At 69.7% G+C, this 56,787-nt stretch carries 54 protein-coding genes, 1 other RNA gene and 1 pseudogene (1 of these 56 only partly in view); 22 read left to right on the top strand and 34 right to left on the bottom strand.

The features are described 5' to 3' along the window. Positions 1-137, top strand: partial view of an alpha/beta hydrolase gene (locus L942_RS17005; protein ID WP_037361394.1) — the 3' end only. 916 nt of this gene lie to the left of the window's left edge; the window shows 137 of its 1,053 coding nt (coding positions 917-1,053); the start codon falls outside the window, past its left edge; it ends in the stop codon at positions 135-137. A 93-nt stretch (positions 138-230) separates the two neighbouring features. Here the strand turns inward: L942_RS17005 and L942_RS17000 are convergent, their stop codons facing one another. Next, complete coding sequence (locus tag L942_RS17000; protein ID WP_037361392.1) at positions 231-794, bottom strand: hypothetical protein; 564 nt, start codon at positions 792-794, stop codon at positions 231-233. Between the two features lie 672 nt (positions 795-1,466). Between L942_RS17000 and L942_RS16995 the strand changes: the two genes are divergently transcribed. Beyond that, positions 1,467-2,615 (top strand): MFS transporter, encoded by a 1,149-nt coding sequence (locus L942_RS16995; RefSeq protein ID WP_037361451.1) that lies wholly within the window; start codon positions 1,467-1,469, stop codon positions 2,613-2,615. 156 nt (positions 2,616-2,771) lie between these two features. On the opposite strand, the pseudogene L942_RS16990 reads toward L942_RS16995, so the two are convergent. Together L942_RS16990 and L942_RS16985 are read right to left on the bottom strand one after the other, a co-directional pair. Continuing rightward, a pseudogene (locus L942_RS16990) lies at positions 2,772-3,148 on the bottom strand (hypothetical protein). A gap of 54 nt (positions 3,149-3,202) precedes the next feature. Continuing rightward, entirely contained in the window at positions 3,203-4,393 is a 1,191-nt protein-coding gene (locus L942_RS16985; RefSeq protein ID WP_037361390.1) for an RtcB family protein, read from the bottom strand. A gap of 225 nt (positions 4,394-4,618) precedes the next feature. On the opposite strand from L942_RS16985, the gene L942_RS16980 reads away from it, so the two are divergent. Next, complete coding sequence (locus L942_RS16980; RefSeq protein ID WP_051166043.1) at positions 4,619-5,194, top strand: hypothetical protein; 576 nt, start codon at positions 4,619-4,621, stop codon at positions 5,192-5,194. A 736-nt stretch (positions 5,195-5,930) separates the two neighbouring features. Continuing rightward, entirely contained in the window at positions 5,931-6,602 is a 672-nt protein-coding gene (locus tag L942_RS16975) for a hypothetical protein (protein WP_158684480.1), read from the top strand. Positions 6,603-6,651: 49 nt separating this feature from the next. On the opposite strand, the gene L942_RS16970 is transcribed toward L942_RS16975, so the two are convergent. Continuing rightward, positions 6,652-7,692 (bottom strand): aspartate-semialdehyde dehydrogenase, encoded by a 1,041-nt coding sequence (locus L942_RS16970; RefSeq protein WP_037361385.1) that lies wholly within the window; start codon positions 7,690-7,692, stop codon positions 6,652-6,654. Further along, positions 7,692-8,957, bottom strand: a complete 1,266-nt coding sequence (locus L942_RS16965; RefSeq protein WP_037361382.1) for an aspartate kinase — start codon at positions 8,955-8,957, stop codon at positions 7,692-7,694. Before L942_RS16965 ends, L942_RS16970 begins: the two co-directional genes overlap by 1 nt. A gap of 236 nt (positions 8,958-9,193) precedes the next feature. Between L942_RS16965 and L942_RS16960 the strand changes: the two genes are divergently transcribed. The 3 genes from L942_RS16960 to L942_RS45885 all read left to right on the top strand — a co-directional run bounded on the left by L942_RS16960 (position 9,194) and on the right by L942_RS45885 (position 10,753). Further along, positions 9,194-9,784: a nitroreductase family protein gene (locus L942_RS16960; protein ID WP_037361380.1), complete on the top strand. Its 591-nt coding sequence runs from the start codon at positions 9,194-9,196 to the stop codon at positions 9,782-9,784. 107 nt (positions 9,785-9,891) lie between these two features. After that, a complete protein-coding gene (locus tag L942_RS16955) occupies positions 9,892-10,536 on the top strand; it encodes a hypothetical protein (RefSeq protein WP_037361378.1) in 645 nt (214 codons plus the stop codon). Positions 10,537-10,621: 85 nt separating this feature from the next. Then, entirely contained in the window at positions 10,622-10,753 is a 132-nt protein-coding gene (locus tag L942_RS45885; protein ID WP_268745727.1) for a hypothetical protein, read from the top strand. Positions 10,754-10,757: 4 nt separating this feature from the next. Here L942_RS45885 and L942_RS16950 read toward each other — a convergent pair whose 3' ends face one another. After that, positions 10,758-11,135, bottom strand: a complete 378-nt coding sequence (locus L942_RS16950) for a hypothetical protein (RefSeq protein ID WP_037361376.1) — start codon at positions 11,133-11,135, stop codon at positions 10,758-10,760. Between the two features lie 244 nt (positions 11,136-11,379). Here L942_RS16950 and leuA point away from each other — a divergent pair, with 244 nt between their 5' ends. Beyond that, entirely contained in the window at positions 11,380-13,164 is a 1,785-nt protein-coding gene (gene leuA, locus L942_RS16945) for a 2-isopropylmalate synthase (RefSeq protein ID WP_037361375.1), read from the top strand. Positions 13,165-13,174: 10 nt separating this feature from the next. Next, entirely contained in the window at positions 13,175-14,143 is a 969-nt protein-coding gene (locus L942_RS16940) for a helix-turn-helix transcriptional regulator (protein ID WP_037361374.1), read from the top strand. Positions 14,144-14,198: 55 nt separating this feature from the next. On the opposite strand, the gene L942_RS16935 is transcribed toward L942_RS16940, so the two are convergent. Beyond that, positions 14,199-15,116, bottom strand: coding sequence for an SDR family oxidoreductase (locus tag L942_RS16935; protein WP_037361371.1), 918 nt, complete (start codon positions 15,114-15,116; stop codon positions 14,199-14,201). A 157-nt stretch (positions 15,117-15,273) separates the two neighbouring features. Here L942_RS16935 and L942_RS16930 point away from each other — a divergent pair, with 157 nt between their 5' ends. After that, positions 15,274-15,834, top strand: coding sequence for a DedA family protein (locus tag L942_RS16930; RefSeq protein ID WP_037361365.1), 561 nt, complete (start codon positions 15,274-15,276; stop codon positions 15,832-15,834). On the opposite strand, the gene L942_RS16925 is transcribed toward L942_RS16930, so the two are convergent. Then, positions 15,788-16,900 (bottom strand): EstA family serine hydrolase, encoded by a 1,113-nt coding sequence (locus L942_RS16925; RefSeq protein ID WP_037361364.1) that lies wholly within the window; start codon positions 16,898-16,900, stop codon positions 15,788-15,790. The genes L942_RS16930 and L942_RS16925 overlap by 47 nt on opposite strands. A gap of 63 nt (positions 16,901-16,963) precedes the next feature. On the opposite strand from L942_RS16925, the gene L942_RS16920 reads away from it, so the two are divergent. Continuing rightward, entirely contained in the window at positions 16,964-17,518 is a 555-nt protein-coding gene (locus L942_RS16920) for a TetR/AcrR family transcriptional regulator (RefSeq protein WP_037361361.1), read from the top strand. Here the strand turns inward: L942_RS16920 and L942_RS16915 are convergent. Then, the gene (locus tag L942_RS16915) at positions 17,515-18,420 is read right to left on the bottom strand and encodes a LysR family transcriptional regulator (RefSeq protein WP_037361358.1); all 906 of its coding nucleotides are present in this window, start codon (positions 18,418-18,420) and stop codon (positions 17,515-17,517) included. The two genes, L942_RS16920 and L942_RS16915, sit on opposite strands and share 4 nt — an antisense overlap. Positions 18,421-18,507: 87 nt before the next feature. Here L942_RS16915 and L942_RS16910 point away from each other — a divergent pair, with 87 nt between their 5' ends. Next, complete coding sequence (locus tag L942_RS16910; protein ID WP_037361355.1) at positions 18,508-19,407, top strand: EamA family transporter; 900 nt, start codon at positions 18,508-18,510, stop codon at positions 19,405-19,407. 70 nt (positions 19,408-19,477) lie between these two features. Here the strand turns inward: L942_RS16910 and L942_RS16905 are convergent, their stop codons facing one another. The 3 genes from L942_RS16905 to L942_RS16895 all read right to left on the bottom strand — a co-directional run bounded on the left by L942_RS16905 (position 19,478) and on the right by L942_RS16895 (position 21,809). Next, a complete protein-coding gene (locus tag L942_RS16905) occupies positions 19,478-20,128 on the bottom strand; it encodes a DedA family protein (protein WP_037361353.1) in 651 nt (216 codons plus the stop codon). A gap of 107 nt (positions 20,129-20,235) precedes the next feature. Further along, positions 20,236-21,432, bottom strand: coding sequence for an RNA polymerase sigma factor (locus L942_RS16900; protein ID WP_037361351.1), 1,197 nt, complete (start codon positions 21,430-21,432; stop codon positions 20,236-20,238). Next, a complete protein-coding gene (locus L942_RS16895) occupies positions 21,429-21,809 on the bottom strand; it encodes a YciI family protein (RefSeq protein ID WP_037361349.1) in 381 nt (126 codons plus the stop codon). Before L942_RS16895 ends, L942_RS16900 begins: the two co-directional genes overlap by 4 nt. Before the next feature lie 103 nt (positions 21,810-21,912). Between L942_RS16895 and L942_RS16890 the strand changes: the two genes are divergently transcribed. After that, entirely contained in the window at positions 21,913-22,335 is a 423-nt protein-coding gene (locus tag L942_RS16890) for a YybH family protein (protein ID WP_037361348.1), read from the top strand. A gap of 54 nt (positions 22,336-22,389) precedes the next feature. Here the strand turns inward: L942_RS16890 and L942_RS16885 are convergent, their stop codons facing one another. The 11 genes from L942_RS16885 to L942_RS16835 form a co-directional block, all read right to left on the bottom strand. Further along, the gene (locus tag L942_RS16885) at positions 22,390-23,502 is read right to left on the bottom strand and encodes an ABC transporter ATP-binding protein (protein WP_037361347.1); all 1,113 of its coding nucleotides are present in this window, start codon (positions 23,500-23,502) and stop codon (positions 22,390-22,392) included. Then, a complete protein-coding gene (locus tag L942_RS16880) occupies positions 23,499-24,494 on the bottom strand; it encodes an ABC transporter ATP-binding protein (RefSeq protein ID WP_037361345.1) in 996 nt (331 codons plus the stop codon). Before L942_RS16880 ends, L942_RS16885 begins: the two co-directional genes overlap by 4 nt. A 4-nt stretch (positions 24,495-24,498) precedes the next feature. After that, complete coding sequence (locus tag L942_RS16875) at positions 24,499-25,434, bottom strand: ABC transporter permease (RefSeq protein ID WP_037361342.1); 936 nt, start codon at positions 25,432-25,434, stop codon at positions 24,499-24,501. Continuing rightward, entirely contained in the window at positions 25,431-26,432 is a 1,002-nt protein-coding gene (locus L942_RS16870; RefSeq protein WP_037361339.1) for an ABC transporter permease, read from the bottom strand. Before L942_RS16870 ends, L942_RS16875 begins: the two co-directional genes overlap by 4 nt. A gap of 87 nt (positions 26,433-26,519) precedes the next feature. After that, the gene (locus L942_RS16865; RefSeq protein ID WP_051166042.1) at positions 26,520-28,196 is read right to left on the bottom strand and encodes an ABC transporter substrate-binding protein; all 1,677 of its coding nucleotides are present in this window, start codon (positions 28,194-28,196) and stop codon (positions 26,520-26,522) included. A gap of 430 nt (positions 28,197-28,626) precedes the next feature. Further along, complete coding sequence (locus L942_RS16860; protein WP_037361337.1) at positions 28,627-29,103, bottom strand: uridine kinase family protein; 477 nt, start codon at positions 29,101-29,103, stop codon at positions 28,627-28,629. A gap of 44 nt (positions 29,104-29,147) precedes the next feature. Beyond that, positions 29,148-29,585 carry a DUF2304 domain-containing protein gene (locus L942_RS16855; RefSeq protein WP_037361336.1) on the bottom strand — a complete coding sequence of 146 codons (438 nt, stop codon included), beginning with the start codon at positions 29,583-29,585 and terminating at the stop codon, positions 29,148-29,150. Between the two features lie 9 nt (positions 29,586-29,594). Continuing rightward, the gene (locus L942_RS16850) at positions 29,595-30,353 is read right to left on the bottom strand and encodes a glycosyltransferase family 2 protein (protein WP_051166041.1); all 759 of its coding nucleotides are present in this window, start codon (positions 30,351-30,353) and stop codon (positions 29,595-29,597) included. A 6-nt stretch (positions 30,354-30,359) separates the two neighbouring features. Continuing rightward, positions 30,360-32,306, bottom strand: a complete 1,947-nt coding sequence (locus L942_RS16845; RefSeq protein WP_037361445.1) for a DUF6541 family protein — start codon at positions 32,304-32,306, stop codon at positions 30,360-30,362. Positions 32,307-32,389: 83 nt separating this feature from the next. Continuing rightward, positions 32,390-33,694 carry a hypothetical protein gene (locus L942_RS16840; protein WP_051166040.1) on the bottom strand — a complete coding sequence of 435 codons (1,305 nt, stop codon included), beginning with the start codon at positions 33,692-33,694 and terminating at the stop codon, positions 32,390-32,392. After that, positions 33,691-34,710 (bottom strand): glycosyltransferase family 2 protein, encoded by a 1,020-nt coding sequence (locus L942_RS16835; protein WP_037361330.1) that lies wholly within the window; start codon positions 34,708-34,710, stop codon positions 33,691-33,693. The genes L942_RS16840 and L942_RS16835 overlap by 4 nt, the downstream gene beginning before the upstream one ends. A 111-nt stretch (positions 34,711-34,821) precedes the next feature. On the opposite strand from L942_RS16835, the gene L942_RS16830 reads away from it, so the two are divergent. Continuing rightward, positions 34,822-35,919 (top strand): UDP-N-acetylglucosamine 2-epimerase, encoded by a 1,098-nt coding sequence (locus tag L942_RS16830; protein WP_037361327.1) that lies wholly within the window; start codon positions 34,822-34,824, stop codon positions 35,917-35,919. Positions 35,920-36,084: 165 nt separating this feature from the next. Here the strand turns inward: L942_RS16830 and recR are convergent, their stop codons facing one another. Both recR and L942_RS16820 read right to left on the bottom strand, forming a co-directional pair. Next, a complete protein-coding gene (gene recR / locus L942_RS16825) occupies positions 36,085-36,681 on the bottom strand; it encodes a recombination mediator RecR (RefSeq protein WP_009084581.1) in 597 nt (198 codons plus the stop codon). A 3-nt stretch (positions 36,682-36,684) separates the two neighbouring features. Then, positions 36,685-37,041, bottom strand: coding sequence for a YbaB/EbfC family nucleoid-associated protein (locus L942_RS16820; RefSeq protein ID WP_037361325.1), 357 nt, complete (start codon positions 37,039-37,041; stop codon positions 36,685-36,687). Between the two features lie 103 nt (positions 37,042-37,144). On the opposite strand from L942_RS16820, the gene L942_RS16815 reads away from it, so the two are divergent. Together L942_RS16815 and L942_RS16810 are read left to right on the top strand one after the other, a co-directional pair. Beyond that, entirely contained in the window at positions 37,145-37,996 is an 852-nt protein-coding gene (locus tag L942_RS16815; RefSeq protein ID WP_440201322.1) for an N-acetylmuramoyl-L-alanine amidase, read from the top strand. A gap of 105 nt (positions 37,997-38,101) precedes the next feature. Next, a complete protein-coding gene (locus L942_RS16810) occupies positions 38,102-41,209 on the top strand; it encodes a TIM-barrel domain-containing protein (protein WP_037361321.1) in 3,108 nt (1,035 codons plus the stop codon). Between the two features lie 43 nt (positions 41,210-41,252). Here L942_RS16810 and L942_RS16805 read toward each other — a convergent pair whose 3' ends face one another. Further along, complete coding sequence (locus L942_RS16805; RefSeq protein ID WP_037361319.1) at positions 41,253-43,256, bottom strand: DNA polymerase III subunit gamma and tau; 2,004 nt, start codon at positions 43,254-43,256, stop codon at positions 41,253-41,255. A gap of 87 nt (positions 43,257-43,343) precedes the next feature. Between L942_RS16805 and L942_RS16800 the strand changes: the two genes are divergently transcribed. Beyond that, positions 43,344-44,153, top strand: coding sequence for a spermidine synthase (locus L942_RS16800; protein ID WP_037361317.1), 810 nt, complete (start codon positions 43,344-43,346; stop codon positions 44,151-44,153). A gap of 7 nt (positions 44,154-44,160) precedes the next feature. On the opposite strand, the gene ffs is transcribed toward L942_RS16800, so the two are convergent. The 4 genes from ffs to L942_RS16785 all read right to left on the bottom strand — a co-directional run bounded on the left by ffs (position 44,161) and on the right by L942_RS16785 (position 47,498). Next, an RNA gene (gene ffs / locus L942_RS42510) (signal recognition particle sRNA small type) lies at positions 44,161-44,260 on the bottom strand. Positions 44,261-44,265: 5 nt separating this feature from the next. Beyond that, positions 44,266-44,760, bottom strand: coding sequence for a GTP-binding protein (locus L942_RS16795; protein ID WP_037361315.1), 495 nt, complete (start codon positions 44,758-44,760; stop codon positions 44,266-44,268). 3 nt (positions 44,761-44,763) lie between these two features. Next, on the bottom strand, positions 44,764-45,183 hold the full coding sequence (locus L942_RS16790; RefSeq protein WP_009084595.1) for a roadblock/LC7 domain-containing protein: 420 nt from the start codon (positions 45,181-45,183) through the stop codon (positions 44,764-44,766). Next, a complete protein-coding gene (locus L942_RS16785) occupies positions 45,180-47,498 on the bottom strand; it encodes a sensor histidine kinase (RefSeq protein WP_037361313.1) in 2,319 nt (772 codons plus the stop codon). The genes L942_RS16790 and L942_RS16785 overlap by 4 nt, the downstream gene beginning before the upstream one ends. Positions 47,499-47,758: 260 nt before the next feature. Here L942_RS16785 and L942_RS16780 point away from each other — a divergent pair, with 260 nt between their 5' ends. Continuing rightward, the gene (locus tag L942_RS16780; protein ID WP_106964920.1) at positions 47,759-48,664 is read left to right on the top strand and encodes a serine/threonine dehydratase; all 906 of its coding nucleotides are present in this window, start codon (positions 47,759-47,761) and stop codon (positions 48,662-48,664) included. On the opposite strand, the gene L942_RS16775 is transcribed toward L942_RS16780, so the two are convergent. From L942_RS16775 to L942_RS16765, 3 genes are read right to left on the bottom strand one after another with little or no spacing between them, the layout of a single operon-like run. Further along, on the bottom strand, positions 48,651-50,486 hold the full coding sequence (locus L942_RS16775; RefSeq protein ID WP_051166047.1) for a glycosyltransferase family 39 protein: 1,836 nt from the start codon (positions 50,484-50,486) through the stop codon (positions 48,651-48,653). The genes L942_RS16780 and L942_RS16775 overlap by 14 nt on opposite strands. Before the next feature lie 45 nt (positions 50,487-50,531). Continuing rightward, a complete protein-coding gene (locus L942_RS16770; protein ID WP_037361308.1) occupies positions 50,532-52,019 on the bottom strand; it encodes a sensor histidine kinase in 1,488 nt (495 codons plus the stop codon). Next, the gene (locus L942_RS16765) at positions 51,994-52,746 is read right to left on the bottom strand and encodes a response regulator transcription factor (RefSeq protein WP_009084604.1); all 753 of its coding nucleotides are present in this window, start codon (positions 52,744-52,746) and stop codon (positions 51,994-51,996) included. Before L942_RS16765 ends, L942_RS16770 begins: the two co-directional genes overlap by 26 nt. 170 nt (positions 52,747-52,916) lie before the next feature. Between L942_RS16765 and L942_RS16760 the strand changes: the two genes are divergently transcribed. Together L942_RS16760 and L942_RS16755 are read left to right on the top strand one after the other, a co-directional pair. Then, entirely contained in the window at positions 52,917-53,486 is a 570-nt protein-coding gene (locus tag L942_RS16760; RefSeq protein ID WP_037361306.1) for a hypothetical protein, read from the top strand. A gap of 63 nt (positions 53,487-53,549) precedes the next feature. Beyond that, positions 53,550-53,744, top strand: coding sequence for a hypothetical protein (locus L942_RS16755; protein ID WP_037361438.1), 195 nt, complete (start codon positions 53,550-53,552; stop codon positions 53,742-53,744). Between the two features lies 1 nt (position 53,745). Here the strand turns inward: L942_RS16755 and L942_RS16750 are convergent, their stop codons facing one another. Next, positions 53,746-54,192: a nitroreductase family deazaflavin-dependent oxidoreductase gene (locus tag L942_RS16750; protein ID WP_037361303.1), complete on the bottom strand. Its 447-nt coding sequence runs from the start codon at positions 54,190-54,192 to the stop codon at positions 53,746-53,748. Between the two features lie 125 nt (positions 54,193-54,317). Here L942_RS16750 and L942_RS16745 point away from each other — a divergent pair, with 125 nt between their 5' ends. Together L942_RS16745 and L942_RS16740 are read left to right on the top strand one after the other, a co-directional pair. Beyond that, positions 54,318-54,998 (top strand): TetR/AcrR family transcriptional regulator, encoded by a 681-nt coding sequence (locus tag L942_RS16745; RefSeq protein ID WP_037361301.1) that lies wholly within the window; start codon positions 54,318-54,320, stop codon positions 54,996-54,998. Positions 54,999-55,044: 46 nt separating this feature from the next. Beyond that, a complete protein-coding gene (locus tag L942_RS16740; RefSeq protein WP_037361298.1) occupies positions 55,045-56,562 on the top strand; it encodes a 3-hydroxyacyl-CoA dehydrogenase in 1,518 nt (505 codons plus the stop codon). Positions 56,563-56,787: the final 225 nt, after the last annotated feature.

Below are 56,787 nucleotides of genomic sequence, written 5' to 3'. Positions count from 1 at the left end.
GGGTGCCGGTGGCGCTCAGCCGACAGGCTGACCTGATCCACGGATTCCTCAACTTCGCCGGGGTCGGCACGCGGTTCCGGGAAGCGATCGCGGAGATGGCTGGCGCGTTGCGGGTGGGGCTGGCCAACCGCTCGTAAGCAGCTCACCGGCGTACGAGCCCGGACATGGAACGGAGCCTGGCGCGGCGAACCGCACCAGGCTCCGAGCCTTCCCCCTCCGGTTCAGCCCGTTCAGGTCCCGGGCACTGGCGCCGGCGCGGGCACCGGCGGGGCCGGAAGCGGCGGCGTCGGCACCGGAAGCGGCGGCACCGGTACGCCGCCGAGCAGGCCGCCCAGGATGCCGGTCACCGCGGCGAGCAGGGCCTTGACCAGGTCGCTCACGATCTTGAGCGGTCCGGGCAGGTCCGGCAGGTCCGGAACCGGCACCGGAAGCGGCGGCAGTTGCCGCGGTGTCGCCTTCGGGTTGCTGACGAGCCGGCTGGATTCGTCCGCGCGCATCTTCGCCGCCGACGAGAGCTGCTGGGTTTCGGATTGGACTTGGTAGCGCTTGCCTGCCGCGATGTCCGCGAGCACCGGGCTGAGCCGGTCAAGGTCCGCCCTCGTCTTCGCGACATCGCCCGCGTACGCGACCTTGGTCAGGTCGTCCCGCATCTGCAGCACCTGCGCGGCGACGGCTTGAGTGGCCGAGGAGCCCTTGCCGCCCGCCGGGCTCGCGGCGGCCATCCCCGAAGTGCCGACGGCCAGCAGACTGCCGGCGGCGACCACAGCGATGATCCGCCCGATCTTGCCTTTCATTCTTTACCTCCCTGGCCTCTGGGACCTGCCGGGTAAATCGATACCCGCCGTGTCGGCCCAACACCAGCCGATCACCGGATAGGGAGTTTTTCTAACCCTTACGTGCCGAATCCAAGAATCGGGAACCGTCCCGCAATTGATTAACGTGGACGGCTTGCGCGTCCCCCGACGATCACGGACCGCGGACCTGAATCTGACTCATAGTAGCCGGATTGCCCGAATGGCGGCATCGCTCACTCACACAGGCGTAGTTCGTGATCGATTACCTTCATCACCCCGTCGGGACGCGCGGTCTCGCTCGTCCGACCGTGGTGGGTCCCCCACGCACGCCTCGCCGCCCGCATTCGGGCCGGTTCCCCTTTTTCCTGGGGATCGCCGCCCCTTCGACCGGAGAACTCCAAGGTCGGCGCGGAAAGATGAAAAATTGTTCGCGAATAGGCGGCGAGAATGCTTTTTCGCGTTGCCGATGAAGTTATCACCCTGGTCGCGCTCGCCTTTTCCGGGGCGGGCGAACGTCTGCGCGACACCCGACCGGGTGGCGGGTGCCGGTCAGCGGGTGTGACGAAAAGAAGTTGCACGCTCGTACCAACCGTTGCTCTCATGGGGTACGTGCCTTTTCAGCCTTATCGCCGCGTCCTGAGCGTCCCCGGGGTCCGCCCGTCGATGGCGCTGATGTTCTTCGCACGCTTGCCCATGACGATGACCGGCGTGACGCTGACGCTGTACGTCGTCAGCGGACTCGGCCGGGGTTACGGCGCGGCGGGGGTCGTCGGCGCCGCCGTCACGCTGGGCATGGCGCTCGGCGCGCCGATGATCGGGCGCACCATCGACCGATACGGCCTGCGCCCGGTGGTCGCGGTGTGCGGCTTGGCATCCACCGCGTTCTGGTTCGCGGCCCCGCATCTTTCCTACGAGACGCTGGTGGTGTGCGCGCTGCCGGCCGGCGTGCTGTCGGTGCCCGCGGGTTCGCTGGCGCGGCAGATCCTGGCCGCGCTCGTGCCCGCCGAGCAGAGACGCGCGGCGTACTCGCTGGACACGATCCTGGTCGAAGCGTCGTTCATGATCGGCCCGGCGGCCGGGATCGCGGCGATCTCGTCGCTGTCGGCGACCGTGACGCTCAGCGGCATCGGCGGCATTTTCGGCGTCACCGCGCTGCTGATCTTCCTGCTCAACCCGCCGATCCGGAACGAGGACGAACTGGCCCCGGCGGGCACCGCGCGGCCGCCGCTGCGGTCGTGGCTGACCGGACGGCTGCTGGCGACCCTGCTGATCGCCGCCGGAACACTGTTCTGCCTGGTCGGCACGGAGGTCGCGACGCTGGCCGCGCTGCGCTCGCACGGCGACGTCGGCTGGACCGGCCTGGTCATCGCGGTGATGTGCGCGGCGTCGATGCTCGGCGGCATCGTGCACGGCGCGGTGCGGAACTCGCTGCCGCAGGGTCTGCTGATGCTGCTGCTGGCGCTGCTGGTGATCCCGGTCGGGCTGGTGACCCAGCCGTGGTGGCTGCTGATGCTCGTGCTGATCCCGACGAACCTGCTCTGCGCCCCGACGCTCGCCGCCACCACGGAATCGGTCAGCGAACTCGCGCCGCCCGCCGTGCGCGGCGAGGCGATGGGCCTGCAGGACGCCTCGACGCGGCTCGGACTGGCCGCGGGGAGCCCGGTGGTCGGCTTCGCGATCGACCATTCGAGCCCGGCATGGGGTTTCGCGGCGGCCGGGTTCGGCGGGCTGGCACTGGCGGCGCTGGGACTGGTGTGGTCGCTGCGCCGGAGTTCGGTACGGACGCCTTCGCTGGCGGCCGCGGTTCGGGCTCGCCGCTGAGCTGCTCCGGATGCCGCGTCGGTTGCGTCCAGCGCACCCGAGGCGGCGTTCGGACGGAAGCGCGGGTTTTTCCTGCCGACCGCCGCGGCCGGTGATCTGGATGTCCGGGAGGAAGGCGGCGGCAAGTTCGGCCGGGGCGAGCCGGGTGAGTGACGGTCAGGCGCAGGCTTTGCGCAGCAAGTCCAGCTTCTCCAGGTTCCGCTTGGTCCACCGGGCGATCACCCCGGCGTCCTCGAGGTGTTCCTTCTGCACCTGGACATACGAGTCGGCCATGCCCAGCAGGGCGTTCTTGACGTCCTGCTCCTGGACGTTGGCCGCCAGCTCGCGCAGCCGCCGCTCCTTGTCCTGGCGCGGGCTTTGAGCTTGTCGCCGTCCACCAACGGGTTCAGGTCCGCCAGCCCGAGCGCTTCGGTGCACGTGGAGACCTTGTCCACTGCGGAATTCGTCTGGTTGACCGCCGAATCGACCTGGTCGCATCCGGCCAGCACCGTCACGGCCGCCACCAAGGCGACCGCAACCCCCCTGTTTTTCATGACCTCAGGGTAGCGGCCCCGCGGGCGCATCAGCGCGATTCGCCCGCGGGGCCTTCATCCCTTCACGCACACGACCTGCTTGAGGTGGGCGACCACCTCGACCAGGTCGGTCTGTGCCTGGATCACCGTCTCGATGTCCTTGTACGCGGCCGGGATCTCGTCGACGACCCCGGTGTCCTTCCGGCATTCCACGCCCGCGGTCTGCGCGGCGAGGTCGGAGGCGGTGAAGGTCTTGCGGGCCTTCGTCCGCGACATCCGCCGTCCGGCGCCGTGGGACGCGGATTCGAACGACGCGGTGTTGCCCAGTCCGCGCACGATGTACGAACCCGTGCCCATGCTGCCCGGGATGATCCCGAGGTCGCCGGAGCCGGCCCGGATCGCGCCCTTGCGGGTGACGAGCAGGTCGACGCCGTCGTAGGTTTCCTCGGCGACGTAGTTGTGGTGGCACGAAACCGCGTCGTCGAAGGTCGTCCCGGGGACCACCTCCGCGACCGCGAGCTTCACCAGCGCGATCATCGTCGCCCGGTTGCGCGCCGCGTAGTCCTGCGCCCAGAAGAGGTCGCGCCGGTACGCCTGCATTTCCGGCGTGTTCGCGACGAACACCGACAGGTCAGGGTCCGGCAAGTCCCGGTTGTGCGGCAGTTTCCGCGCGATCGCCATGTGCCGCTCAGCGAGTTCCTTGCCGATGTTGCGCGAACCCGAATGCAGCATCAGCCACACGCGGCCCTCGTCGGCGCCGCCCTGTTCGAGGCAGACCTCGATGAAGTGGTTACCGCCGCCGAGGCTGCCGATCTGCCGGGCCGCGCGGTCGTGCAGGTCCTGGACCCCTTCGTGCAGGTCGCCGAACGCCTTCCAGAACGCGTCCCAGCCCCCGGCGCCGTGCACCTTCGCCGGGTTGACCGGCGTCTTGTGCAGGCCGAACCCGACCGGCACCGCCGATTCGATCCGCTTGCGCAGCTTGCCGAGGTCGTCCGGGAGGTCGCTCGCGGTGAGCGAGGTCCGCACCGCGCTCATCCCGCAGCCGATGTCGACGCCGACCGCGGCCGGGGAGACCGCGTCGCGCATCGCGATGACGCTGCCCACCGTGGCGCCCTTGCCGTAGTGGACGTCCGGCATCACCGCGACGCCGTGCACCCAAGGCAGGTTGGCGACGTTGCGCAGCTGGCGCATCGCTTGGTCTTCGACCGACGCGGGGTCTGCCCACATCCGGATCGGAACCCGCTCGCCGTCCACCGCCGTGTACATGACTTTCCTTTCCCGGAACGAAGTTTGCCCGCTCAGCATCCGCCATCGGGGCGATCGCGACAACGGGTTTTCGGACACCGGGGCATCGGTGAAACGAAATCGGCGCCTCCGTCGATAACGGGCTCGAACGACGGGTTCGCCCAGGGTGCCGGTCTGGGGGAGGATTCCGTTTCTCGATGACGAACTCGTCGCGGGCGTTGCTCGCTGTCTTCTTGCTGGCCGGTTTTGATTCCCCAGGCCAACGCGGCGGCGTACGAGGAGACGCACTGCGCGACGATCGGCTGGGCCGCGGGCTATCTGCCGCAGCGGATGACTGAGGGCTACCAGTCGCTGCTCGCCAAACGTGCGGAGGAGTTCGCTTCCCTGCGGGAAAATCCTTCCTCAGAGCCGGGATCGAAGTACGACAGCCACCCGCCGACCGCCGAACGGATCGCGCTGCTGGAAGCCGCTCCGGCTGTCCCCGTGCCACCCGGCGACGAGCGACCGGCGACGGATCTCCTCCGCGACGCGACGGCGCTGCTCGACGCGGTGCTGGCGACCGGTTTCACCGCCGAAGCGTCTTCGAAGAAGAACCTCGACTGGGCCAGCCTGGTCGACGTCGGGGTACGCGACTCGAATCAGGCCGAGGCGCTGCGGATTCTCCGCAGCCGCAGCCTCGAAAACCTGCTGGACTTGCTCGACGCCGGATGCCTTGAGGACATCGCCGATCCCACCGCACCGCCGGAGGCGCAGGGGCGGGCGAAGCGCGAGCTTTACCGTCCGCAAGTCCACAGTCGACTGTCCATTGTGCTGCACGCGTAGCTGGCCAAAGCCGGTGCGGCGCACTGGGAACTGTCCTGATCTGGACCAGCGAAACTGGTGCTGACCGAACCGTATGCCACCGAACTGGATCCCGCCGTCGGCGCGGCGATCGACGGGGACACCGCCGCGCTCCGTGCGTCGCGGCCGACGACGACACCGCGTTGAAGGCTTGGCGGACGGCCCGTCCAGACGATGCGGACGCCGCCGCGGTGCACGCCGACGCGCTCACGAATGTGGCCTGGCAAATCCGCAGCGCGCGACGGGCGAAGTACGTCAGAGCGGAGCATTTCGCGGGCTTCCAGCGCGTCCTTGGCAAGGCTGACGAAGCGAGCCAGACCGCCGCTGGCCTCGCCCCGGAAGACCCGACGCCGTGGGCGACGCGGTGTGTGATCGCGAAGAATTCCGCGCGATGTGGGACGGTGCGATGGCCCGCGATCCATTGCACGCGCATGCCCACGCGCTCTGCAGTACTGGTGCGGCAAGTGGTTCGGCAGCGACGATCTGATGTGGACATTCGCCGAGGAAGGCGCGGCGAAGCATCCGAAACTGGCGTCTCTGCCGCTTGCCGCGGCGTTCGAAGCGTCTTTCGCCGGGGTCAAGGACGCTTGGCGGGACAAGCGCGTCGAAGCCGCGCTCGACCGGCTGCTGCCGTGGCTCGACAGCGAGGGCTGGGACGCCCCGGACACGCTGAACAGCGGCCCGCGCGCTCGTCGAACTCCGGCGCGGTTCCGAGGCGGTGGAGCAGTTCCGTCACCTCGGCCGGAGCGCGTCCGGACGAGTGCGGTCCTACAGCGGCTACGGAGCCATTCACGAATTCCGGACGCACCGCAACCAGGCCTGCCGGCTCGCCAAGCAGCGGGGACCGGTCCCGGACGACCAGTGGTCTTCTGGCCCGGTTCCCGAGCCAGAGGTGGTGTGCGAGGTGTTTCCGTCCAGCCCTGACCAGCCGATGCCCGCGTCCGGCGCGCACGCGGAGGAGGAGGTGCGGCGAGGAATCCGGTCGATGCGCTGGGCGATCGGCGGCCAGGCCGTGCTCTACCTCGCTCTCGCGGCGTTCGTCGGGTTCCTGCTCAGCCTCGGCGGCACGACGAGCGCCGCGGCGTTGCCGGTGACGATCGTGGCGATCAACTCGGCGCTGACCATCGCGCTCGTGGGGTGCGCCGTTCTGCTGAGCAAGCGGCAGCGCACGGTCGTGCTCGCGGTCGTCTGGCTGGAATGCGGGTTCATGGCGATGCTGCTGCTTGGCCTGATTCTGTCGCTGACCACGAATTCTGGGTCCGGGGGCGCACCGATCGGGCTGATCCTGTGGGGGTTGCTGATGCAGGCCGTGCTGAGGCCGCTGCAGAAGCCGGAGTTCCGGGCCGCGTTCGGGCTGAAACCGATGAGGCCGCGGCAGAAGAAGAAATGAAAACTGCCCGGCCCCTCCGACGAGGGACCGGGCAGTTTCCCAGCGAAACTCAGCGGTTCTGCGCCACCAGCTCGGCGATCTGCACCGTGTTCAGCGCCGCCCCCTTGCGGAGGTTGTCCGCGGAGACGAACAGCGCGAGGCCGCGGCCGTCCGGCACGCCCGGGTCGGTGCGGATGCGCCCGACCAGGCTCGGGTCGATGCCCGCGGCCTGCAGCGGGGTCGGCACGTCCGCCAGCTGCACGCCCGGCGCGTTCGACAGCAGTTCCGTCGCCCGCTCGACCGACAGCGGCCGCTCGAATTCGACGTTCACCGACAGCGAGTGCCCGGTGAACACCGGGACCCGGACGCAGGTGCCGGACACCAGCAGGTCCGGGATGCCCAGAATCTTCCTGCTTTCGTTGCGCAGCTTCTGTTCCTCGTCCGTCTCGAACGTACCGTCGTCCACAATGGACCCGGCCATCGGCAGGACGTTGAACGCGATCGGCGCGACGTACTTGGCCGGGGCCGGGAATTCGACCGCCGAACCGTCGTGGGTGAGCGAGGCCGCGCGCGACGCGACCGCGTTCACCTGCGCGGCCAGCTCGTCGACGCCGGCCAGACCGCTGCCGGACACCGCCTGGTAGGTGCTCGCGACGATCCGCACCAGCCCGGCTTCGTCGTGCAGCGGCTTGAGCACCGGCATCGCGGCCATAGTGGTGCAGTTGGGGTTCGCGATGATCCCCTTGCGCACCTCCTTGATCGCCTCCGGGTTGACCTCGCTGACGATCAGCGGCACGTCCGGGTCGCGCCGGAACGCCGACGAGTTGTCGACCACGATCGCGCCCGCCTCGGCGAACCGCGGCGCGTGCTCGCGCGAGGTCGCGCCGCCCGCGGAGAACAGCGCGATGTCCAATCCGGACAGATCGGCGGTCGCGGTGTCCTCGACGGTGATTTCCTCGCCGCGCCACGGCAACGTGCGACCCGCCGAGCGGGCCGAGGCGAAATACCGGATCTGCTCGACCGGGAAGTCCCGCTCGTCCAGCAGCTTGCGCATCACGGCGCCGACCTGGCCGGTCGCCCCGACCACGCCGACGCGAAGACCCCGCGCCATCAGCGACCACTCCCCGCGTAGACGACGGCTTCCTCGTCGCCGCCGAGTTCGAACGCCTCGTGGATCGCGCGCACGGCCTCGTCCAGCTGCGCGTCGCGGATCAGCACCGAAATGCGGATCTCCGAGGTGTTGATGATTTCGATGTTCACGCCCGCGTTGGCCAGCGCCTCGCAGAACGTCGCGGTGACGCCCGGGTGCGAACGCATCCCGGCGCCGACGAGCGAGACCTTGCCGACGTGGTCGTCGTACAGCACGGACTCGAAGCCGATCTCCGCCTTGATCTTCTCGAGTTCCTTGACCGCCTTGGCCCCGTTGGCCTTCGACAGCGTGAAAGTGATGTCGGTGCGGCCCGAGGACGTGCTGGACACGTTCTGCAGCACCATGTCGATGTCGATCTCGGCGTCGGCGACGACCCGGAAGATCCGGCCCGCGGCTCCGGCGTGGTCCGGCACGCCGGTCACGGTGATCTTCGCTTCCGAGCGGTCGTGTGCCACACCGGTGATCAGCGCTTGTTCCACGGGGATCTCCTCGATCGATCCGGCCACCGTGGTGCCCGGCTTGTCGCTGTAGGAAGAACGGACTCGGATCGGCACGCCGTAGCGGCGCGCGTACTCGACCGAACGCAGATGCAGGATCTTGGACCCACTCGCCGCGAGCTCCAGCATCTCCTCGTACGGGATGGTGTCGAGCTTCCTGGCGTCCGGCACGATCCGCGGGTCGGCCGAATACACACCGTCCACATCGGAATAGATCTCGCAGACGTCCGCGTTCAGCGCGGCGGCGAGCGCCACCGCGGTGGTGTCGGAACCGCCGCGGCCGAGCGTCGTGATGTCCTTGGTGTCCTGTGCCACGCCTTGGAAACCGGCCACCAGCGCGACGTAACCCTGCTCCAGCGCCTCGGTGACGCGGCTCGGAGTGACGTCGATGATGCGCGCGTTGCCGTGCACCGACGTGGTGACCACGCCGGCTTGGGAACCAGTGAACGACCAGGCTTGCGCGCCTTGCGCGGAAATGGCCATCGCGACCAGCGAATTCGAGATGCGCTCACCGGCGGTGAGCAGCATGTCCATTTCCCGCTCCGGCGGAGCCGGGTTCACCTGCTGCGCCAGATCGAGCAGCTCATCAGTGGTGTCGCCCATCGCCGAGCACACGACGACCACGTCGTTGCCCGCCTTCTTGGTCGCGACGATCCGTTCAGCCACGCGCTTGATCCGGTCGGCACTTTCCAGCGACGATCCGCCGTACTTCTGGACCACGAGGGCCACGCCCGAACCTCCTTGACGGGCCGGGGCGTACTCCTTGGAGGGCACCGAGGAGCGCCCACGGCCCTTCATTTGGGGAAGAGCCTACCGGCGCGAACGGCGCTCGCCACCCCATCGAGTGGTCCGCCACCGCCCGTCCGGAGCGATCGGAAGTAAATTTTCCTTAACGCCAGGGGAAAGCTCGAAGCCCTTCCTCCGGAGTGACGGAGAGCACTCCCCGGCCGTACTACGTTCGCCGCATGCGCAAACCAGCCGAGACGAGTGTCCCCGTCGCGCCGGCCATCGCCGAGCGCTGGAGCCCGCGAGCCTTCGACGAGACCGCCGAGATCACCGCCGCCCAGCTGACCGCGTTGCTCGAAGCCGCCAGGTGGGCGCCGTCTTTCGGCAACACCCAGCCGGCGCGCTACCTCGTCGGCCGCCGGGGCGGTCCGGTGTTCCCGCGCATCCTCGCGACGCTGAACTCGGGGAACCAGGCGTGGGCGTTCCGAGCGAGCGCACTGCTGATCGGCGTGATGGTCACCACGAACGAGAAGGGCGAGGTGCCCTACGCCGACTACGGGCTCGGGCTGGCGACCGAGAACCTCGTCCTGCAAGCGGTCGAACTCGGCCTGATCGCGCACCAGATGGCGGGCTTCTCGCCGGAGCGGGTGCACGAGGAATTCGGCCTGCCCGCCGACGCGGTGGCCCGGGTGGCGATCGCCGTCGGCTCGCCCGCCGACCCGTCCGTGCTGGACGACCCGCGCCGGATCGAACGCGAACTGGGCCCTCGGCGCCGGCTTCCGCTCGCGGAGTTCGCCTTCGGGGAGAAGTGGGGCTCTCCGGCGCTGTGACCGTTTCGTGAGCATTCGAGGGAACCGGAGTCCCGCCGAAGAGGTCAGATGGGCACTAACCCGGTCAGATCGCTGAATCGGTGGGAAAGTTCTCAAGGAGTGACGAAATGCGTACTTCGATGCCGGTCGCGCTGACGATTTCCGCGACGGCGATGGCGTTCGCGCTGTCCGGGTGTTCCAGCTCTTCCGAGGGGACCACGCCGCCGATCGCCGCCCCGTCCTCGGCCGCCCCGTCTTCCTCGGCCGCCGCTGAATCGCCCGCCTCCGCGGACTACACGAAGCAGGGCACGAAGCTGAAGCTCGGCGAGAAGGCCGTGGTGCCGTTCAGGGCGCAGAAGAACACCGGCGCGATCGGCGTGACAGTGACCCGCATCGACAAGGGCGCCGAGGCCGACCTGGCCCCGCTGAAGCTCGGCGACCGAGCCAAGGGCATGACGCCGTACTACCTCCAGGTCAAGGTGACGAACGAGACCGGCACGGACTTCTCGTACAGCTCGCTGGGCCTGATGAACGGCCTGCTCGCGGACGGCACCAGCGGCCCGCACGTGACGGTGATCGGCAAGTTCGAGAAGTGCGACAGCGGCAACGCGGGCAAGACGTTCACCACAACGGGGGCCTCGTACGACAGCTGCGTGCTGGCCCTGGCTCCGGCGGGCGCGGAGGTCAAGGGGGCGAGCTACAGCGCCAGCACTTACCGCGACCTGGCTCCGGAAACCGACTACGGCAAGGACGCGGTGACCTGGCAGTCCTGACCCAGCGTCGGGCGTTGGTCAGGCACCAGCGCCCGACGCGGTGAATTCAAGGCTTCGGGCGGTTCCTTGCATTCTGGACCTCGGCGTGTCGTACCCGACCGCGAGCAACGCGATCAAAAGGCTCGAGGAGGCTGGCTTCCTCCGCGAGATCACCGGCGGGAACTACGGGTGCCAGTACGTCTGCGACCGAGTGTCCGACGAACTGGCCGAAAACTGACCAGTCAGGCGCCGGCGCCCCCGACGCGGCGGATGATCTTCGCCAGGATCCCGGACACGATCAGCCAGAACACCGCCGCGATGCCGTAGTTCACCAGCACCCGCAGCTTCGCGTCGCTCGGCGTGAAAAGGTCCTTGAAGCCGAGCGACAGGCCGTCGGCCCAGTTGCGGACGAACGAGACGATGCCGTTGCCCTGGTTGGCCTCGCCGATGACGAAAATCACGTGCAGGACCAAGACCGCGGCGAACAGCAGCCCCGCCCATCGCACGAGGGACGCGAGGAAGGACACCGCGCGTTCCCGGGTGCGCCCCCAGTCCACCGGGGTGCGCTGGGGTCGCGCCTTCGCCTCGGTTTCCTGTGCCTGTTCCGCGTGCTCGCCCATGCCGGGCAGTCTGACACGTCGTTTCGCGGGCCGCTACCCGCTAGTAACAGGTATCAGCCACCCGACGTAACAGTTCGATCGCGACGGGCGGCTTTCCTTTCCGCGCGTCGGGTGGTTACAGTGACCCCGTGGCGCGTGAACTCCTGCTTCGCTGCCGCGACGGGGCCTGATCTGACCGGCTCCTCGTCGCGGGGCTTTGTGGTGCCGGTCGTCCGCACCGATCCCTTCAGGAGAATTTCCCGCGATGAGGACCGACCCCCGTACCACTAACTCCCGTCTGCGCACGCCCTCTCGTCCCGCGCCCGCCGGACAGCCCTCGTGGAACCCGCAGCGCGGCACGTCCATGCCGGTCCACCGCTACCGCCCCTGGTACGACGTAGTCGAGAACATCGAGCTGCCCGACCGCACCTGGCCGGACAAGCGCATCGAGCGCGCGCCGCTGTGGTGTGCGGTCGACCTGCGCGACGGCAACCAGGCGCTGATCGACCCGATGTCGCCCGCGCGCAAGCGCAAGTTCTTCGACCTGCTGGTCCGCATGGGCTACAAGGAGATCGAGGTCGGCTTCCCGGCCGCGTCGCAGACCGACTTCGACTTCGTGCGCGAGATCATCGAAGAAGGCGCGATCCCCGACGACGTGCACATCCAGGTGCTGACCCAGTGCCGTCCCGAGCTGATCGAGCGCACCTTCCAGGCGCTCGAGGGCGCGCCGCGGGCGATCGTGCACATCTACAACTCGACCTCGATCCTGCAGCGCCGCGTGGTGTTCCGCGAGGAGCGCGAAGGCATCAAGAAGATCGCCACGTCGGCGGCGGAAATGGTCGTCGAGCTGGCGGCGAAGCAGCCGGACACCGACTTCCGCTTCCAGTACTCGCCCGAGTCCTACACCGGCACCGAGCTGTCCTACGCGCTCGAGGTGTGCAACGCGGTCACCGAGATCTGGCAGCCGACGCCGGAGAAGCCGGTGATCCTGAACCTGCCGGCGACCGTCGAGATGGCGACGCCGAACGTGTACGCCGACTCGATCGAGTGGATGAGCCGCAACCTGGAGCGCCGCGATTCGGTGATCCTGTCGCTGCACCCGCACAACGACCGCGGCACCGGCATCGCCGCCGCGGAGCTGGGCTACCAGGCCGGTGCGGACCGGATCGAGGGCTGCCTGTTCGGCAACGGCGAGCGCACCGGCAACGTCGACCTGGTCGCGCTGGGCATGAATCTCTACAGCCAGGGCATCGACCCGCAGATCGACTTCTCCGACATGGACGAGATCAAGCGGACCGTCGAATACTGCAACCAGCTGCCCGTCCCGGAACGCTCCCCGTGGGGCGGCGACCTGGTGTTCACCGCCTTCTCCGGCAGCCACCAGGACGCGATCAACAAGGGCCTGGACGCGATGAAGGACGCCGCGGACAAGAAGGGCGTCCCGGTCGACGAGCACCCGTGGGAGGTGCCGTACCTGCCGATCGACCCGAAGGACGTCGGCCGCACCTACGAGGCCGTGATCCGGGTGAACTCGCAGTCCGGCAAGGGCGGCGTCGCCTACATCATGAAGGCCGAGCACCAGCTCGACCTGCCGCGGCGGCTGCAGATCGAGTTCTCGAAGGTCATCCAGGCCTACACCGACAGCGAGGGCGGCGAGGTCGACCCGGCCACCATGTGGCGCGCGTTCTCGGCCGAGTACCTGGAGTCGAAGACCCCGCTGGAGCTGATCAAGCAGCGGGTCACCGACAACGGCGGCGGCGAGTACGACCTCGAGGCCACGGTGAAGGTCGAGGGCGACGAGCACGAGATCACCGGCTGCGGCAACGGGCCGATCGCCGCGTTCTTCGACGCGCTGTCGACCGTGGGCTACGACCTGCGGCTCCTGGACTACAGCGAGCACACCCTGAGCCCGGGCGACGACTCGCGCGCCGCGTCCTACATCGAATGCGCGATCTCCGACCGCGTGTTCTGGGGCATCGGCGTCGACCCGTCGATCGTCACCGCCTCGCTGCGTGCCGTGGTCAGCGCGGTCAACCGGGCCAACCGCTGACCCGAGCCTGATGCGAGCCGAGCGCCTGGTCGCGCTTCTCTTCACGCTGCACCGCAAACGCGCGGGCACGGTCGGGGAACTGGCCGGCGAATTGGGCGTGACCGAGCGGACGCTGCGGCGGGATCTGGCCGCGTTGCGCGAAGCCGGCGTGCCGCTCTGGAGCGAACCAGGGCGGCACGGCGGCGTCCGGCTCGTGGACGGCTGGCGTTCGCGGCTCGACGGCCTCACCTCGCGGGAGGCCGTCGCGCTGCTGGCCCTCGACGTGCCGGACGCGCTGGCCGGGCTCGGCCTCGGCACCGCGGTGGCCGCGGCTCACGCGAAGGTGTCCGCGAGCCTGCCGGCTCAGCTGCAGGAACAGGCCCGGACGGTCGCCGGGCGGTTTCATCTCGACGCCTCGGCCTGGTTCAGTTCGCCGGACGACGCGGCCGCGCTGCCCGCGGTCGCGAAGGCGGTGTGGACGCAGCAACGGCTCGATGTGCGTTATCGGCGCCGCGACAAGGTCACTAGGCGGACGCTCGATCCGCTGGGGCTCGTGTTGAAAGCCGGGGTGTGGTACCTGGTGGCGCGGGTCGACGCCGATCTTCGGACGTATCGGGTCTCTCGACTGGACGGGGTCGCCGAAACCGGCGAAACCTTTGCGCGGCCGGAGGAATTCTCGCTCGCCGATTGGTGGCGGGCGTCGTCGGCGCAGTTCGAGAAGATGCCGTTGCCGTTGAAGGTGACGGCCCGGCTCGACCGGTCCGCGGCGGGTGCGTTGCGCCGGGTTTTCGGACCGGAGCACGTGCACGAGGTGCTGGTGTCGCTCGGCCCGGCCGGCGACGACGGGTGGGCCGAGGCAGAGTTCGCCATGGAAGGCAAGGAAGTCGCCGTCGTGCAGCTGGTTTCCCTCGGCCCCGGCGTCGAGGTGCTCACCCCGCCGGAGATCCGCGCCGCGGTCGCGGACTTCGGCCGAGCCCTCGCCGACCGCAACCGTCCGTGAAGGGCTCCTTGAGGGAATCAGATTCCCTCAAGGAGCCCTTCACGGAACGTCGGCCTCAGCGGTAACCGCTGGCGTCGGCGGGCTTTCCGGAGTCCTGGACCTCCTCGACGTACCGCCACGCGTCCGGGCGGCTTCCGTCCACGTCGTCGATCTCGTAGATCTTCGCCAGCTGGCCGCTGGAGACGGTCTGGCCGGCCCAGCGATGCCGCTCCGGGTCGGCGGCGAGCGCGACGACCGTGCGGCCGGAGAACGTCGGCGACTCCGAGATCACGAAGTGCGGCTCGCGCACGGTCGCGTCCCGCCAGTTTTCCTCGGTGACCTCGAAGAGGTCCAGCATCGCTTCCGAACGCAGCCAGCCCGGCGTGAACGCGATCGCGGTGCACTCGTGCGCCTTCAGCTCGGCCGCTTCGCCGACGGCCAGGACGTTGATCGCCGCCTTGGACAGGTAGTACGGCAGCGACGTGCCCTCGCGGTATTTCCGGTTGTACTCGGCGGTGCCGTCGGTCAGCTCGATCACCAGCCCGCCCGGACGGTGGATCACCAGCGGAAACAGGTGGTGGCTGGTGATCAGGTGGGCGTCGAGGGACAGCCGCATCATCCGCAGGCTGGCGTCCAGCGAATGCTCCCAGATCGGTTTGCCCCACTCCAGGTAGCGGTCGCCGCCCCAGATGCCGTCGACGAGGATGTCGAGGCCGCCGTGCTCGGCGTCGATCCGCTTGGCGAGCGCGGCGACCTCGTCGCTCACCAGGTGATCGACCCGCAGCGCGCATCCCTTGCCGCCCGCGGCTTCGATGAGCTCCAGAGTGTCCTCGATGGTTTCCGGACGGTCCACTTCGGACCGCCCGGCCCGCGTCGTGCGACCGGTGACGTACACGTACGCTCCGGCCCGGCCCAGCTCGACCGCGATCGCCCGGCTCGCCCCGCGCGTGCCGCCCGCCACGAGCGCGACCTTGCCGGCCAGTTCCCCGCTCATTCCGTTCGTCCCCTTTTCTCTCGGTGGACCACCAGCGTGCGGGTGAACCCTGACATCCTCCGTCCGGGTTCCGCGGAAATCTGTGCCCCGGCTGTGCCTTGCTGTGAAGTGCCGGTGATTGGGACTCGTCGGGGCCCGCAGGACGGTTAATAGAGACATGAACGCTACGACGGCTGGACTGGTGGTGCTGTTCGTCGTCTCGCTGGTGCCGCTGTTGCCCACCGAGGTGACGCTGCTGGGCATGGGCGTGGCTGCCGCGCAACACGGGACCTCGCTGGCCGTCGTGATCGCGATCGCCAGCCTCGGCTGCCTGCTGTCCGACCAGGTGTTGTACGCGCTCGGCCGGTTCGGCGGGGCTCGCGTGCTGGCCCGGCTGGGCCGGCGACGCAAGCTGGCCGCCGGGCTGAACTGGCTCGACGGACGTCTGCAGCGGCATCCGCGACCGATCCTGGTGGTCGCGCGATGGCTCCCGTCCGGCGGGACGGTCGGCGCGCTGCTGGCCGGCTCATTGCGGTGGCGGTTCGCCGAGTTCCTGACCGCGTCCGCGGTCGGCGTGCTGCTGTGGACGTCGTACGTCGCGTTCCTCGGCTACGCCGGCGGGCAGCTGGTTGCCGAGCCGGGACTGAGCCTCGCGTTGTCGCTGACCGTCGCGGTGCTACTGGGGACGGCGATCACGGTCGGGATTCGACGGCACGCAGCGCCGAGTACAGCGCCTTGATCAGCGGTTCGTTCTCCGGAGCGGCCGCGGCGGGGAACGGGACGCGGCGGCGGGTGTAGCCATAGGCGATGCCGTTGCGCGGGTCGGCGAACGCCTGCTGGCCGCCCGCGCCGCTGTGTCCGAAGCTGCCCTGGCCCAGCTCCGGGTAGCGCTCGCTCATGGCGTGGAAGCCGACGCCGAACGCTTTGTGCTCGCCCAGCACCACGTCGTGCCCGATGGACTGGATCTGCGCGAACTCGGCGGCGATTTCCGGCTTCAGCAACGGCGGTTCCCCGTCCAGTGAGCTGATCGCGGCCGCGTACATCCGGGCCAGCCCGCGGGCGGAAGCCACGCCGCCGAACGACGCCGAACCGAGCCGCCGGATCTCCGGGAAGTTCGGCAGTTCCCACACTTCCGGGCCGTCCGGGTGGTGCCGGTTGAACGCGATCCCGGACAGGCTGTTCGCGGCGGGCAGCGGAATCCGCCGCTCGGGAGCCTGGAGCATCGGCTGTGCGCTGACGAACCGCGGCTCCAGTTCGGCGGGGAGCCCGAGGTGAAAGTCCACTGTGTACGGATCGCGGACCCGGCAGGCGAAGTGTTCCTGAATGGTGCGGCCGGTTGCCCGCCGCACGACCTCGCCGCTGAGCGCGCCGACGACCAGCGCGTGGTAGCCGAACGCACTGCCGGGTCGCCAGAACGGGCGCTGGCGGGCCAGTCGTTCGGCGACGATCCGGTCGTCGGCGAGGTCCGCGCGCGGGAAGCCTTCGTCGGAGCCGACCAGCCCGGCCCGATGGGCCAGGAGTTCCCGCAGGGTGACGTCGGCGGCGAACTCCGGCCAGTAGTGCCGCACCCGCTGGTCCAGGTCCAGCACTCCGTCCTGGACCAGCAGCGCGACCACGAGGTGCGCCGCGCCCTTCGTCGCGGAATAAGCTCCGAGCAGGGCATCCCCGTCGAGGTCGGTCCGCACATCGACCACTCGCTCGCCGCGGTGGTACACCACCAGCTGAGCGGCTCCGTCCGCGACTGCCGCGAACGTCTCCCGCACCGGTTCGAAACCGGGCCGCACCGTGCCTTCGATCTCTGCCATGCCACGACTGTACGCCTATTAGTAACCATTGGTCACTAACCTCGTCTCGTAGAGTCCGGAACCATGACCCGACCGCGGCCCGGCCGCCCCGCCCAGCTCGACCGCGAGCGAATCGTCGACGCGGCGCTCTCCGCTGGGAACCTGGACGCGTTGACCATGCGCGAACTGGCGGCACGGCTGGGCGTCACGCACGGCGCGCTCTACCGCTGGGTCGCCAATCGGGACGCGCTGTTCGATCTCATCAGCGAGGTAGTGCTGGAGCGGGTGCTTCCGGAGGAGGGCCCGCCGCGCCGGGCTTGGCGTCCATGGCTCGCGAAGGTCGCGTGGGCGATGCACGACCAGTTCCTCGCCGTACCCGGCTACGCGACTCGGCTGTCCCGGCCGCACCGCCACAACGCGGCTTCCTTCGGCCGCCTGCGCACTCAGGTGGTCACGGCGTTCACCAATGCCGGGGTGCCGCCGGAACTGGCCGAGCAAAGCTGGTACATCTTCATCACGTGCACGGTGAGCTGGCTCGCGGTGCGGGAAAATCCCCTCGATCTCGGCCCTGCCGCACCGCGGTTCGAGCTGTTTCTCGACACGCTGCTGCGGGGTCTGCCCGCCCGGGAACCCGGCTAGGTCGTGAGGGCGGCGACCTCGGCGCGCATCTCGTCGATCACGGTCGCGACAGCCGGGCGGTTCGCGGCACCGGTGCGGCACACGACTTCCACCAGCCTTGCCGCGCGGATTCCGGCCAGCGGGCGGCCGACCAGGCCGCTGCCCCGCCGAGTGTCCATTGTGTACCGCGGCATCAGGGCGATGCCGTGCCCGGCCGCGACGAGCCGTTCGGTGATCCGGAAATCGTTGATGCGCTGGACGATCTGCGGCCGCACGCCGGTGCGCACGGTCAGCGAGCGCAGGACGTCGTCCACCGGGAAGCCGTGGTCTACCGAGATCCAGCGTTCGTCCGCGAGGTCGGCCAAGCCGACACGGCGGTTGCGGGCGAGCCGGTGGCCGACGGGGAGGGCGACGTCGAGCGGTTCGCGCAGCAGCGGGAAGACGTCGAGGCGTTCGGGGTCGAATTCGGGCGCGTGCTCGTCGCGGTGGGCGACGACGACGTCGTAGTCGGCCACCAGGCCGGGCACCTGCGGCGGCACCATGTCGACGTCGCGGACGTCGACCTCGAGGTTTTCGTGCTGGTCGATGCGGCGGAGCAGGCCGGGCAGGAGCATCAGGCCGGCGGACTGGAAGATCGCGATCCGCACGCGTCCGCGCGGGGCGCTGCGATACGTGTCCAGTTCGGCTTCGGCGCGGTCCAGCGCGGCCAGGACGTCGTCGGCGCGGGCGACCAGCGCGCGGCCCGCGTCGGTGAGCCGCAGGCCGCGGCCGGCCGGTTCGGTGAGCGCGATGCTGACCTCCGCCTGCAACGCGCGCAACTGCTGCGAAATCGCCGACGGCGTGCAGTGCAACGCCCGAGCGGCGGCGGTGACGCTGCCCCGATCGGCGAATTCGCGCAGCGTGCGGAGCCTGCCCAAGTCCATCCGCGCAGTCTATGTGAAGCACCGCTACACAGTCAGTGCAGATTTTCTCGCTGGTGCTTCAAGGTTCGCCTGGGCAAGGTTGAGGGCATGGCCATCCGGGACCGTTTGCTCGCTGTGTTCGTCGCCGTCTTGTGGGGTCTGAATTTCATCGCGATCCACGCCACGCTCGGCCAGTTCCCGCCGATGTTCGCGGGCGCGCTGCGGTTTCTGCTGATCGCGATTCCGACGGTGTTCCTCGTGCCGCGGCCGCGGGTGAAGCTGCGTTACCTGCTGGGTTACGGGCTCGGGTTCGGCACCGGGCAGTTCGCGTTCCTGTTCGTCGCGATGCACCTGGGCATGCCGACCGGGCTGGCGTCGCTGGTGCTCCAGGCTTCCGCGCCGTTCACCGTGCTGCTGGGCGCGGTGCTGCTGCGGGAACGCGTCTCCGGACGGCAGCTGGCCGGGATCCTGCTCGCGGTGGCGGGCATGACGGCGATCGCCTGGCAGCAGTCCGCCCACGCCGCGCTGGTGCCGGTGCTGCTGACCTTGCTGGCCGCGCTGAGCTGGGCGGTCGGCAACCTGAGCATGCGCCGCGCGGAGCCGGACAACCCGCTGCACCTGACGCTGTGGATGTCGGTGGTCCCGCCACTGCCGATGCTGGCGCTGTCGAGCATCTTCGAGGGTCCCGGCGCGGCTTGGCACTCGCTGACGACGCTCGGCACGAAAACCGGCCTGATCGGGATCGCGGGGCTGACCTACGTGGTCGTCTTCGGGACGGTCGTGGGCTCCGGCATCTGGACCACGCTGATGCGCCGCAACCCGGCGGGGGTGGTCGCGCCGTTCTCGCTGCTGGTGCCGGTGGTGGGGCTGACCGCGTCGTTCTTCCTCCTCGGCGAGGTGCCGACGGTGCTCACCCTGGTCGCCGCGGCGGTGGTGATCGGCGGGGTACTGCTGGGCTCGCTGCGGCGGAAGCCCGCGGTCACGCCGGAGGAGCTGCTCCCGGTGTGAGCGGTGCCGGCCCGGAACAGAAACCCCCGGCGAGTCCGAAGACCCGCCGGGGGAATTCAGTCCGCTGAACTCAGGCGACCGCGTCGTTCTTCTCTTCCTCCGCCGAGGACGACGACGTCGCGTTGCGGGCCATGCGCTTCTTCAACACCAGCGTCACCACCACGCCGATCACCAGCGCCGCGCCGAGGCCGGCCCACTGGAAGCCCTTCAGCCACTTGTCGGCGACCACGCCCAGGTAGTAGATGAGCGCCGTCGTCCCGCCCGCCCAGATGATGCCGCCGAGGGCGTTCGCGAGCAGGAAGCGCGGGTAGTGCATGTTCAGCGATCCGGCGAGCGGGCCGGCCAGGATGCGCAGCACCGCGACGAACCGGCCGAAGAACACGGCCCACATGCCGCGTTTGTGGAACATCCGTTCGGCACTCGCGACGTGGTCCGGGCCGAAATGCTTGGGGAACTTCCGGCCCGCCCAGGCGAACAGCCGTTTGCCGCCCTTCTTGCCGATCAGGTACCCGATGCTGTCGCCGATGATCGCGCCCGCCGAGGCCAGCACGCCGATCCACAGCGGATTCAGCCCGCTGTGCGACGACGCCAGCAGCGCCGCGCTCACCAGCACGATCTCCCCCGGCAACGGAATGCCCAGGCTCTCGACCATCACCACCAAGCCCACCAACAGGTAGACCGACAGCGGAGGGATCGCCTCCAGCACGTGGTCGATGTTCACTGCCAACCCCCTTGCGATTCATGCCTGGTCTCCGCAGGGTACCCAGCTGACGACGACTCTCGCGTCCACCTGGAGTCGGGGGTGGGGTCCGTCTTCCGGCCGGGTTTTCAGGGTTTTTCCGACATAACTCGCAAAGCGCGCGTTTCGAAGTGCTCCCGTTCCGGAAGGCTCAAGGTGCGCTGGGCGGCCCGGAGGTAGCAGTCGCGCGCGCCTTCGGGATCGCCGGACAGTTCCAGCAGATGCGCGCGGACCACATCGGCCCGGTAGTGGTCCAGGTGCTCGCTCGCGTCCAGCTCGGCCAGCGCGGCCTCCGGGCCTTCGACGCGGGCGAGCGCGACCAGCCGGTTGAGGGCGACCATCGGGCCGGGCGCGACCTGCCGCAGGAGGTCGTACAGCAGCAGGATCTGCCGCCAGTCGGTGGCGTCGGCGGTCGCGGCCTCGTCGTGCACGGCGGCGATCGCGGCCTGCAGCTGATACGGGCCGACCGGGGTGGTCGCCAGCGCGTGTTCGACGAGTGCGCTGCCTTCGGCGATCGCGGACGCGTCCCAGAGCGAGCGGTCCTGCTCGGCCAGCGGCACCGGGATGCCGTCGCGCCCGGTGCGGGCCGGGCGGCGGGCGTCGGTGAGCAGCATGAGGGCGAGCAGTCCGGCGACCTCGCCGTCGGCGGGCAGGAGGGCGTGCAGCTGCCGGGCGAGCCGGATGGCCTCGGCGGTCAGTTCGACGCGGTTCACCTCGGCGCCGGAGCTGGCGGTGTGGCCTTCGGTGAACACCAGATACAGCACCTGCAACACCGCGGCGACGCGTTCCGGCAGCTCTTCCCTCGGCGGAAGAGCGAACTCCGCACCGCGCAGTTTCTGCTTCGCGCGGCTGATCCGCTGGCCGATCGTCGGCTCCGGCACCAGGTACGCCCGCGCGATCTCGGCGGTGGTCAGGCCGCCGACCGCGCGCAAGGTGAGAGCCACTTGCGACGGCCGGGTCAGCGCGGGATGGCAGCAGAGCAGCAGCAGCGTGAGGGTGTCGTCTTGCTGCGGAACGAGTTCGAAGGACGGCGGCTCCAGCGCGGCCACCGTCTCCTCCCGGCGGATCCGCGCCGCTTCGCTGCGCCACATCTCGATCCGCCGCCGGGAAGCGGTCGTGATGAGCCAGGCCTTCGGGTTGTCCGGGACCCCGTCCTTCGGCCACTGCACGGCGGCGGCGAGCAGGGCCTCCTGCACGGCGTCCTCGCATTTGCCGAAGTCGCCGTAGCGGCGGACGAGCGCGGTCAGCACCTGCGGGATGAGCTCGCGCAGGAGGCGGTCGATCACAGCTCGAAGTCCACGTCGCCGGTCAAGCCCATCACCGGCCGCACCTCGATCGTCGCGAACGGGGCCTCCGGGATCCGCGCGGCGATCTCCAGCGCGCGGGCCTCCGAAGCGCATTCCAGCAGGTAGAAGCCGGCAAGCTGCTCTTTGATCTCGGCGAACGGGCCGTCGGTGGTGCTCACCCCGTCGGCGGTCACGCGCACCTGCTTCGTCAGTTCCGGCGCGGCCAGCCGCTCGGACACGATCCGCTCGCCGGTGCCCTCCAGCTCCTCGTGGAACCGCTGGTAGGCCCGAAGGCCCTCGGCCTTCTGCTCGTCGGTCATCCCCGCCCAGGCCGCGCGCGACGCCGGGTTGCCGTAGATCAGGACCAGATACTTCATCGGGAGCCTCCTCGAAAAGTTCTTCCACTCCTGATGTCGAAGCCGGGCGGACGGCTTCGACGTCCCGGACGCAACCCCGCTTCCGGGAAAAGGAGACCACAGAATGTCCGAGAACGAGATCCGCGACCTGCTGGCCGAGCGCACCGCCGCGATGCACGCGAAGGACCCGCAGCGGGTCGTCGCGAGCTACACCGAGAAGGCGGTCAAGTTCGATCTCGCGCCGCCGCTGCGCACCACCGGCGCTTCCGCGGAGTACGTCGCGCAGTGGCTCAGCACCTTCGACGGGCCGATTTCCTACACGTACCACGACGAGGAGATCACCGTGTCCGGCGACCTCGCGGTGGTGGCCGCGCTCGCGAAGCTGACCGCGACGCCGCGAGGCGAAACCGAATCGTTCACGCTCTGGTTCCGCACCACGTTCGCCTTGCGGCGCACGGAAAACGGCTGGCGGATCACGCACGAGCACAACTCGACGCCGTTCCACATGGACGGTTCGTTCCGCGCCGCCGTCGACCTCCAGCCCTGAAAAGCGCGAAGGGCTCCTTGCGGGATTCCCGCAAGGAGCCCTTCCCGGACTTGCTCAGAGGATCTCGGCGGCCGAACCGACGTCCGGCGGACCGAGGTCCGGGTTCAGCGCCCCGGCGTCGACCAGTTCCACCTCGACCCGGTGCGGCTGGATCCGCCCGTCGCGGATGTCCTCCGCGTAGTGGCAGGCCACCCGATGCCCGTCGCCGATCTCGCGCAGCTGCGGGCGATCGGTGGTGCACCGGCTTTCCTGCTTCCACGGGCACCGCGTGTGGAACCGGCAGCCCGAGGGCGGATTGGCCGGCGACGGAAGGTCGCCGGCGAGCAGGATCTGCTCGCGGCTGTCCTCCACCACCGGGTCCGGCACGGGGATCGCCGACAGCAGCGCCTTCGTGTACGGGTGCAGCGGATTCTGGTACAGCTCCTCCGACGTCGTCTCCTCGACCAGCGCGCCGAGGTACATCACGCCGATCCGGTCGGAGATGTGCCGGACCACCGCGAGGTCGTGCGCGATCACCACGTAGGTGAGACCGAGCTCGTCCTGCAGATCCTCCAGCAGGTTCACCACCTGTGCCTGCACCGAAACGTCCAGCGCGGACACCGGTTCGTCGGCGACGATCAGGTCCGGTTCCACCGACAGCGCCCGCGCGATGCCGATGCGCTGCCGCTGGCCGCCGGAGAACTCGTGCGGGTACTTCCGCAGCGACGTCTCCGGAAGGCCGACCGCGTTCAGCAGCTCGCGCAGCCGTTTCGCGGTGGCTTCCTTGTCCTTGTCGAGCCCGTGCGCGCGCATGCCCTCGACGAGGATCGACTCGACCGACTGGCGCGGGTCCAGGCTCGACATCGGGTCCTGGAACACCATCTGCATCCGCCGCCGCGCCTTGCGCAGCTGCTCGCCCTTGAGCTGGGCGACGTCGGTTCCGTCGAACACGACCTTGCCGCCGGTCGGTTCGTTGAGCCGCAGGATCGCACGGCCCAGCGTCGACTTGCCGCAGCCGGATTCGCCGACCAGGCCGTAGGTTTCGCCGCGGCGGATCGACAGGTCGACCCCGTCCACCGCGAACACGTGGCCCACCGTGCGGTCCACGACGATGCCGCGCTTGATCGGGAAGTGCACCTTGAGGTCGGTGACCTCGAGCAGTACCTCGTCGGTGTTCGCCACCGTCATCGGGTTCCTCCTCCTGCCGCCACGGCGGGTCGCACCGGGTTGTGGCAGCGCAGCAAGCCGTTCCCCTCGGGAACGAGCTCCGGCGAACGCTCCAGGCAGGTCTGGAGCGCGTTCGGGCAGCGCGGCGCGAACGCGCAGCCGCCGTCCCACGGGATGTTGTCGGCCACCGAACCGCGGATCGGCACCAGCTTCTCGCCGCGGCCCTCGTCGAGCCGCGGGATCGAGGACAGCAGGCCGTGCGTGTACGGATGCCGCGGGCTGGCGAACAGCGAATGCCGCTCCTGGCGCTCCACGATCCGGCCGCCGTACAGCACATTGACCTCGTCGCAGAGCCCGGCGACCACGCCGAGGTCGTGCGTGATCATCACCAGCGCGGTTCCGGTGTCCTGCACCAGTTCCCGCAGCAGGGCGAGGATCTGCGCCTGGATCGTCACGTCGAGCGCGGTGGTCGGCTCGTCCGCGATGAGCAGCCGCGGACGGCAGGCCAGCGCGATCGCGATCAGCGCGCGCTGGCGCATCCCGCCGGAAAGCTGGTGCGGGTACTCCGAAAGCCGCCGCGTCGGGTCGGGAATGCCGACCTTGTCGAGCAGTTCCGCCGCTTCGACCCGCGCCTTCTTGCGCGGCATGTCCCGGTGGCGCTCCAGCACCTCGGTGATCTGCAGCCCGATCGGGATGACCGGGTTGAGCGAGGACAGCGGGTCCTGGAACACCATGCCGAGATCGCGGCCGCGCCGGTCGCGCATTTCGCGGTCGGACAGCGTCAGCAGGTCGGTGCCCTCGAAGCGCACCGAACCGGTGACGGTGTTGCCACGCTTGGCGAGCAGCCGCATGATCGCGAGCGAGGTCACCGACTTGCCGCAGCCGGACTCGCCGACCAGCCCGACCGTCTGGCCGGGTTCGACGTCGAAACTCACGCCGTCGACCGCGGTGAACGGACGTTCCCCGCGGCGCTGGAACACGACCTTCAGGTCGCGGACTTCGAGAAGTGCCACGGGGTCACCGCCGGTTCTTCGGGTCGAGGGCTTCGCGGAGGGACTCGCCGAGCAGGGTGAACCCGAGCGCCACGATGATGATCGCGATCGCCGGGTAGTAGGCCAGCTCGGGCCGGATGTCGAGGAAGTGCTGGGAAGCGTTGCCCAGCATCAATCCCCACTCCGCGCGGGTCGGGTCCGGGTCGCCGAGACCGAGGAACGACAGCGCCGCGGCCTCCAGGATCGCGGTCGCCAGCGTCAGCGTCGCCTGCACGATCACCGGGCCGAGCGAGTTCGGCAGCATGTGCCGGAACACGATTGTCGTCCGCTTCACGCCGAGCGACGTCGCCGCCAGCACGTGGTCCGCCTCGCGCTGGGCGAGCATCGAACCCCGCAGCAGACGGGCGAAAATCGGCACGCCGATGATCGACACCGCGATGATCACCGTCCACTGGCTCGGCTTCGCGAACAGCGCCGCGATCGAAATCGCCAGCAGCAGCGAGGGAAACGCCAGCAGCACGTCGACCACCCGCATGAGGACGGTGTCGACCCAGCCGCCGAACGCACCCGCGAGCCCGCCGATGAGCGCGCCGAGCAGCACGCCGATCACCGTGGCGAGCACGCCGACCAGCAGCGTCTGCTGCGCGCCGATCAGCAGCCGGGACAGGAAGTCGCGGCCGAAGTCGTCGACGCCGAGCGGGAAACCGGGCTGGGCGCCCGGGATGATGCCCCGGCCGAGCACGACCTTGTCCTGCAGGTACCGGACCTGCGGGTCCTTCGGTGCGAGCAGCGGCGCGAAAATCGCCAGCAGCAGGAACAGCAGGGTGATCACGCCGCCGACGATCGCCACCGGGCTGCGCAGCATCCGGCGCAGCGCCTCGGCGCCGAGGCTCCGCCCGCCCGCCGAAGCCGCGGCGAGCTTGTCGATCGGTTCTTTCTTCTTGTTCAGCAGAGTGTTCACCGCACACGCACCCTCGGGTCGATGAGCCCGTAGGAAATGTCCACGAGCATGTTCACGAGCACGTAGACCAGTGCCCCGAGAAGCAGCAGCGCCTGCAGCCGCGGGTAGTCCCGCTTGTCGATCCCTTCGGCGAGAAGGAATCCGAGGCCGCGGAAGTTGAACACTCGCTCGGTCAGCACGGCGCCGCCGAGCAGCGCGCCGGTCTGCAGGCCGATCGTGGTGATCACCGGCAGCAGGGCGTTGCGCAGCACGTGCCGCTGGCGGACCACGGGCTGGGTAAGGCCCTTCGAGTTCGCGGTGCGGATGAAGTCCTCGTTGAACACGTCGAGCACCGACGCGCGGGTGATCCGGGTGATCACCGCGAGCGGAATGGTGGCGAGCGCGAGCGCGGGAAGAATGAGGTGCTTGATCGCGTCCCACACCGCGTCCCATTCGCCGGTCATCATTCCGTCGAGAATGGCGAAATGCGTCACGACGGTGGCGTTGATGCCGGGAGCCTGCCTGCCTTGGGACGGCAGGCCGAACGGCGAGGCGAGCAGGTCCTGCATCATGTAGCCGAGGAAGAAGATCGGCACCGCGACGCCGACCAGCGTCAGCACGATGATGACGTTGTCGACGAGCTGCCCGCGGAACCGGGCGGCGAGGTAGCCGAACGAAATGCCGAACACCACCGCGATGATCATCGCCGTGATGCCCAGTTCGATGGTGGCCGGAAGGAACGTGCCGATCTCCGACATCACCGGACGGGACGACACGAGCGAATAGCCGAAATCGCCGGTGACCGCGCGGCCGAGGAATTTGAAGTACTGCACGAAAATCGGCTGGTCAAGGCCGAGCACGTGGTTCAGGTTCGCCAGTTTTTCCGGGGTCGCCTTGTCCCCGAGCAGCGCGGACGCGGGCCCGCCGGGGAGGGAACGCAACCAGGCGAACACCAGAATGGACAGGATGAGCAGCGTCGGGATCGCTTGTAGCAGCCGACGCACGAGGAAACGGAGCACGAGTAGTCCTTTGTGTACAGCCCGGGAACGAGGCCAAGGGCAGGCGCGGTAGCACCTGCCCTTGGCCTGGCTGCTCAGTGGAGCACGTCAGCCGATCGTGACGTTGTCGAAGCGTTCGTCGGTGAGCGGGCTGGCCACCACGCCCTTGATCTTCGGGCCGACCACGATCGCCGGCGTCGGGTAGGCGATCGGGATGGCGGGCAGGTAGTCCATGATCTTCTTGTTGGCTTCCTGGTACGCCTTGGTGTGCGCGTCGCCGGCCGGCGCGGCGTCGGCGTCTTCGAGCGCCTTGAACAGATCCGGGTTGTCGAAGCCGAATTCCGGCTTCGGGCGGCCGAAGAAGGTGCCGACGAAGTTGCCCGCGTCGTTGTAGTCACCGGTCCAGCCGAGCAGGTGGATGTCCTGCTTGCCGTTCTGCTGCACGTCGTCCTTGTACCCGCCGTTCCACGACTCGGCGACCGGCTGCACGTTGATGCCGATGGCCTTCAGGTCCTCGGAAATCGCGGTGTAGGTGTCGGCCGGGTTCGGCATGTAGGGCCGAGTGACCTCGGTCGGGTAGTAGAACTTCAGCGTCATGCCCTCGGCACCGGCGTCCTTCAGCAGCTGCTTGGCCTTGGCCGGGTCGTACGGGTACTTGGCGACGTCGTCGGTGTAGCCGTTGATCGCCTTCGGCACGAACTCGGTCGCGACCTCGGAACCCTCGGCCAGCTTCGAGCGGACGAACTGCTCCCGGTTGATGCCGTACGCCAGCGCCTTGCGGACGTTGTCGTTCTTGAGCAGCGGGTTGCCCTTCTGGTTGATGCCCAGGTAGAGCACGTTGAACGACGGGCGGATGAGCACCTGCTCGCCGTCGTTGCGCAGCAGCCCGTAGTCCGCGGGGGCCGGGAAGTCGTAGCCGTTGATGTCGCCGGCCTTGAGCGCCTGCTTGCGGGCGTTCTCGTCCGGGATCACCTTGAACACGAGCTTGTCCAGCTTCGCCGGCTGCGGCATCGTGCTGGTCTCGTTGCGCACCAAGGTGATCTGGCCGTTGCCCTGGTCCCAGCTGTCGAACTTGAACGGGCCGGTGCCGGTCGGGTGCTTGTAGCCGTACTCCGGATACGTGATCGACGTGCCGGAGCCGGTGATCTTGTCCGCGTTGTACTTCTGCAGCGCGGTCGGGCTCTGGATGGCGAACGACGGCAGCGTGAACGCGGCCGGGAAGGCGCCCTTCGCGCGGGTCAGGTTCAGAACCGCGGTGTGGTCGTCCTTCGCCTCGCAGCTCTTGTAGACGGGCTGGCCCTTGGTGGTGCCCTCGTTGTGCGCGAAGCCCTCGAAGACGTCGCCGTAGTAGATCATCTGGCTCTGGGCGGTGGCGCCCTTCATGTTGTACCAGCGATCGAAGTTGAAGCAGACGGCCTTGGCGTCGAACGGGGTGCCGTCGCTGAACTTCACGCCCTGCTTGAGGTCGAAGGTCCAGGTCTTGCCGTCGTTGCTCGGCGTCCACTTCGTGGCGAGCGACGGGGCCAGCTCCGCGGTGCCCGGCTTGTTCTGGATCAGCGTGTCCAGCATCTGCCGGGTGATCCGGAACGTCTCGCCCTCGTCGTTGAAGATCGGGTCGAACATCTTCGGGTTGCCGGTGTTGCCGAAGACCATGGTGCCTCCGGACCCACCGCCTCCGGCCTCGTCGCGCTTCGATTCCGCACACGCGGACAGCGAGACCGCGAGCGCGCCCGCGAGCCCGATCAGAGCTGCCCGGCGTGTTCGGGTCAGCCGCAATTGCTGCATCTGGCACCCCTTGGGAATGTTCGGTGTCTCGAAATGCACCGTCGTCGGCGGTCAGTTCGGGAAGACCAGTGCGATCGGTGTGTTCGGTGACACTAGCGGGAACTCGGCCTCCGCTTAAGCACGTGAGGTTACGATCGCGCTACGTAAACCCCAAATTGACCGCAACGTGTCGGCAAATGTGCGCGCTGCGTAGCGAAATGCGCCGGTTTAGTACGTTGAGTGGTGGTTTGCTCACCCGATTGGCGTAACCGGCCGGGTTGTCCGTTCCGGGTGCCGTGGATGTTCCGGAACCCCTCCGGCCGGACGCTCGAAGGTGCCCGCGAAGGACACTTAAAGCGCCCGAATGTACTCGAGTTTCCGGCGCTCGCGCATTCGCGCAATAGCGGCTTTCGGCCGCGCGAACCGAAGGTCGAGCGGGGATTCCGGTTGTTCAGACCAGCTGGTCCGCGGCCTGGCGCGTGCCGTCCACCGCGAACCAGCCGCGTTCGAACAACTGCCACCGGCGCAGTTCGGCGCGCGCTGCCTCGCCGTCTCGGGCGACCGCGCGGGACAACCGCTCGTCTTCGGTGCCGCCCTCGATCCAGCACAGCCACGACAGCCGGGACCGCAACGCGCGGCGGCCGCTCGACACGCCTTCCAGCACCAGCACCTCGGGAACCTCGACGCGCACCAGCTCGCCGGGACGCGGAGTTCCGGAGGTCCAGTCCATCCGCCGATACTCTCCGGGCCGGCCCTGTGCCAGCGGCGTCAGCACGCCGTCCTCCAGTCGCGGCCACCACGCGACGGGATCGTCCCAGGTGGCGAAGGCGTCCGTGCTGACCAGCGCGGCGCGCGCACCGAGAGCTTCGACCGTCTCGGCGGCGAGAGTGGACTTGCCAGCCCCGGACGGACCGTCGATGGCGAGCACCCGGACGCCGCCGAGCCGGGGCGGAGCGGCGAGGAGCGCGGAGATCAGCGAGAGCGTGCCGGGCTCGCTTCGGGCAGGCCGTCCACGTTGTCCGGCGCGGACGTGCGCTTCTCCAGTTCGGCGATGCGCGCTTCGAGGGCGCGCTGGGTGTCTTCGAGTTCGCAGCGCAGCAACGCGGTTTCCTCGACCGCGGTCCGCACCTCTTCCTCCAGGTGCCCGACCTCGCTCGAAAGCTGCAGCGCCACCAGCGCGAGGACCACTCCGGCCAGGAAGAAGACGAAGTTCGACGGGGTGGCGACCCCGGTCAGATGCGCGAGGAACTCCGCGACCGGCGGGACCACCGCGAGCACCACCACGCCGATGGCCACCACGAGCCAGATGCCGGCGTACTTCTCGCGCAGCTTCCGCCGCCGCATCATCTCGATGACGACGAGCAGCACCAGAGCCGCGATGACGATGCTCAGTACCTGCCAGCCTGCCATGCAGCCTCCCTACGCCGCGTCGGACGAGTCAACGGACGGACGACGGCGCACCAGCGCGAGCAGCAGGGCCAGCCCCGCCCGGCCCAGGTACACCGCGGACTTGACCGGCGAATGGCTCGGCCTGCCGCCCGCCCGTTCGCGCATGACCACCGGGGTCTCGCGAATGGACAGCTTCGCCCGGATCGCCATCACCAGCGCCTCGATCGTGTCGCCGAGGTACTCGGCCGGGTAGTAGCCGGCGAACAGCCGGATCGCGCGCGGGCCCATCGCCTTGAACCCGGAGGTGACGTCGGTGAGCTTGCTGCCCGACAGCCGGCTGAACACCAGCGACAGCACGACCATCGCGTACTTGCGCGGCCCGACCGCGCGGTAGTCGCCCTTGCCGGCGAACCGGGAGCCGATCGCGATGTCAGCGCCCTCGTCGAGCAGCTGCAGCAAGGCGCCGACCTCTTCCGGGTCGTGCTGGCCGTCGGCGTCGACCTGGACGACGGCGTCGTAGCCGCGCGCGGCGGCGTAGCGGAAACCGGTGCGCATCGCGCCGCCCACGCCCAGGTTCACCGACAGCCGGGCCACCCGGACCCCGCGGCCGCGGGCGAGTTCGGCGGTGCGGTCGGTCGAACCGTCGTCGACCACGAGCACGTCCGCGGTCGGCAGGGACTGCTTGACCTGGTCGAGCACCGCGGAAATGCTGTCTTGCTCATTGAGCGCAGGCATCACGATGAGCACACGTCGAGTGCTCACGGATGTGCTGGACACGGCAGCCACCATAACCGCTCACTGACCGTTCGCGGTGGTAGGGCCGGTCACGCCGGACTGTCCGGTGATTTCGTAAATCGTCGCGTCCTCGTTGTGGAATACCACGCGGAATTCCGGGCCGGGCCGGACTCGCGTCACGCCGACGGAATCGATCGCGTTTTCCGCGGCCTTCCCCTTGCCCTGGATGAGATAGCGCACCCGCAGATCGGTGAGGTCCGCCCGGACCCGCGGGTACTTGTCGATGTCGTTGACCCACGCGCTCAGGTAGGCGGCCTTGGTGTTCGCCTCGGCCCCGTAGAAGGTCCACTCGACCGGCTGGACCCCGGCCAGCGCGTACATCCACGCCGAACCGTCGGCGCGGTCGTTCATCACCCGCTCGCCCGGCACGGTGTGCTGGCCGAGCCAGGCATAGGCGGCTTCCTCGCCTTTCGACACGGTCGGCCCGTCCTGGTAGGTGGCGGCCAGCCGGGACGCGTTGCGGCCGACGTAGCCGCCCTTGCTCAAGCCGCCGCACACCAGTCCGAGCAGGACGAGGCCGACCAATCCGAGGGCGGCCGGGGCGAGCTTGACCCGCGGCTGCGCCTTCCGCGCGAACCAGGCGGCCGCGGTGTGCGCGAATTCTCCGAACGCGACCGCGCCCGCCAGCGGCACCAGCGCGGCGATCCGCCAGTGGTCGTTGTAGAAGATGCTGGTCAGCGTCTGCATGATCGGCGAGTTGATGGACACCGTCAGCATGAACAGGCCGCCGAACACGACGTACGCGCCGACCAGCCACAGCATCCGCCGGTGCCGCACCAGCAGGACGAGCCCGGCGAACGCAGGCACGCCGATCCACCACTGCGGGAAGTCCGACATCGGAGAAAACGTGATCGTCTGGCCAAAGCCGCCGGCGAGCGTGGTCTCCGGCGCCCAGTACGCGCTCGTCACCCCGCCGGCGTTGTACAGCGAGGGCAGCACCAGCGGCACGCCGAGCGCGACCGCCAGCACGCCGGTCGCGATCAGCGAGGACAGGCTGCGCCGCCATTCGATCTTCTCGAAACGGCACAGCACGGCGACGAGAATGAGCAGGAAATAAACAACGACCACGAACACGACGCTGGTGTGCAGACCGCACAACCCGGCCACCCCGACCCCGATCGCGACCGGGCCGGCGATGCCGTTCGGCTTCAGCAGGCAACGGCCGAGCGCCAGCATCGCCGGAATCAACGCGACGCCGGCGACATAGGGCCACAGCGGGCCGCGCCACAGCGAGTCGTACGGGAAAGCGCTGAACCACGTGCTGACCGCGGCGGCCGCGGCGGCGCCGAGCGCGGGCATGCCCCAGACCCGGCACAGCGCGGCGACCCCGAACGGCACGGTGAAGATCACCGCGAGCGCGGCCAGGTTCAGCGTGGGCATCATGGTCAGCCCGCCCTTGCCGAAAACCAGCGCGAGCAAGGCGTGATACGTGTCCGGGTAGAAGTAGTTGGCCTGGTTCGGCAGGTTGGCGATGGTGCCCACAGTGGACGGCCGGGCGTCGCCGTGTTCGGCGATCCAGCGGACCAGGTTGCCGTGAAAAGGCGCGTCCCAGCCCTGCTGGACGGTGTTGATTCCGTTGGTGCCGCGCAAGAAAGTGACGGTGCCCACGCCCAGCGCGACGAGCACGCCCGCCGCCATCACGAGGTGGTCGCGCAGCGGCAGCTTCTCCAGGTCCTCGCCCGTCCAGTCCGGGTGCCGGCGAACCCGCAGCCGCCGCACCGCGAACGCCAGCCCGAAGCCGACGACGGCGAGCACCAGCGTCCACCCCACGACGTTGAGCAGCGACCAGCGGATGCCGAGGCCGCCCAGCACCGGGACGCCGAGCGCGATGACGCCGAACGTCAGCAGCGGGGCCGCCGCGGCGAGCGTCCACCCGCGCAACTGGATGGCCGCTCCGAAAACGAGCCCAGGCACCCAGAATGCAAGCAGCACCAAAACAACGTTCATCGAATTCGAATCCAAACCTGACCGGCTTTCGCCATCCGAGGCGCACCGGGAACCGGCGGCTCGGAACTCACACTACTGCGCCGCTAAGAACACGCTTCATCCGTGTCGGAGGTTGCCTTCGCGGGCGAATTGGCGAGTACGAACACCAGTACGACGGCGAGCCCGGCCATCGGCGCGACGGCGAGCGAAACGACGGCGCGCAGCACGGTGTCGCCCGGAATGGCGAGCAGCAACGCCGAAGCCGTGACCGCGACCACTGCCCAGGTGACCAGCACTCGGTTCGCCTGGGCGCGCGCCACCAGCACGGCGGTGAGCAACTGCATCGGGACCAGCAGCACCGAGGACCACACGAGCCCGGCGACCGCCCAGCCGTCGACCTGGTAGTCGGCGCCGTAGACGAGTTCCACCGCCCACGGGCCGACCAGCATGCCGACCAGCGCGCCGAGCGCGGCCAGCGCGAGCGCGGCGAAGGTGCCCAGCAGCAGCACCCGGCGCAACCGGTGCCTGCCGTCTGCGGTGGCGGAGAGCCGCACCACGAACGGCACGGCGAGCGATTGCACCGGCGCGACCAGCGTCAGCGGCAGCCGGGCGATGACCAGCGCGGCGAACACCGCGCCGAGCTTGTCCCGGTCGCCGCCGGGGGCGAGCAGGCCGACCAGCGCGGGATACCCGGTGATGACCGTCGCGGTGAGCGCCGCTCCGAGCAGCAGCATGAGCATCCGGCGGCTGGTCACCGCCCAGCCGTCGCCGTCGGCGCGGACGTCCAGCAGCCGCCACGCCTGCCGGGTGAACAGCAGCCAGGCGAACGATCCGGCCGCGACCGCCAGCGCCAGCGGCACCAGCCGGTAGGCGGTGGCGAGCACCAGCAGGCCCAGCACCAGCGCGCGGACCGCGGGTTCGGCGACGATCAGCCAGGCGAAGTGCTTGACCTGGTGCTGGCCGATCAGCAGGCCGCGGACGCCGAACTGGCAGGCGAACGCGATCCCGCCGGCCACCACCACCAGCGCGAGTTCCCAGCTGCCGTGGAACAGCCGGTCGTTGATCGGAGGGATGAGCAGCGCCAGCCCGAACGCCGCCGCGGCCGTCGCCGAGACGGCCACCGCGCGCAGTGCCCCGCGACCGGCCACGCCGCCGGTCAGCGCGGCCGTCGCGGATTGCCGGGAGAGCTCCTGCTCCAGCGGGGACAACGCGCTGCCGAGGCCCATCAGCAGGCCCCAGAACGTGAGGAAAGTGGCGTACTGGTCCGGGGGCAGCAGCCGCGCGCAGGCGACGGTGAGGACGTAGCCGAGGAGGATCGCCGCGACCAGCGAGCCGCCGAGCTTGCCCGCGGTGCGATGGGTGTCCCGGACGACCCCGTTGGCCGCCTCGCCGGTGTCCGCCACGCTCATCGGCGCCGCAGCCGGGCGCGCAGGGCGAGGGACAGACCGCGGAGCACGCCCGAGCCGAATCCGACCGCGAACACCGGCAGCAAGGTGCCGACCGCACGCGCCTCGGCGGTGCTCGCCCCGCACTTCTTGACCGCCGCGGCGGCCGCCGCCGACCCGGCGATCCCGAGCGCGGCGGTCGTTTTCGGCTTCTTCACGGCCAGCCCGGCACCGACCGCGCCGACCGCGAGCGCGCCGAACAGCGCGGTGCGCGCCGGCCCCGGCGAACCGAGGTAGGAATCCACGTACGTGGTGCCGCGGAAGAACGATTGCGCCCAGAACTTCTTGAGCGAATCGCGGCCGTGGTAAGTCCCGGCGAACTGCGGGGACAGGTGAATGCGCGCGCGTTCGGCGATCCAGCGCAGCATGCGGGTGTCGTCACTGGCCAGCCGGACGTCGTCGTACAGCGATTCGAAAGCGGCGGCCGAGCCCTCGAGCAGATCGCGGCGGGCGCAGAAAAAACCGGTGCCCTTCGGGTAGAGGTCGAATTCCTCGATGCCGAATGACGTGAGCTTCGGATCCGCGAAGTACTTGCGCCACGAAAACGCGACCAGACCGGCCATGAAACCGGCGTAAGGATTGTGCTCGGAAGCGACGTTGATGTGGCCGTTCCAGGCCGTGCGTTCGGGGTGTTCGGTCAGCTGGTCCCGCAGGAAAACGAGACTGCCGGCGTCCACGATGACCCGGCTGTCCAGCAGCAGCAGCCATTCGCCGGACGCCTTCGCCATCCCGGCCCGGCGGGCCTCGAACCGGCCGCTGTTGGCCTGGCTCAGCACGGTGATGCCGTGCCGGTCGCGCAGCCGAGCGAGCCGGGAGGGGGTGTCGTCGGTGCTCCCGTCGTCCACGACGAGGATTTCCACCGGCCACCGCGCCGCCTCGGCCGAGGCGATCAGCGCGCCGACGCTGCGGTCGATCCAGTCTTGCTCGTTGTAGACCGGAATCACGACGCTGAGCGACGGGAGGGGCGGATTCGCACTCACGCCGGCGAGGCTACCCTGTACCGGCCGGGACAGAGTGCGCAGCATCCTGACCCGCGGCGTTGACCTGCTGTTTACCCGGCTGCGGCCGGTCCGGAGATTGGGTAATCCACGGTGATTTCGTTCGTTGTCGGCACCACCGCGGAACTGATCAAAATCGCGCCGGTGTTCCACCGCGTCGCCGAGCGCGGAGCGAAACCGGAGATCTGGTTCACCGCACAGCACGTGGACGAGGTCGCGGACGTGCTCTCGGATCTGAAGCTGCCGGACCCCGCGCTGTGGTTCGTGCCACGGGAACGGGCGCACAACCTCGAATCCCCCGCGCAGGTCCCCGGCTGGGCCGCGCAGGTCCTGCGCACCGCGTGGAGCCGCCGCGCCGAACTCCGCGCCCGGCTGGCCTCGGACGGCCGTCCGCCGCTGGTGCTGGTGCACGGCGACACGTTCACCACGCCGTACGGGGCGTTGCTCGGGAAGAAGATCCTGAAGGCACGCGTCGGGCACATCGAGGCGGGCACGCGGTCGGGCAGCATTCTCTCGCCGCTGCCGGAGGAACTGAACCGCAAAATCGCCGGAAAGCTCGTGGACATCCACTTCTCGCCGAGCGAGCGCGAGGTGCACAACCTGCGGGGCGCCCGCGGCGTCGTGGTCAACACCGAGGCGAACACGGCGATCGACTCGATGCGCCAGGTCATCGATCAGCCGCTGGACGTGCCGGGCCTGCCGGAGAAGTTCGGCCTGGCGACGCTGCACCGGTTCGAACTGGTGTCGCGGGCGGACAAATACCGCGAGGTGCTGGAAATCCTGCGCGCGCAGAGCCGCACGATGCCGATCCTGTACCTGGCCGGTGCGCCGGAGCGGGAGAAGATCCGGTCGCTGGGCTTGGACGATCTCTTCGACGACAAGTTCATCGCGCAGCCGAAGATGCGGTACCTGAAGTTCCTGCCGCTCGTCGCGCGCGCCGAGTACGTGGTCACCGACTCCGGCGGCCTGCAGGAAGAATGCGGCTACCTGGGCCTCCCGTGCGCGGTCCACCGAGCCCGCACGGAACGGCACGTGGGCATCGGCGAGAACGTCGTCCTGACCGAAATGCGCGCGGACCGGCTGCAGGAATTCCTCGACACGTACCAGAACCGGCGCGGAGAGTCCTGGATGGACAAGTACCACCCGTCGGACATCGTGGTGAACTCGTTGGCACAGCTCGGTTACTGCTGAGTCTTCGGCGCCGACTTCGTCGGCGCGGGCGGGATCGCCTTCAAGTCGGCGTCTGACGGAGCTGCGCACCCGGCCCGGGGGGCCGTGCACGCAGCTCCGTCAGACGCCGACGCGATCCCGCGTTTGGGGTGCGTTGGCAAGATAGGGGCGACGGGGGGCGAGGGTTTACAAAGCTCGTCGGCCGGATAGGGCGCGGCCTAGGGTCAGCTCGTCCGCGAACTCCAGGTCTCCGCCCATCGGCAGCCCAGACGCCAGTCGCGTCACCGAAAGCCCGGGGAAGTCGCGCAGCATTCGCACCAGGTAGGTCGCCGTCGCCTCGCCCTCGGTGTTCGGGTCCGTCGCGATGATGATCTCCTTGACGTCCGCCTCGCCGATGCGCTGCAGCAGCTGCCGCATCCGCAGCTGTTCCGGGCCGATGCCCGACAGCGGGTCCAGCGCGCCGCCCAGTACGTGGTAGCGGCCCTTGAACTCGCGGGTCCGCTCGACCGCCAGCACGTCCTTCGGCTCCTCGACCACGCAGATGACCGTGAGGTCGCGGCGCTCGTCGCGGCAGATCCGGCACGTTTCCTGTTCCGAGACGTTGCCGCAGATCTCGCAGAACTGCACGCCTTCCTTGACCTTGCCCAGCACGTCCTGCAGCCGCGCGATGTCCGCCGGGTCGGCGGCCAGCAGGTGGAACGCGATGCGCTGGGCACTCTTCGGACCGACGCCGGGCAACCGGCCCAGTTCGTCGATCAGGTCCTGGACGACACCCTCGTACAAGTGTCAGCCGCCGAAGCCGAGGCTGCCGAGGTCCGGCATGCCGCCGCCGAGGCCGCCCGCCAGCGGGCCCAGCTTCTGTTCGGTGAGCTTCTGCGCGCTCGCCGACGCGTCGCGCACCGCGGCGACCACCAGGTCGGCCAGGGTTTCGACGTCGTCCGGGTCGACCACCTTCGGGTCGATGGCGAGGCTCTTCAGCTGGCTGTCGCCGGACACCGTCGCGGTGACCAGTCCGCCGCCCGCGGTGCCGGTGACCTCGGTGTTGGCGAGTTCCTCCTGGGCTTCCACCAGCTTCTGCTGCATCTGCTGGGCCTGCTGCATGATCTGCGACAGGTCGAAGCCGCCGCCGCCGGGTTGCACCATGATCGCACTCGGTCCTTCCGCGTTTGGGTGTTCCTCCCCAGCCTAGCCGCGCGCCCGGCGCGTCCGCCCTGGCGGCACGCGGATGCTGTGGCACCGTGGTCGCGTGCGTGCGAAGACCCTCCCGCTGCTGACCGGCCTGCTGCTGCTCACAGCGTGTTCCGGCGGCGGCGGGACGCCTCCCTCCCCGGCCGCCGCGCCGACGTCGGCGACCCCGCCGCCCAGCTCGGCGTCGTCCAGCCCGCCACCGGCGCCGTCCTCGTCCTCGAGTCCGCCTTCGACGTCCGCGGCGCCGCCGGTCGGCTCGGGCAAGGTCGTGGTCCTCGATCCCGGCCACAACGGCGGCAACGCGTCGCACCCTGGCGAGATCAACCGGCAGGTGCCCGCCGGGCGCGGGCAGACGAAGCCGTGCAACACCACCGGCACGTCGACCAACGCCGGGTATCCGGAGCACGCCTTCACCTTCGCCGTCGCGCAGGAGGTCGGGAACGCGTTGGCGGCCAAGGGAATCAAGGTCGTCTACACCCGGCAGAACGACTCCGGCGTCGGCCCGTGCGTCGACGAGCGCGCGAAGATCGGCAACGACGCGAACGCCGACGCCGTGGTGTCGATCCACGCCGACGGCGCCACTTCGCCGACCGCGCACGGCTTCCATGTCGCGTACTCGGCCCCGCCGTTGAACGCCGCGCAGGGCGAACCGTCGCTGAAGCTGGCCCGCATCATGCGCGACGGAATCCGCGACGACGGCTTCGCCACCTCCACGTACATCGGTTCGGCGGGCCTTTCGCCGCGAAGCGACCTGGCCGGGCTCAACCTGTCGACGCGGCCGGCCGTGCTCGTCGAATGCGGCAACATGCGCAACGCCGACGAGGCCAGCCAGATGTCGTCCGCGGCGGGCCGGGCGCACTACGCGCAGGCCATCGCTAAGGCCATCGAGGCGTACCTGGCCGGTTCCTGACGCAGGGAGCCGAAAGGGCTACTGAGCGGACAGAACACCGGACACCGCCTTCTCTCTTGATCGGTCCCGACTTACCGTCGCTGGGGACCTGTCGAGGAGGCGCCGGTGGCCACATCACTCCGAGGACGACTGGTACGGCTGCTCGCCGTCACCGCCATGGCGGGCACTCTCGTGTCGACGGGAGTCGCCGAGGCCGATCCGCAGGCGGTGACTGCCGGGCAAGCACGGTTCGAGGTCCTGTCGCCGACGCTCATCCGCACCGAATACGCGGGCGACGCCAAGTTCGTCGACGCCGGCACGTTCAACGCGGTCGGCCGCGACAGCTTCCCCAAAACTCCGTACACCGCAACGAAACGCGACGGCTGGCTGACCATTCGGACCAGCGCCGTCCAGCTGCGCTACAAGCTCGACTCGGGCGCGTTTTCCGACGACAACCTCACCGTTCAGCTGCGCACCGGCGCCCAGGACGTCACCGCGCGGCCGTGGGCGGGCAAGCTGACGCCGAGCTGCGCTTTCGGCACCCTCTGCGAAGCCGAACAACTGCAGCTCAACGGGCCCGGCACGGCCAGCGACCACCGCGGTTACACCGGCGACGGGTTCGCGGCGGGCTTCATCAACGCTGGCGACAGTCTGTCCTTCCGCGTCACCGCGCCGGGTGATCGCCAGCTGGATCTCCGCTATGCCAACGGAACCGGCGGCGACAGACAGCACACCACCCGCACGCTCACCGTCCTCGTCGACGGAACGAACGCGCACATCGTCACCCTTCCAGCCACCGCGGACTGGGACACCTGGGCCCTCGCGACCGTGCCGCTCACTCTGCCCGCGGGGCAGCACCAGGTGACCGTGAAGCGTGATACCGCCGATTCGGGCAACGTCAACATCGACAGTCTCGCCGTGGTCAACCCCGGTGCCCAATACCCGTCCCCGGTGCCACCCGCGCCGACCCCGTGCGCGTTCGGCGTCCTCTGCGAGGCCGAGCAAGGCGCGCTGTCCGGCGGCGCGCACCCGGCCAGCGACCACGACGGCCACTCCGGCAAGGCCTTCCTCGCCGGCATGGAGCGACCCGGCGCGTCGGACGCGCTGACCATCACCGGGGTCCCCGCCGACGGCGCCTACGATCTGCAGCTGCGCTACGCGGACGCGACCGCCGTTTCCGGCCAAACCCAGCCGACCTCGCTGACGCTCCAAGCCGGAGACACCTCGACCAATCTGACGCTGCCACCGACCAGCAGCTGGAATTCGTGGCGTACCAACGCGATCCCGGTGAAGCTCAAGGCTGGCGCCAACACCGTCACGCTGTCCTGCCCGGACGCGAACTGCCACGTCAACCTCGACACCGTCGCCGTCACCGCCGCGCATTCGGCATTGCTCGCCCCGCACGCGCCGCTCGGCGGTTACCGACGAGGTCTCGACGGGGTCGACGGAAGTGCGGTCTCCGCGCCCGGAATCCTTTACCAGGACGGCTGGTCGCTCCTCGACGACACCGCATCCGCGCTGTACGACCCGCGCACCAAAGTCGTCACCCAACGGCCCAGCAGCCAGACCTACCAGGACGGCTACGTCTTCGCCTACGGCCAGGACTACGGCCGCGCGCTGCGGGAACTCGCGCAGCTGACCGGGCCGTCGCTGCTGCTGCCCCGCTGGGCCTACGGCGTCTGGTACTCCGAGTATTACGACCGCACGGCCGCCGACTTCCAGCAGACGATCGTGCCGAAATTCCGCGAACAGCACGTGCCGCTCGACCTGCTCGTCGTCGACACCGACTTCAAATCGCCGGACCGGTGGAACGGCTGGGAAATCGACCCGACCCGCTTCCCCGATCCGAAGGCGTTCTTCCAGTGGGCGCACGACCAGGGCCTGCACACGTCGCTGAACATCCACCCGAGCATCCGCGCCGACGACCCGCAGTTCCCGGCCGCGCAGGCGACCGCGAAGGGCAAACTGCAGCCCGGTTGCGGGAAAGACTGCTACGTCTTCGATTTCGGCGACCCCGACCAGCTGCGCGCCTACTTCGACCTGCACCGGCCGATCGAACAGCAGGGCAACGACGTCTGGTGGCTCGATTGGTGTTGTGACAGCTCGAAATCCAGCCTCGCCGGCGTCACTCCGGACGCGTGGATCAACCAGCAGTACGCACAGCGCGGCAGCTTCGCGTTCTCCCGTGCCTACGGCTCGCTGCAAGCCGGTGGATACAGCTCGCCGACCGCGGTGCCGACCGGGCCGTGGGCGGACAAGCGCACCACACTGCACTTCACCGGGGACACCATTTCCGACTGGGCCACGCTGGCCTTCGAGGTCGGCTACACGCCCGGCGAATCCGCCGCGACCGGCCTGGCTTCGATCAGCCACGACATCGGCGGCCACACCGGCGGGCTGCAGCAGCCGGGCACGGAACCGGGCAGCACGAAGCTGCCGGACGATCTGTACGCGCGGTGGGTGCAGCTCGGCACGTTCCAGCCGATCGACCGGCTGCACTCCAACCACAGCGACCGGCTGCCCTGGCAATACGGAGCCGAGGCGGACGCGTCCGCGACGAAATTCCTCAACCTGCGCGAGAATCTCGTGCCCTACACGTACACGCTCGCGCAGCAGGCCACCGCGACGGGAATGCCCATCGTGCGCCCGCTGTACCTGCGATATCCGGATCAGCAGGAGGCATACGCCCAGGCTGGCGGGGAGTACCTGTACGGCCCGGACGTCCTCGTGGCTCCGGCGACCAGCCCGGGCGCCACCGCGACCACCAGCGTCTGGTTCCCGCCGGGCAGCGACTGGACGGACTACTTCACCGGCAAGACCTACCGCGGCGGCAGCACCGCGCAGATCACCACGGGCTGGGACACGATGCCGGTGTTCGTGCGCTCGGGCGGAATCCTGGTCACCCGCAGCGGAAACGTGGCCGGGGACGCGCAGGATCCCCACACCGGAGCGACGGCCACGGTGGCTGGCGGCCACGATGGCACCTTCACGCTCAACGACGGGTCCGCCCCAACTGCCTTGCGGTACACCGAAAATGCCCACTCGGCGACGCTCGCGATCGGTGCCTCGCAGCGCGCTTGGACGGTCCGGTTCACGAATGCCAGCGCGCCCGCCGCGGTGTACGTGGACGGGCGGCGCAGCGGAAGCTGGAGCTGGGACGCGGCGACCCGGACCGTGACCGTGCAGACGACACCGACGCAGCACCCGCAGAAGGTGCGGCTCGCGTGGTCGTGAGTGGCGGTGCCGGTTCTAACCGGCCACGCCGCTCACGACGCGGTCAGTCCAGCGGACGTGCGCCGAGGTGGTCCGAGAGCAGTTTGCGGGCGATCTGCTCCGGGTCCTCCTCCGCGGGCGGCGGCGGAGGCGGTGGGACCGGGCTGGAGTCCTCGGAGTAGATGTCGTCGTCCTCGTCCGCGGGCTCGGGCGGGAGCGGGATGTCCGGTTCGCTCGTGGTGACCCGCGGACGGCTCGGGGCTTCCGGCGCGGGCTTTGGCGCGGGCGGGGCCTGGGCGGCCGCGGACGGGCGCGTGAACGACCGTTCCGGAGCCGGGGCGGCCGGTTGCTGCCGGGGAGCCTGCCGTGCCGGAGCGGCGGCCGGGGCCGCGCCGTGCACGCAGCGGACCTGCCATTCGCCGCCGAGCACCTCGCTCAGCCCAGCCGCGATCTTGCTCGCGTTGCCCTGGTCGCTCAGCCGTCGGGCGAGCGGTTCGGACTTGTGCGTCAGCGTGACGGCCGAACCGTCGACTTCGGCGACCGTCGCCTGCGTGAGCATGGCTTCGAGCGCGCGACCGCCGGTGAACTTCCGGAGCGACGCCAGCAGTTGCGGCCACTTCTCGCGCACCTTGGCCGCGTCGATCCCGCCCGCCGCCGGCGCTTCCTCCACGGCCGGAGCAGGGGCCGCGGCAGGCTGGTCCACCGGAGCCGGGGCGGGAGCCGGAGCTGGACGGCTGACCTCCGGCCGAGCCGGACGCGCCGGTTCCTCCGCCGCACGGGCCGGTGCCGCGGGAGCTTCCTGAGCCGGACGCTGCGAAGGCCGTTGGAACGACCGCGCCGGAGCCTCCGCCGGTGCAGCGGAAGCAGCAGGAGCGGCGGAAGCAGCGGGTCCAGCCGCCGCGGGCGCACCCGCCGGACGCCGCTCGAGCTTCTCGATCCGCGCCAGCAAGGCCTTCTCCGCCTCGGTGACCGACGGCAACAGCATGCGCGCGCAGAGCAGTTCGAGCACGAGCCGCGGCGACGTCGCGCCGCGCATCTCGAGAAGTCCATTGTGGACGATGTCGGCGTAGCGGGACAGCGTGGCCGGGCCGAGCTTCTCGGCCTGCTCGGTCATCCGCTTCAGTTCGTCGTCCGGCGCGGACACCAGACCCCGTTCGCCCGCTTCCGGGACCGCGCGCATCAGCAGCAGGTCGCGCAGCCGGTCGAGCAGGTCGGTGGCGAAGCGGCGCGGGTCGTGTCCGCCTTCGGCGAGTTTCTCGACGGTGCCGAACACCTCGGCCGGGTTGTCGTTCGCGAGCCCGTCGATCACCGCGTCGATCAGCGCGGTGTCCGTGACGCCCAGCAGCGCCACCGCCCGCGGGTAGGTGACGCCTTCCGGACCGGCTCCGGCGAGCAACTGGTCCAGCACCGACTGGGTATCGCGGGCCGAACCGCCGCCGGCCCGGATCACCAGCGGATACACCGCCGGTTCGACCGTCGCGCCCTCGGCGGCGACATTGCGTTCCAGCAGCTCCCGCATCGAACTCGGCGGGATCAGCCGGAACGGGTAGTGGTGCGTGCGCGAGCGGATGGTGGTGAGCACCTTGTCCGGCTCGGTGGTGGCGAAGATGAAGATCAGGTGCTCTGGCGGTTCTTCGACGATCTTCAGCAGCGCGTTGAAGCCCTGCGTGGTGACCATGTGCGCCTCGTCGATGATGAACACGCGATAGCGCGATTCGGCGGGCGCGTAGAACGCCTTGTCCCGCAGTTCGCGGGCGTCGTCCACGCCGCCGTGGCTGGCCGCGTCGAGTTCGGTGACGTCGACGCTGCCGGGGCCTTCCGGCGCGAGCGCACGGCACGAGTTGCACTCGCCGCACGGATCCGGGGTCGGGCCCTTGGCGCAGTTGAGCGAGCGCGCCATGATCCGCGCGCTCGACGTCTTGCCGCACCCGCGCGGCCCGGAGAACAGGTACGCGTGGTTGATGCGCCCGGCGGCCAGCGCCGTGCGCAGCGGTTCGGTCACATGCTCCTGGCCGACGACCTCGGCGAAGGTCGCCGGACGGTACTTCCGGTACAGCGCGAGAGCCACGGACCCGAGACTACAGTGAGCACGGTGAGCCCCTCCCGTTCCGGTCGCGGCCGTGCGCCTAGCGGCCCGCGACCGGGCACGTATCCGGTGCGGTTCGGGACCGCCGAGCTGCTGCGCGACGCCGACCGGCCGAACGCGTGGATGCTTTCGGTCGACGGGGTGGCGCAGTCCTACGTCGACCTGGACGACCCGACCAACCTGGAGTTCGACTACGTGCGCCGGCTCGGCGACCTGGTCGACTTCCTGCCGCCCGGCCCGCTCGACGCGCTGCACGTCGGCGGCGCGGGCTGTTCCCTGCCGCGCTACGTCGCCGCGACGCGGCCGGGTTCGCGGCAGCTGGTGTTCGACGCCGACGAGCCGCTGATCGACCTGGTCCGCGAGCAGCTCGACCTGCGCAGCGTCCCGAAACTGCGGGTACGGATCGAGGACGGCCGCGCGGGCGTGCGCAGCCGGCACGACGCGACGGCGGATGTGATCGTGCTCGACGCCTTCGAGCGCGCGACGCTGGCCAGCGGCTTGGCGACGGTCGAGTTCGTGACCGACGCGGCCCGCGTGCTGCGGCCGGGCGCGACGATGCTGGCGAACATCTCCGACGGCCCTGGCCTGCCGTTCGCGCGCCGGTTCCTCGCGACGCTGGCGGAGGTGTTTTCGCACGTCGTGTTGCTGGCCGAGCCGAGCGTGCTGCGCGGCCGCCGGTTCGGCAATCTCGTGCTGGCCGCTTCCCGGCTCGAACTGCCGACGGCGGAGCTCGCCCGGCGCGCCGCGTCCTCGCCGTATCCGGCGCGGGTGGTGCACGGCGCTGAGCTACGGCAGCTTCGGGGGAAGGCCGCTCCGGTCTTCGACGGGGAAGCGCTGCCCTCGCCGACGCCGCCGGACGACGTCCTCGGACTCTTCTAGCGCATAAAAAAAGCGGGTTCCCCCCGTACCCGCCAGAGCCCGCTTATCCTTGCTGCCTTCCGGCCCTGGGGAAGTTCACAGGGTGGACGCCACGGGGGGTCCCCGCAGACGACTATAGCGGACTCGGTTGCCGCGCCCGCGCCCCCTCGGGCACCCCCGCCGCGACCAGGTCGAGCACCTCGCGCACGGACGCCGGGTCGCGGGCGTCGAACGGGTGCACCGGGACGCCGTCGCGCACGGTCAACGCCCAGCGCACGTCGGGCAGCGGCCGGGTGAGCAGGCCGTCGAAACAGTTCACCCCGACCACGAACGGCAGCCGCGTCCCCTCGACCGCGTCGAGCACCGGGTAGGCGTCCGCGATCCGCCGCGGGTCGACCACCACGAGCGCGGCGTCCGCGCCCCGCACGAGGTCCGGCCAGCGGAACCAGAACCGGGCCTGTCCCGGCGCGCCGAACAGGTAGCGGCGCCGCTCGCCCTCGCCGAGCCTGCCGAAGTCGAGCGCCGCGGTGGTGTCGCCGGCGTCGGTGCGCACCGGCGCGATCTCCGAAACGGCCTGCACCGCCGTCGTTTTCCCGGCTCCGGCCGGGCCAAGCACGAGAATCTTCACGGGTCAGGCGAACGCGGTGTTCTTCAACTCCTCGACCAGCGCGGGGGTGAGGACTTCGGACGCGCGGTTGGCGAACATCGCCATCTCGTAGGCGATCGTGCCGAGGCTGGCCTGCTTGTTGGCCAGTACGCCGAGCGAGCAGCCGATGCTGATGGTGCAGACCACCAGGTAGCCGCGTTCCAGTTCGACCACGACCTTGTCCGGATCGCCGAGCGGATGGCTTTCGGACACGCTCTGGGCCAGCGCGAGCATCGCCGAGCAGGTCGCCGCGAGCCGGTCGGCGTCCGCGCGGTCGAGATCCTGCGACGCGGCGATCAACAGCCCGTCCGCGGAGACCGCGAGCGCGGCGATCGCCCCCGCGGTGTGCAGCGCGAAGCGGTTGACCAGCCAGTTGAAGTTCTGCGCGGCGGCGGGAACGGTCATGATCCTCCTTGATCGGCCTGGCGAGCGGTGACTTGCTGTGCTTTCGCGACCCCGTCGGAAAACGAGTCGAAGGTGGCCCGCTCGGCGGCCGGATCGCGCAGTTCGCGGCGCGGCAACGGGGTGCGGACGAGCTGCGGCAGTTTGAGCCCGGGAGCCAGCTGGGCGCCGGGGACTCGGCGGAAGACACCGTCCCGGGATTCCGGGGGCACCACGGTGAACTGGTGCGTCGGCGACGGGTCCGCGACGTCCGGGGTGTTCTCAGTGGACTCTTCGGGTGCGTCGGGGAGTTCCAGAGTTCCGGTCAGGGAGGCGAATTCCGGCTCCGCCTCCGGCCATTCCGGAGCCTCTTCCGGCTTCGCTTCGCCGGCTTCGGGCTCCGGCGGATCGGCGAACCACCGGAACCCGGGCGGAGCCGGCGTGGACAGCGCGGCGATCGCGGGCGCGGGCAGCAGCACCGGCCGCGGGTCGGGCACCTGACCTGGCTCGAAAAGCCCCGGCCCGCGCCGGAAATCGACGTCGCGGGTGAACAACGCCTGCGGCACCGAAACCTTCGCCGTCACCCCACCGTCCGGAGTGGACTCCAGTTCGACGCGCAGCGAATGCCGCCGCGCGAGCCGCCCGACGACAGCCAGGCCGAGCTGCTGCCCCGACGCCGCCTCGACCGGTTCGGCGAGCCGGTGGTTCTCCTGCGCCAGCCGCTCCACGGAAAGCCCGACGCCGTGATCGGCGATGCGCACGAGCAGGTCGCCGGAGGCCTCGAACTCCGTCGAAATCTCCACCAGCGACTCCGGCGGCGAGAACGCGGCGGCGTTTTCCAGCAGTTCGGCGAACAACAGCACCAGGTCGATGCCTAGCGACGGCGCGAGCAGCGCCTCGGCCGGCTCGCCCATCCGGATGCGGGATTCGTCGTCGATCTCCGCGGCGGCCGACCGCAGCGCGGTGGCCAGTTCGATCGGGCCGCCGACCCGCGATTCGTCCCGATTTCCGGTCACCACAAGCAGATTGTCGGCGGTGCGGCGCAGCCGGAGGGCGGCGTGCCCCACTCGATGCAGCCCGGCGAGCACCACCGGATCGTCGGCGCCGCGCGTCAGCTCCTCCACCGCGGTGCGCTGACCGGCGACCAGGTTCTGCGTCCGCTTGGCCGCCCCGACCAGCAACTGAACTCCCGCGCGGCGCGCGTTCGCCTGCTCGGTCACCGCTTCCACCGCCGTGGTGCGGAGCCGGTTGAACGCATCGGCCAGCTCAGCCAGTTCGCCGCCGGTGCCCGCTTCGAGAGCGGGCAGCACCGGTTGCGGCGAATCCGTTCCCGGCTCCGCGGCCTGAACCAATTCAGCCGCGGCCAGGTCGGCGGTCGAGCGGGCTTGGCTGCCCAGCCGGCGCAGCGGCCGGGCAATGGATCGCGCGGCCAGCACGGACAACGCGGCAACCAGTCCGAAAAGGACAATCGCGGCACCGCCGACGAGGAACGCCGTCCGGGTCGCGCTGGACGCTTTCGCGGAAGCAGCATCGGCGAGCGCGCCGGTGAGCCGGGTTTCCATCGCATCGCGCTGATCCGCGAGCTGGGTACCGGCAGTGACCACATCGGACACAAACTGCCGGTCTTGCCGGGGTGCCGCGGCCAGCCGGTCGAGCTGCTGGGCCGTCGCCCCGGCCTCGACCGCGGCGACCTGTGCCGCGTCCGCGTTCCCGGCCAGCCGGGCGAACTGTTCTCCGTAGACCGCAGCACGCTGACCCGCGCGGTCGGCTCCGGTGGACGCGAGCAAGGCGGTCGTGCGGGCCGCCCGCTGCTCGTCCGCGCGCAGCAACGCGTCGAGCGCCCGGGCATCAGCACTGTCCGAAGTGGCCAATCCCAGCGCGTCGATCACGCCGACGGACGTGGAATCGTAGCCAGTGGACACATCAGCTACGGAAATCTGACGATTGAGCGCGTTCTGCCGCAGTTTCGACAGTGCGCCACCCGGACTGGCCAGGCTGTCCACGACCCCGTGCGCGGCGCGGTCCACCGCCTCCTGCTGCCGGACGAGCGCCGAATTCGTGGCCGACGGATCCGCGACGAACGCGGCCGTGAGCAGGCTTTCCCGCTGCAACTGCCCGACCAGGCCGCCCACCCGCTGCGCCCGGGCCGCGACGTCCGAAGCGGTCGCCGCGCTCGAAGCAGCGGTGACCTGGGAAAACACCAGTGGAATCGCCGCCGCGGCGGCCAGCGCCAGCGGAGCCACGACCAGCACGGTCGCTCGCGCCCGCACAGTGCGGATCCCGAGGCGGTCGAGCAGCCGCGCAGCGGATTCCGGCGACCGGGCCGAGCCGTCGCGCATCCACGTCACCTTCCGTTCCCGAGGAGTCCCGACGAGACCGAGGCGTGAAGTGCACCGAACGGGGACACCCGCAGGACGCTACTACTCTCGGTAGTACTCGTCGCGGTACGCACATGGTCGGACACCCCACGTCTGCGCAGAGCTTAGCGAGATCCGCAAGAGATGGACAATGCCCCTCTTCCCCGTGTCGCGCCCTGACACGCTGCGGTTTTCCCGCCGAGCGGCACGCACCGGAACGCGCCGGGAGGAGAATGACCGATATGCGCACCGCACCTGTCCCCGCTGACGTCGCCGCTGCCCACCTCCGCCTTCGACCACACGTCCGGTGGACACCGCTGTTACGCACCGAAATCGACGGTCGTCCGCTCGTATTCAAACTGGAGCACCTCCAGCGGTCCGGCTCGTTCAAGCTGCGCGGCGCGGTAAACGCCCTGCTCAACGGCCCCAAGCCGAAGCGCGTGGTCACCGCGTCCGGGGGCAACCACGGTCTCGGAGTCGCGACCGCCGCGCAGACGCTGGGGGTTCCCGCGGTCGTCTACGTGCCGGAGTCTGTCCCCGAGGCGAAGGCAGCCGGCATCGAAGCGGCTGGCGCGAAGCTCATCCGGCACGGCGCGACGTACGGCGAAGCCGCGGCAGCCGCGCTGGCGGTCGCCGAGGACCCCGGCACCCGCTACCTGCACGCGTACGAGGACGCCGATGTGATCGCCGGGCAAGGAACCGTGACAGCGGAAATCGTCGCCGACGCACCGGACGTCGACGCCATCGCCGTCGCGGTGGGCGGCGGCGGGCTGGCGTCCGGCGCGACGCTGGCCGCGGACGGACGTCAGGTGTTCGCGGTGGAGCCGGAGCGCTGCCAGGCACTGCACGCCGCCCTCGCCGCGGGCGCGCCGGTGGACGTCACTATCGACTCGGTCGCCGCTTCCGCGCTCGGCGCCACCCGCGTCGGCGAGCTGGCGTTCGGCATCCTCGACTCGCCGTCCGTCACGTCGGTACTCGTGTCCGACGCCGAACTCCTCGCCGCGCGCGACCTGCTGTGGCGCGACTTCCGGCTCGTCGTCGAACCAGCCGCCGCGGCTCCGCTGGCCGCTTGGCTGGCTGGACGCGTCCCGGCCGAGCTGCCGTGTTTTGTCTTGTGCGGAGCCAATACCTCAGTCACTTTTGCGTGAGGTCGTACACCGTCGCGCCGCCGAACGTGGTGGAGCGGAAATGCTGCTCGACCCAGGTGGTGATCGCTGCCGAGGTTCCGCGGTCGCCACCGCGGCCTCCGGGGCCTCCTGGGCCTCCTGGGCCACCGGGGCCGAAGCGGCCGTTGCGCGCGCCGACCACGAAGTAGTGGATCTCGCCGTTCGCCACGTATTGCTGGAACTGGGCGAGCGTCGGCGCGGGGTCGCTGCCGCTGAACCCGCCGACCGCGAGCACTGGCTTGCCGCTGTTCAACGCCAGCCCGGCGGCCTGCATCGCGCCGGTTTCCGCGGCGGCCCACTTCGTCGTGGTGGTCTCCAGCAACCGGTTCAGTTCCACATTGGACTGTTGCGGTCCGCCGAAGCTGCTGCGGCCCTTGTGCTGGCTTGGCGGCCCGGACGCCGGACTCCCTCCGGTGTGCGCGGTCGACGCCGTCGCCACGGCGAAAGACGCCATGCCCAGCATGGCCGCCACCAGCGCCAGCACCGCGACGGCTCGACGCGCCGTGCCGATCAACAGCCCGACCACGCCCAGGACGCCGAGCACCAGGACGGTGTATCGGACCCACGGTTGCCAGTTCGGGGTCCGAGACAGCAGCACGAAGCTCCAAGCGACGGTCGCCGCCAGCATCACCGCGAGCACCGCCCGCGGAGCGAAGTAGGCGCGGCCGCGCCACAGCTCAGTCGCGGAAATCGCGACCGTGGCGGCGATTCCAGGAGCGAGCGCGACCGTGTAGTACGGATGGATGATGCCGCTCATATAGCTGAACACCAGCGCGCTGATCACCGTCCAGGCACCCCACAACAGCAGCGCCGCCCGAGTCCGGTCGATACGCGGCGCGGGCCGGGTGAACCACAATCCGGCGACGAGTCCGAGCAACGCCGCCGGCAACAGCCACGACGCCTCGCCGCCGAATTGCTCGGTGAACAAGCGAGTCAAGCCCGCCTGGCCGCCGAAACCGTGCCCGGCACCGGAAAACTCCGGCAGTTTCGGTCGCGCGTCCCCGCCGTGCGACTGCCCGAAGATCCGGCCGAGCCCGTTGTACCCGAAGGCCAGTTCCAGCACGCTGTTGTTCGTCGACCCGCTGATGTACGGCCGATCCGACACCGGCCACAACGCCACCGCGAGCACCCACCAGCCCGCGGAAACCACCACCGCTCCGGCGGCCGCGAGCAACTGCCACACCCGCCGTCCCCACGAAGTCGGGGCAGCGACCGCGTAGGCGAGCACGAAGGCGGGCAACACCAGAAACGCCTGCAGCATCTTGTCGAGGAACCCGAAGCCGATCGCGACGCCCGCCAGCAACAGCCACTTCGTGCCGGCGTTTTCCAGCGCCCGCACCAGGAAATACCCGCCAAGGACGAGCAGCAGCACCAGGAACGCGTCCGGATTGTTGAAGCGGAACATCAACGCGGCCACCGGCGTGAGCGCGAGCAAGGCCCCGGCGAGCAACCCGGCGACAGGCCCGGAAAGCCGCCGCACCGCCAGATACAGGAGGCCGACCGAGGCCACGCCCGCCAGCGCGTCCGGCACCAGCATGCTCCAGCTGGAAAACCCGAAGACCCGCCCGGACAATCCCATCACCCACAGGGAAAGCGGCGGTTTGTCGACGGTGACCACATTGCCCGGGTCCAGCGAACCGAAGAACCACGCTTTCCAGTCCCACGTACCCGCTTGCACGGCCATCGCGTAGAAATCGTTGCCCCATCCGGAAATCGCGACGTTGATGAGATACAACGCGGCGGTGCCGAGCAGCAGCACCGCGACCGAGGGGCGCACCCAGCGCGGCGCGACGACAGTCGTCATGCCCGCCATTCTCACGGCCCGGGCTGTGCGCGGGCTGTGAATTCCTCACGAAGGAGTGTTGCCACCGTCACGCAATTGCGGGAACGAAGCCACGAATTCCGTTCGTCCCGGAGCGCTGGTGACCATCACCCGTCCGGAATGCGCGGCCACCACCGCGGCGACAATCGCCAGGCCCAGTCCGGTGCTCCCGGCAGCCCGCGAACGGGAATTGTCGCCGCGGGCGAACCGCTCGAACACCTCGGGCAGGATGTCCTGCGGAATTCCCGGCCCATCGTCCACAACGGACAAAGTCACCCATCCGTCGCGAGTGGACAGTGCGGTGGTCACCGTGGTGCCCGCGGGAGTGTGCGTCCGGGCGTTGCCGAGGAGGTTCAGCACCACCTGGTGCAGTTGCCCGGAATCGCCCAGCACCGCGATCGGTTCGCCGGGGAGCTCCAGCAGCCACTTGTGGTCCGGACCGGCGACGTGCGAATCGGCGACCGCATCCGCGACCAGGCGGGACAAATCGACCGGCTCGTGCACCACCGGACGTCCGGAGTCGAGCCGGGCGAGCAGCAGCAGATCTTCCACCAGCGTCGTCATCCGCGCCGATTCGGACTCCACCCGGCTCATCGCGAACGCGATGTCCGGCGGCACCTGTTCGCTGCCGCGCCGGGTCAGTTCGGCGTACCCGCGGATCGCGGCGAGCGGCGTGCGCAGCTCGTGGCTGGCGTCCGCGACGAACTGCCGGACCCGGCTTTCACTGGCGTGCCGGGCGTTGAGCGCCTCGGCGATGTGGCCGAGCATCCGGTTGATCGCCGAGCCGACCTTGCCGACCTCGGTGCGCGGGTCAGTGTCCACTTCGGGCACTCGCTCGGACAGCGCGACCTCGCCGCGGTCCAACGGCAGCTCGGACACCCGGGAAGCGGTGGCGGCGAGCCGGTCCAGCGGGGCCATCGTGCGCCGGATCGTGACCGCACCGGCGAATCCGGCGACGAGAATGCCGCCGAGCGCCACGCCGCCGAAGATGAATCCCAGCCGCCACAACGTTTCCGTGACCCGGTCCATCGGCAGCCCGATCACGGTGAATTCGCCGCGCGGCGAATACGTCGCGACCACCCGGTACTTGCCGAGATTCCCGGGAAGATCGACCGTGCGGCGCTGGCCGTTCGGCGCGAGCACGAGCAGGAGCCGGTCTTGTTCCGGCGTCAGCGGAACGAGACCGAGCGGGCCGATCACCTGTCCGTTGACCGTTCCGTCGTGCACGACCAGGCTGAGCGTCCCCTCGGGCTGGCCGAGCACGCGCAGCGGGTCCGGCGGCAGTTTCCCGGTACCGGTGATGGGCGGCCGCGGAACGCCGTGGCGGAACCCGCGATCGCTAGCCGCCGCCAGCTGCCCATCGAGCTGTCCGACGAGAAAGCTGTTCAACGCGAATTCGGTGACCACGCCGACCACCAGGCAGACCAGCGCGAGCAGCGCCGCCAGCTGCACGATCAGCCGGCGGCGCAGGGACCACGGACGACGGCGGTCAGCCCGCGGCAGGTTTGAGGACATACCCGGCGCCGCGCATGGTGTGGATCATCGGTTCCCGATCGGCGTCGATTTTCTTGCGGAGGTAGGAAATGTACAGCTCGACGATATTGGCCTGGCCGCCGAAATCGTAGCTCCACACGCGGTCGAGGATCTGCGCCTTCGACAGCACCCGGCGCGGATTGCGCATCAGGTACCGCAGCAGTTCGAACTCGGTCGCGGTGAGCGGCACCAGGTCGCCGCCGCGGTGCACCTCGCGGCTGTCCTCGTCGAGCGTCAGATCGCCGACCACCAGCTGCGATCCGGTCGCCCCGGACACGCCGCCGGCCCGGCGCAGCAGCGCGCGCAACCGCAGCGCCACTTCTTCCAGGCTGAACGGTTTGGTCACGTAGTCGTCGCCGCCCGCGGTGAGCCCGGCGATCCGGTCCTCCACCGCGTCTTTCGCGGTGAGGAAAAGAACCGGCAGATACGGCGTTTCGGCGCGCATCCGGCGCAACACCTCGAGGCCGTCGAAATCGGGCAGCATCACGTCGAGCACCACGGCGTCCGGCCGGAAATCGCGGCCGATGCGCACCGCCTCGGCGCCGGTGCCCGCGCTGCGCACCTCCCAGCCCTCCATCCGCAGGGCCATGGACACGAGTTCGGCCAGCGTCGACTCGTCGTCGACGACCAGCACGCGGACCGGGCTGCCGTCCGCGCGCCGCAGTTCGGCCTTGCCCCGGCCGGCAGAAGCGGCGTTCACACTGCTCATGGTGCCATCTTCGGGCCCCGTCTTCAGGTCGAGCTGTGCCCTGGCTGTGTGTTTCCTGTGCAGCGCTCCCCGGCCGAGGTGCACAGGTGTCCCCCACGTCCGGCACAGCTTCCGCACAGCGGCCGCCCCGACGCTCGGGAAGGACAAGCTCGAACGTTCCGGAGGAGACCATGACGACCGATCCAGCACAGGGCGCGACCTGGGGAGAGCAGCCTGCTCCCGCATCCGGCGGCAGCGGCCCGGGGAAGGCGTGGTCGGGACGGAAAACCGCGATCGCGGCGGGCGTCGCCGTGGTGATCGCGGTGGGCGGCGGACTGGCGATCTGGGCCGGCACCAGCGGCGGCGACGCGACCGCGCAGCAGGGTCCGGGCGGATTCGGCGGACCGGGCGGACCCGGCGGGCAGGGCGGTTTCGCCGGCCGGGGCGGGATGGGCGGAATGGCCGCGCTGCGGGAAGCGCTGCACGGCGATTTCGTGGTGGCGGATCCGGCCGGCGGGTACGTGACCGAACGCCTGCAGACCGGGACGATCACCGAACTCAGCGCCACCTCGGTGACCCTGACCAGCAAGGACGGCTACAAGCAGACCTACACGCTGGATTCGTCCACGCAGAAGACCGGCTCCCCGAAGTCCGGCGACAACGTCACCGTGGTCGCGAAGGTCCAGGGCACCACGGCCACCGCGACCTCGCTCGGCGAAGCACAGCAGTTCGGCAACGGACAGCCTCGCCGCCGCGGGTAGCGCGCGGGGAAGGGAACCTTGAGAGACTTCCTCGAGGTTCCCTTCCCGAGCGAGGAGATGGTCGTGAAGCGGTGGATCACGCTGGCGTGCGGGGTGGTGCTGGTGCTCGTCGGCGCGGTGTGGGTGCTGCAGGGCGCCGGCGTGCTGACCGGCAGTTTCATGACCGGCCAAAAGCTCTGGTTCCTGATCGGGCTGGTCGCGTTCCTGGTCGGCGTGGTTCTCGTCGCGGCCACCACGTTCCGCGGCCGCACACGCTGATTCACCGGGGGAAGACCTCGAACACCGGGTAGCCCGGCGCGATCTCCAGCAGCTTCTCCTCCGGGGCCTTCGCGTCGACGCCCTCGAAGAACGTGCCGACCTCGAACGCCCAGCGCTTGAGGTACGAGCGCAGGATGGCGGGCTTCTCCTCGTCCGGCAGCTCGCGGTAGGTGAACGTCTCGGTGCGGCGTCCGACCGTCAGCTGCCCTTCGCCCGCCGCACGCAGGTTCCGCACCCACTGGGTCTCGCCGCGCGCGGCCACCAGGTACTGCTTGCCCTCGAACGGCAGCAGGTTCACCGGCACCTCGCGCAGCTCGCCGGACTTGCGGCCGCGGACGCCCAGCACCCGGCTGCCCCACACGCTGAGGCCGCGCTTGGTGAGCCAGCGGACGCAGCCGTTGAACGCCGCCGTCGCCTTGCCCGGTTCGAGGTAACGAGTGCTGGCCATGGGATCCTCCTCAGTTCCGAGAGCGGTGCTCTCTGTTGTGAACAGTGAACACCCGCAGCCTGTCTCGAGTCAAGAGCAGTGCTCTCGGTTTTGCGCAGCGCTCTCTTCCCAGGCACACTGAGCGCATGACTGCCGCCCCCCGAACCGCCCGCGAGCGGGTCCGCGCCGAGCTGACCCGGGAGATCAAGGACGAAGCCCGCCGCCAGCTGGCCGAGGTCGGCGCGCACGGGCTTTCCCTGCGCGCGGTCGCCCGGGAGCTGGGGATGGTGTCGTCGGCGCTGTACCGGTACTTCCCGAGCCGCGATCACCTGCTCACCGCGCTGATCGTCGACGCGTACAACGCGATCGGCGAGGCCGCCGAACGAGCCGATCCGCACACCGCCGACCCGCGCGAACGGTGGCGAGCCATCTGGCGCGCGACCCGCGAATGGGCCCGCGCGAACCCGCACGAATACGCGCTCATCTACGGCTCGCCGATCCCCGGTTACCAAGCTCCGCAGGACACCGTCGGCCCCGCCGGGCGAGTGGCCTTCGCGCTGGTCGCGGTGCTGCGCGACGCACATCCGCACGAGCCGGCGGTCACCGCGCCGATGTCGGACGAGCTGCGCGCACAGGCCGGCCAGCTAGCCAAGATCCTCGAGATCGACGCGCCGGCCGAGGTCGTGATGCGTGCGATCGCCGCCTGGACCCAGCTGTTCGGCGCGCTCAGCTTCGAGCTGTTCGGCCAGTACGTCGGCAGCGTCGATCCGGCGGACGCGTACTTCGAGCACCTCGTCGGGCAGATGGCGGACTTCGTCGGGCTGTAGTCCGGGGTAAGTTCGCCGTGGCGCCAGAGTGAAAGGTGGGTTCGACGTGACGGGATGGGCCGGGCGGGTCGACAGGATCCGGGTGATCGGCACCGGGGTGATGGGACGAGGCATCGTCCAGCTCGCCGCGACCGGCGGCGTCACCGTGGAACTCGCGGACGTGCAGCCGGAAGCGGTCACCGCGGCGATCGACCACGTCAGCGCGATGGTCGACCGGCTGGTCGCCAAGGAGAAGCTGACCGAGGAGGCCGGCCGCGCGGCGAAGGAACGCCTCGTCCCGGTCGACGGCCCGCTCGCTCCCGCCGAGGGCGTGGATCTGGTGATCGAAGCCGTCCGCGAAGACCTCGAAACGAAGCGGACCCTCTTCGCCGGACTGGAAAAGATCTGCGGACCGGACACGATCTTCGCGACCAACACCAGCTCGCTGTCCGTCACCGAAATCGCCGCCGGCCTCACCGATCCGACGCGGATGGTCGGCCTGCACTTCTTCAACCCAGTGCCGCTGATGCGCCTGGTCGAGGTGGTCCCCGGCGCGCGCACCGCCGACTGGCTGCCGAGCGAAGCCCTCGAACTCGTCCGCGGCTGGGGCCACGAACCCGTGCTGGCGAAGGACGCCCCCGGGTTCCTCGTCAACCACGCCGGCCGCGGCCTGAACACCGAAGCCCTGCAGATCCTTTCCGAGTCTCTCGCCGAGCCCGCCGAAGTCGACCGCATCGCCCGCGACGTCCTCGGCCTCAAACTAGGCCCGTTCGAACTGCTGGACCTGACCGGTTTGGACGTCTCGCACGCGGTCTTGGAAAGCATCTGGAGCGGTTTCCACAGCGAGCCGCGCCTGCGGCCGTCGTGGCTCACCCGCCCCCGCGTCGCCGCCGGTCTCTTCGGCCGCAAAACCGGCGAAGGCTTCTACCGCTATGTCGACGGAAAGCAAGAACTCCCTCCCGAGCCCAGCGCCCCGCCCGCCCCGACCATGCCGGTCTACGCCGCCGACGAACGCCTGGGCCGCCTCCTCTCCGCGGCAGGCATCGACGTAGTCCCAGACGCCTACCCCGACACCGTTCTTCTGGTGACCCTGCGCGGAGAGTCCACTGTGGAAGCTGCGCGACAACTGGAACTGCCCGCCGCACGCGTCGTCGGCGTCGATGCGTTGGGCTACGAATCACGCTTCACGATGTCCGTCCACCCAGGACTGGACCCGCACTACGGCCGCGCCGCCTGGGGTGCCCTGGCCGCCACCGGAACCCCGGTAACGGTCGTCCGCGACGGTGCCGCCCCCATCGCCCAACGCCTGCTGGCCTCGATCATCAACACGGCTTGCTACATCGCCGACCAAGGCCTCGCCGCCCCCGCCGACATCGACACCGCAGTCCGCCTAGGCCTGGGCTACCCCCGAGGCCCCCTGGAATGGGGCGACCTGATCGGACCGGAAAAAGCCCTCCGCATCCTGAACGGCCTGCACCGAGCCACCGGCGATCCGCGCTACCGCCCGGCCAGTTGGCTGACCGAACGCGTAGCCCTGGGCTTGCCCCTAACCTCCACCGGCACCCGCCCAGCGGACCTGACCTGACTTCCCTCGGCGGCAAGGACCTACCCGGCTGAAGCCTCCCTCGCCCCCCGCCGATGGTCCGTGAGGGCCACCTTCACGGACCCTGATTCCCTGTTGTGTCTCGGTTGATCTGTCGCAGGGTTGTCTCGGTTGTTGTGTCTCATGTTAGGCGGCTGGGGTGAGGGTGGGGTCTGCCCAGGCTTCGGTTGACACCGGAGCTGACTGTTTCTCAGGCCGCTGCTGCGG

The sequence above is a fragment of the Amycolatopsis orientalis DSM 43388 genome (assembly GCF_000411975.1).
Lineage (GTDB): Bacteria > Actinomycetota > Actinomycetes > Mycobacteriales > Pseudonocardiaceae > Amycolatopsis > Amycolatopsis orientalis_D.
This window is presented reverse-complemented; position numbering and strand designations above follow the sequence as displayed.

What these genes read in the sequence shown, in the direction of transcription:
- L942_RS17000 (WP_037361392.1), bottom strand. Translation starts at nt 794, where the DNA reads ATGAAAGGCAAGATCGGGCGGATCATCGCTGTGGTCGCCGCCGGCAGT.
- L942_RS16995 (WP_037361451.1), top strand. Translation starts at nt 1,467, where the DNA reads ATGTTCTTCGCACGCTTGCCCATGACGATGACCGGCGTGACGCTGACG.
- L942_RS16985 (WP_037361390.1), bottom strand. Translation starts at nt 4,393, where the DNA reads ATGTACACGGCGGTGGACGGCGAGCGGGTTCCGATCCGGATGTGGGCA.
- L942_RS16970 (WP_037361385.1), bottom strand. Translation starts at nt 7,692, where the DNA reads ATGGCGCGGGGTCTTCGCGTCGGCGTGGTCGGGGCGACCGGCCAGGTC.
- L942_RS16960 (WP_037361380.1), top strand. Translation starts at nt 9,194, where the DNA reads ATGCGCAAACCAGCCGAGACGAGTGTCCCCGTCGCGCCGGCCATCGCC.
- L942_RS16955 (WP_037361378.1), top strand. Translation starts at nt 9,892, where the DNA reads ATGCGTACTTCGATGCCGGTCGCGCTGACGATTTCCGCGACGGCGATG.
- L942_RS16950 (WP_037361376.1), bottom strand. Translation starts at nt 11,135, where the DNA reads ATGGGCGAGCACGCGGAACAGGCACAGGAAACCGAGGCGAAGGCGCGA.
- leuA (WP_037361375.1), top strand. Translation starts at nt 11,380, where the DNA reads ATGAGGACCGACCCCCGTACCACTAACTCCCGTCTGCGCACGCCCTCT.
- L942_RS16940 (WP_037361374.1), top strand. Translation starts at nt 13,175, where the DNA reads ATGCGAGCCGAGCGCCTGGTCGCGCTTCTCTTCACGCTGCACCGCAAA.
- L942_RS16935 (WP_037361371.1), bottom strand. Translation starts at nt 15,116, where the DNA reads ATGAGCGGGGAACTGGCCGGCAAGGTCGCGCTCGTGGCGGGCGGCACG.
- L942_RS16930 (WP_037361365.1), top strand. Translation starts at nt 15,274, where the DNA reads ATGAACGCTACGACGGCTGGACTGGTGGTGCTGTTCGTCGTCTCGCTG.
- L942_RS16925 (WP_037361364.1), bottom strand. Translation starts at nt 16,900, where the DNA reads ATGGCAGAGATCGAAGGCACGGTGCGGCCCGGTTTCGAACCGGTGCGG.
- L942_RS16920 (WP_037361361.1), top strand. Translation starts at nt 16,964, where the DNA reads ATGACCCGACCGCGGCCCGGCCGCCCCGCCCAGCTCGACCGCGAGCGA.
- L942_RS16915 (WP_037361358.1), bottom strand. Translation starts at nt 18,420, where the DNA reads ATGGACTTGGGCAGGCTCCGCACGCTGCGCGAATTCGCCGATCGGGGC.
- L942_RS16910 (WP_037361355.1), top strand. Translation starts at nt 18,508, where the DNA reads ATGGCCATCCGGGACCGTTTGCTCGCTGTGTTCGTCGCCGTCTTGTGG.
- L942_RS16895 (WP_037361349.1), bottom strand. Translation starts at nt 21,809, where the DNA reads ATGAAGTATCTGGTCCTGATCTACGGCAACCCGGCGTCGCGCGCGGCC.
- L942_RS16890 (WP_037361348.1), top strand. Translation starts at nt 21,913, where the DNA reads ATGTCCGAGAACGAGATCCGCGACCTGCTGGCCGAGCGCACCGCCGCG.
- L942_RS16885 (WP_037361347.1), bottom strand. Translation starts at nt 23,502, where the DNA reads ATGACGGTGGCGAACACCGACGAGGTACTGCTCGAGGTCACCGACCTC.
- L942_RS16865 (WP_051166042.1), bottom strand. Translation starts at nt 28,196, where the DNA reads ATGCAGCAATTGCGGCTGACCCGAACACGCCGGGCAGCTCTGATCGGG.
- L942_RS16855 (WP_037361336.1), bottom strand. Translation starts at nt 29,585, where the DNA reads ATGGCAGGCTGGCAGGTACTGAGCATCGTCATCGCGGCTCTGGTGCTG.
- L942_RS16850 (WP_051166041.1), bottom strand. Translation starts at nt 30,353, where the DNA reads ATGGTGGCTGCCGTGTCCAGCACATCCGTGAGCACTCGACGTGTGCTC.
- L942_RS16845 (WP_037361445.1), bottom strand. Translation starts at nt 32,306, where the DNA reads ATGAACGTTGTTTTGGTGCTGCTTGCATTCTGGGTGCCTGGGCTCGTT.
- L942_RS16840 (WP_051166040.1), bottom strand. Translation starts at nt 33,694, where the DNA reads ATGAGCGTGGCGGACACCGGCGAGGCGGCCAACGGGGTCGTCCGGGAC.
- L942_RS16820 (WP_037361325.1), bottom strand. Translation starts at nt 37,041, where the DNA reads ATGGTGCAACCCGGCGGCGGCGGCTTCGACCTGTCGCAGATCATGCAG.
- L942_RS16790 (WP_009084595.1), bottom strand. Translation starts at nt 45,183, where the DNA reads ATGACCGTTCCCGCCGCCGCGCAGAACTTCAACTGGCTGGTCAACCGC.
- L942_RS16785 (WP_037361313.1), bottom strand. Translation starts at nt 47,498, where the DNA reads ATGCGCGACGGCTCGGCCCGGTCGCCGGAATCCGCTGCGCGGCTGCTC.
- L942_RS16780 (WP_106964920.1), top strand. Translation starts at nt 47,759, where the DNA reads ATGCGCACCGCACCTGTCCCCGCTGACGTCGCCGCTGCCCACCTCCGC.
- L942_RS16775 (WP_051166047.1), bottom strand. Translation starts at nt 50,486, where the DNA reads ATGACGACTGTCGTCGCGCCGCGCTGGGTGCGCCCCTCGGTCGCGGTG.
- L942_RS16770 (WP_037361308.1), bottom strand. Translation starts at nt 52,019, where the DNA reads ATGTCCTCAAACCTGCCGCGGGCTGACCGCCGTCGTCCGTGGTCCCTG.
- L942_RS16765 (WP_009084604.1), bottom strand. Translation starts at nt 52,746, where the DNA reads ATGAGCAGTGTGAACGCCGCTTCTGCCGGCCGGGGCAAGGCCGAACTG.
- L942_RS16760 (WP_037361306.1), top strand. Translation starts at nt 52,917, where the DNA reads ATGACGACCGATCCAGCACAGGGCGCGACCTGGGGAGAGCAGCCTGCT.
- L942_RS16750 (WP_037361303.1), bottom strand. Translation starts at nt 54,192, where the DNA reads ATGGCCAGCACTCGTTACCTCGAACCGGGCAAGGCGACGGCGGCGTTC.
- L942_RS16745 (WP_037361301.1), top strand. Translation starts at nt 54,318, where the DNA reads ATGACTGCCGCCCCCCGAACCGCCCGCGAGCGGGTCCGCGCCGAGCTG.